The following is a 57,671-nucleotide window of genomic DNA, read 5'->3' as shown; positions in this document are numbered from 1 at the left end:
ACGTTAGATTTTTTATCAGCGTCCCGCTAAGGCTTGCCCGCTCTGCTGCCGATACTACGTCTGTAACTATTCAATCATAACAAACAAGACAGCAACGATAGCGATATCCTTGCCCTGGCGCTCGTTGCGCCATTCAGGAGTGGTGATGGAGTTCTTTGATATCCGTAAAATGCCGGTCAGTCTCTGGCGCAATGGTGCTGGTGAGACGCGCGAAATTTGTTGTTTTCCTCCCGCGACGCGCGATTTTTTCTGGCGTGCCAGCATTGCGACCATCGCCAGCAATGGCGAATTCTCCTCCTTTCCCGGTGTTGACCGGGTTATCACCCTGCTGGAAGGGGGGGAAGTGACGCTCGATGCCGGTCAGGCGTTTTGCCATACCCTGAAGCACCATCAGCCCTTTTGTTTTTCCGGCGACCAGCCGGTAAAAGCGCTGTTAAGCGACGGGCAGATGTCGATGGACTTCAACATCATGACCCGGCGGGATTGCTGCCAGGCGAAAGTGCGGGTGGCGGACCGCACCTTCACTACCTTTGGCTCACGCGGGGGTGTGGTCTTCGTCTTAAGCGGTGCGTGGCAGCTGGGGGATAAATTGCTGACAGCCGATCAGGGCGCGAGCTGGGAGGAGGGAACCCACACCCTGCGTTTGCTGGAATCGCACGGCAGGTTATTATTCAGCGAAATCAACTGGCTGCCTGGTCATTAAGCACAATAACGTCAAACTCGCCGGTCAGCACGGGCTTACAGAGAATTTTGTAGCCATCATGGTCGAAGCCGGCGGGTGTGCGTAACAGGGTGGCGGCCTCCTGCAGATTATCGACCGCCCCCAGCCAGAACCAGTTATGAACGATGTGGTACTGCGTCATCGTCTCTCCCACCTCTTTTAGCGCAACGGCCCCTTCCCATGGCCAGCACTTCACGCTGATGGCCGCCAGCCCGCCAAGAAGCCGGGCGTGATGATCCTCGACGCTCTCTTTGCCGCAGCAGGCCCCCGCACAGCGTTTGAGCGCAGAGCGGAAACAGGCGCGTCCACGGGTGGTGGCCTCCAGCCCCAGCAGGCTGTAGCAAAGCTGCTGCTCGTCCGCCAGCGTTTGCAGCGCCTGTAGCGCAGCACGTTTGTTGGCGAACAGGCCGTACAGATTCGGTGCGTGCGAAAAATCGACGTCGCGCGCATAGACAACCTGCGGTTTGCCCGCGGTTATCTGCAGCGAGCAGAGCTGACGATTGCGGCGCAGACGCTTATTAAACAAGGGCTGTTGCTCTTTGATCAGCCGGGCTTCCAGTAAGAGCGCTCCCATTTCCCCTGCCGTCGGATACCAGCTGATGCGTCGCGACTGGCGGAGCATGGCGGCTTCGTCCGGCGTGCGCAGATGGGACAGCACCCGGCTGCGAATATTGACGCTTTTGCCGATATAGAGCGGCAGAGTGTCGCTTTCGCCATGAAAGATGTACACGCCCGGCTGTTTAGGTAATTCCTCAAGCCAGGGGCGGAGATGTTCGGGATATTCATAGATAGCCGCCGCTTCAAACTCCAGACGCGGGGCAGATTGACGCCTGCTCACATACGACTCCATATACTGTTCAGGTATACAGTGTAGCAGGTGTGGGGTGGTTAAAAAAGAGCCGGGTCGCCTGATGCTCTCACCCCAACCCTCTCCCTCGGGAGAGGGCGCAAACATTAAAAACGGTAACCTGAGTTACCGTTTTGCGTTTATTTCTTCCAGAAATCGTCAAACACGGTAATGGGTGGGCGGCGTTTGTGCTCGGTTTTCAGATACCAGCCTTCGATAATCTTCGCGATACTCTCGTCCAGTTTCTTGCCTTCCAGATAATCATCGATGTTGTCATAGGTCACACCGAGCGCCGCTTCATCCGGCAGGGAAGGGCGATCGTCTTCCAGATCCGCCGTTGGCGCTTTCTTGTATAAATGCTCCGGGCAGCCCAGCGCAGCCAGCAGTTGTTTACCCTGACGCTTGTTCAAACGGAAGATAGGGTTAATGTCGGTGCCCCCGTCGCCATATTTGGTGAAGAAACCGGTGATGGCTTCTGCCGCGTGATCGGTCCCGACAACCACGCCTTTGGTCATGCCTGCAATGCTGTACTGCGCTTTCATACGTTCGCGCGCTTTTTCATTGCCGCGCACAAAATCGCTCAGCTCAATGCCCGCTTCACGCAGCGCCTGTTCACTCGCCAGCACCGATCCTTTGATATTGACCGTCAGTACGCGGTCTGGCTGGATAAAGGCGATGGCATCCTGACAATCCTGTTCGTCTGCCTGCACGCCATACGGAAGACGCACGGCGATAAACTGCAGCGCTTCATCTCCCGTCTCTTCGCGCAGCTCTGAAATTGCCATCTGGCAGAGTTTGCCGGTCAGCGTCGAGTCCTGCCCGCCGCTGATGCCCAGTACCAGCGTTTTCAGAAACGAGTTCGTTTTTAAATAGGATTTTAAAAAATCTACGCTTCGGCGGATCTCTTCATTTGCATCTACCGCAGGCTTCGCGCCCAGCGCCTGAATAATCTCGTGTTGCAGAGCCATCACGCCCTCCATATGCAGACCATAAACAGAATGTGTTAACTGTTAAAACTAACCCTTCAGGCGTAAAACGACAAGGATCACAGTTTCGAGTGCGCTATTTTGCGGCGTTTTAGCAGCTTATCGTTGTTTTATTAGAATTTTCCGAAATTCGTCTGGCGTAACTCGCAAAGTTGAACAATAGTACTTTTTATCCCATGCTTAGATAACACGCTGATAAACAAGAGGACGGAATATGAACAAGAACGTAGCAGGAATTCTTAGCGCAGCGGCGGTACTGACTATGCTGGCAGGGTGTACGGCTTACGATCGCACCAAAGATCAGTTTACACAGCCGGTAGTGAAAGATGTCAAAAAAGGCATGACCCGTTCGCAGGTGGCTGCGATTGCCGGTAAGCCTTCGTCAGAAGTGACCATGATCCACGCGCGTGGTACCTGCCAGACCTATATCCTGGGTCAACGTGATGGTAAGGCAGAAACCTACTTTGTTGCTCTGGATGACACCGGTCACGTCATCAATTCCGGTTACCAGACCTGTGCAGAATACGATACCGATCCGCAGGCACCTAAGGCGCAGTAACCCTGCTTGCCTGAGGATGTTAACAAGCCGGCCTTTGGGCCGGTTTTTTTGTGCATACGTAAATCTTATTTCTTTGCGCGAATTATTTGCCTGAAATGTGAAGGTAGTCAACAAGCCAGGTCAATGAGAGACAATTTAGGCCTGTGCAGAATTATCCCCCCTCTGTACCATTACGTATACTCACTCCAACGATAAACAACAGTCAGCACATTACCTGTCAGCCAGGAGAGCGAGTCGAGTGATAGCGAGACGGCAGGTAGTCATAAAAGAGGGAAATCATGATGGAAAAGAAACATATCTACCTGTTCTGCTCTGCAGGCATGTCAACGTCACTGCTGGTGTCGAAGATGCGTGCACAGGCCGAAAAGTATGAAGTGCCGGTGGTGATCGAAGCGTTCCCGGAAACGCTGGCGGGTGAAAAAGGCCAGACCGCAGATGTTATTTTACTGGGTCCGCAGATCGCTTACATGTTGCCAGAAATTCAACGTCTGTTACCGAATAAACCGGTCGAGGTTATCGACTCAGGGCTGTACGGTAAGATTGATGGTTTAGGTGTACTGAAAGCTGCTGTGGCAGCAATTAAAAAAGCTGCTAATTAATTTTTATTTTTCCCGTCAAAGAGTTATTTCACACACAATACGCCGCGACATACGTTGCGGCATTTAAGGGTATTTTCCTATGAGTAAAGTCATCGCTTCACTTGAAAAGGTACTCCTTCCTTTTGCTGTTAAAATAGGAAAGCAGCCTCACGTTAACGCCATCAAAAACGGCTTTATTAAATTAATGCCGTTGACGCTGGCCGGGGCAATGTTCGTTTTAATTAACAACGTTTTTCTGAGCTTTGGTGAAGGTTCCTTTTTTTATTCATTAGGAATTCGGTTAGACGCTTCAACCATTGAAACCCTTAACGGTTTTAAAGCCATCGGCGGCAACGTATATAACGGTACGTTGGGTATTATGTCGCTGATGGCGCCTTTCTTTATTGGGATGGCATTAGCCGAAGAACGTAAGGTGGATCCACTGGCCGCGGGGTTATTGTCCGTTGCCGCCTTTATGACCGTCACCCCATACAGCGTGGGTGAAGCTTATGCTGTGGGTGCCAACTGGCTGGGTGGGGCAAACATTATTTCCGGTATCGTTATCGGTCTGGTGGTTGCCGAGATGTTCACCTTTATTATCCGTCGCAACTGGGTAATTCGCCTGCCGGATAGCGTACCGGGCTCCGTTTCCCGTTCATTTTCCGCGTTGATTCCAGGCTTCATTATTCTCTCCATCATGGGGATTATTGCCTGGGCGCTCTCTCACTGGGGCACAAACTTCCACCAGATCATCATGGACTCTATCTCTACGCCGCTGGCGTCGATGGGGGGCGTGGTCGGTTGGGCGTACGTGATTTTCACCTCCCTGCTGTGGTTCTTCGGCGTACATGGTTCACTGGCACTGGCCGCGCTGGACAGCGGTATCATGACCCCATGGGCACTGGAAAACGTTGCACTTTATCAGCAGTACGGCTCCGTTGATGCGGCGCTGGCAGCCGGTAAAACCTTCCATGTGTGGGCGAAGCCGATGCTGGACTCTTATATCTTCCTGGGGGGTACCGGGGCGACGCTGGGTCTGATCATCGCGGTCTTTATTGTCTCTCGTCGCGCTGACCATCGTCAGGTTGCGAAGCTGGCGCTGCCGTCAGGCATCTTCCAGATTAACGAGCCGATTCTGTTTGGTCTGCCTATCATCATGAACCCGGTGATGTTCATTCCATTCGTCCTGATTCAGCCGCTGCTGGCGGGGATCACTCTGACGGCCTATTACCTGGGCATTATCCCGCCTGTTACCAACATTGCGCCGTGGACCATGCCGGCGGGGCTGGGGGCGTTCTTCAACACCAACGGTAGTGTCGCGGCCTTCCTGCTGGCGATATTCAACCTCGGGATTGCAACACTGCTCTACATGCCATTCGTGGCGATAGCCAACAAAGCCGCGACCGTGATTGATGAAGAAGAGAGCGAAGAGGATATCGCCCTCGCACTGAAATTCTAAATATTGCCCGGCGCGGGGTAACCCGCGCCAGCGAAAAGGAGCTTAAAGATGTTAGATTTGGATAGTATCGTAGCCGAAGACGCCGTAGAGAACGATCTGGAAGAAGTGGTGATGGGGCTTATCATCAACTCCGGCCAAGCACGTAGCCTGGCGTATGCCGCCCTGAAGCAGGCCAAGCAGGGCGATTTTGCCGCCGCTAAGACCATGATGGATCAATCCCGTATCGCGCTGAATGAAGCGCACCTGGTGCAGACTAAGCTTATCGAAGGCGACCAGGGGGAAGGGAAGATGAAAGTCAGCCTGGTGCTGGTGCATGCACAGGATCACCTGATGACCTCAATGCTGGCACGCGAGCTGGTGGCAGAGTTAATTGAGCTTCACGAGAAGCTGCAGTAAGTCAGACTGAGTAGCAGGAGGTCAGCACGATGGAAATTAAAACCGCACTTGAACAGCAGCTGTTTAATGGCAAGAATTTTCACGTGGTTATTTACAACAAGACGGAGAGCGCCAGTGGTCTGCACCAGCATGACTACTACGAGTTCACGATTGTTCTGACCGGCCGCTACTATCAGGAGATTAACGGCAAGCGTGTCCTGCTGGAGCGCGGTGACTTTGTTTTCCTGCCGATGGGATCTTATCACCAGAGCTTTTACGAATTTGGTGCCACCCGTATTCTGAATGTTGGCGTCAGCAGACGTTTCTTTGAGAAACACTATCTGCCGCTGGTGCCGTTCTGCTTTGTGGCGTCACAGGTCTATCGCGTAAAAAACGAATTTATGACCTGGATCGAAACGGTGATCGCCTCGCTCAACTTCCGCGACAATGAGTTCGATGAATTTATTGAAACCGTGACGTTCTATGTGATGAACCGCCTTCGCCACCACCGTGAAGAGCAGCAGGTGAGCGACGACATTCCGCAATGGCTGCGCAGTACCGTCGAGTTGATGCACGACAAAGGGCAGTTCAGCGAGAATGCTCTGGAAAATATGGTGTCACTGTCCGGAAAATCCCAGGAATACCTGACCCGGGCGACACAGCGTTATTATCGTAAAACGCCCGTGCAAATTATTAATGAAATCCGCATTAATTTTGCCAAAAAACAGCTGGAAATTACCAACTACTCTGTCACCGATATTGCTTATGAGTCCGGTTACAGTAGCCCCAGCCTGTTTATTAAAACCTTTAAGAAATTTACCTCATTCACACCAAACAGTTACCGGAAGAATTTGACGGTAATTAATTAGTGCCTGGCGAGTGTATTCGCCACGAATATTGACTTGATTGCTTGCCCAAATAGCGGGAAGAGTCCGCTATACCTTGCAGGCGATTAACCTGATACGCTAAGGGAGATGTTATGCAAAAGAAATTAAAAGTCGTGACCATTGGCGGCGGCAGCAGCTATACCCCGGAATTACTGGAAGGTTTCCTGAAACGTTATCATGAATTACCGGTCAGTGAATTATGGCTGGTGGATGTTGAAGAAGGGCAGGAAAAGCTGAATATTATTTTTGACCTGTGCCAGCGAATGGTAGAAAAAGCCGGTGTGCCCTTAACCGTGCATAAAACCCTCGATCGTCGCCTGGCGTTGCAGGACGCTGACTTCGTTACCACTCAGCTGCGCGTGGGCCAGCTCAAAGCGCGTGAACTGGACGAACGCATTCCGCTGAGCCACGGCTATCTGGGACAGGAAACCAACGGCGCGGGCGGCCTGTTTAAAGGTTTGCGCACCATCCCGGTCATTTTTGACATCATCAAAGATGTGCAGGAGATCTGCCCGAACGCATGGGTGATTAACTTTACCAACCCGGCCGGGATGGTCACCGAGGCGGTCTATCGCCATACCAACTTCAAGCGTTTTATCGGCGTCTGCAATATTCCGATTGGCATGAAGATGTTCATCCGCGACGTGCTGGAGCTGACCGACAACGACGATCTCTCTATCGATCTGTTTGGCCTTAACCACATGGTGTTCATCAGAGATGTGATAGTCAACGGCCAGTCTCGCTTTGCTGAACTGCTGGACGGCGTGGCTTCCGGCCGCCTGACCGCTGCATCGGTGAAAAATATCTTCGACCTGCCGTTCAGCGAAGGGCTCATCCGTTCCCTGAATCTGCTGCCATGCTCGTATTTGCTTTACTACTTTAAGCAGAAAGAGATGCTGGCCATCGAAATGGGCGAGTACTATAAAGGCGGTGCCCGCGCTCAGGTTGTGCAGAAAGTTGAAAAGCAGCTGTTTGATTTGTATAAAGATCCAAACCTGAACGTGAAGCCGAAAGAGCTTGAACAGCGCGGTGGAGCGTACTATTCCGACGCGGCGTGCGAAGTGATCAACGCCATTTACAATGACAAGCAGGCTGAGCACTACGTCAATGTGCCGCACCACGGCCATATCGACAATATCCCGGCCGACTGGGCCGTAGAGATGACCTGTATCCTGGGCCGTGAGGGGGCAAAACCGCATCCGCGTATTACCCACTTTGATGACAAAGTGATGGGGCTCATCCATACCATCAAAGGGTTTGAAGTGGCGGCCAGCAACGCTGCGTTGAGCGGTGAGTTGAATGATGTGCTGCTGGCGTTGAACCTCAGCCCGCTGGTGCATTCCGACCGCGATGCGGAAGGGCTGGCCAGCGAGATGATACTGGCGCATGAAAAATGGCTGCCAAACTTTGCCGCCACGGTTGAGAAGCTCAAGCATCAACACCGTTAAGAGGACGTGCGATGGAAAACCTGCTGATCGTCAATGCTGATGATTTTGGCCTGTCTAAGGGGCAAAATTACGGCATTGTTGAAGCCTGCCGACGGGGTGTGGTGACTTCGACCACAGCGCTGGTGAATGGAGAGGCGATAGAGCACGCGGCGCAGCTGAGCCGTGAAGCGCCTGAGCTGGGCGTGGGCATGCACTTTGTGTTGACGCTGGGGAGGCCGCTTTCAGCGATGCCGGGCCTGACGCGTGACGGGCAACTCGGGAAATGGATTTGGGAACTGGCGGAGCAGGACGCGCTGCCGCTCGAAGAGATTGCCCGCGAGCTGGACTGTCAGTACAACCGTTTTGTTGACCTCTTTGGTCGCGAACCAACCCATATCGACAGCCATCATCATGTGCATATGATCCCGGCGATTTTTCCGCTCGTTGCGGATATTGCTCAGCGTAAAGGCGTGGCGATGCGTGTGGATCGTGACGTGCGCGGGTTGCCGGACTTTGCCGTGACCACATCGGAGGGGTTCAGCAGCGCATTTTACGGTGAGGAGATCGACGAAGCGCTGTTCCTGAAGGTGCTGGATGATTCCGCAGCCCGGGGGGAACGGTCGCTGGAGGTGATGGCGCATCCCGCGTTTGTCGATAACATCGTCCGTAAGAGCGCCTACTGCTGGCCGCGCCTGGCGGAGCTGGAGGTGCTGACGTCGCCGTCGCTTAAATACGCGATTGCCGAGCGCGGGTATCGGTTGGGGACTTTCGGGGATCTTTAAGACAAAGCCCGGTGGCGGCTTCGCCTTACCGGGCCTACAAAACCAGTCGAAATGTAGGCCGGGTAAGCGCAAGCGCCACCCGGCTTTTTTTACGCCGGTATCTGGTCAATCTTGCTGCTGCGCGACCAGACGCGGTGCGCGGCTAGCAGATCAAACAGCCTGGTCATAAACGCGTCGTCGACGTTATCGCCTTCCACAATCCCGTCTTCACCCTGATCGGCCACGTTCAGGCGTGCTTTAAACTGTCGCGCATCTCCGGAAAGGGCGATCGGTTTCAGATGCTTATAGGCTTCAAGCAGATAATAGACCGCGTCACCGTTGCTGAGCAGGCTGGCAATATCGCCGCACGGCACAATCACCGCGTCCACCGTCAGGGATGGCGCACCGGCAAAGGTGGCGGCAACCGGCAGCACTGACCCGTCATCGGCAGTTACTTCACCCATTCGGGAGTAGAGCAGTTTGGCGTGTACGCCTTTGGTTTTCAGCGCCTGCATGATCCCCAGCACGTCGCTGGCGCGGGTTTTGTCGTTAAGCAGGATCGCTACCACCCGGCCTTTAATCGAGCCTCCCGGCACCGCGTACAGGCTGAGCGACGGATCTTTTTTCACCCCGTTGACCTCTTTTGGCGGGGCAAGATTGCGTTGCTCATCCGTCAGCGTAATGCCGAGGTTATCGGCCACGCTCTGGGCGAGTTGAATATCAATGTGTGCCAGCTGATCGACCACGCGCTCGCGGATGTAGGTCCGCACAACCTTGCTCAGTTCAAAGCTGAAGCCGCCGATAATATGCTGCTGCTCAATCGGTGTCTGGCTGTTCCAGAACAGGCGAGGGTGGGCGTAATACTCTCCAAATGACGGGCTGCGCTCGCGGATTTTGTTGCCATCCACACGTTCCTGATACGACTCAAATCCACCCCGTTTCGGGCCAGGAGGCGTTTCACGCGGCCAGTTATCGTTGATGGAGTTGGGCTCATAGTTGGCCGGGTTGGTATCGATATCCTGACGATGCATCCCGTCGCGCTGGAAATTGTGGTACGGACAGGTGGGGCGGTTAATCGGAATTTCATGGAAGTTCGGCCCGCCGAGTCGGCTGATCTGCGTATCGGTGTAGGAGAACAGTCGCCCCTGCAGCAGCGGATCGTTGGTGAAATCCAGGCCCGGGACGATATGACCGGGGTGGAAAGCCGCCTGTTCGTTCTCGGCAAAGAAGTTATCCGGGTTGCGGTTAAGCACCATTTTGCCCACCAGCTGAACCGGTACCAGCTCCTCGGGGATCAGTTTGGTCGGATCCAGCAGGTCAAAATCGAATTTGAATTCGTCCTCTTCCGGGATCAGCTGTAACCCCAACTCATATTCCGGGAAGTCGCCCGCTTCAATGGATTCCCACAGCTCGCGGCGATGGAAGTCCGGATCGCGCCCGGTCAGCTTCTGGGCTTCATCCCACACCAGCGAGGCCTTCCCGGCGACCGGTTTCCAGTGGAAACGGACAAACGTCGCTTTGCCCTCGGCGTTGATCATCCGGAAGGTATGAATGCCAAACCCTTCCATGGTGCGATAGCTGCGCGGGATCCCACGGTCAGACATCGCCCACATCACGTTGTGTAACGTCTCGGGTTGCAGGGAGACATAGTCCCAGAAGGTGTCATGCGCACTTTGTCCCTGCGGTATCGCCCAGTGGGGCTCCGGTTTTACCGCATGGACAAAGTCAGGAAATTTATGCGCATCCTGAATGAAAAAGACTGGGGTGTTATTGCCTACCAGGTCGAAAATACCCTCTTCGGTATAAAACTTGGTGGCAAAGCCGCGAATATCTCGCACGGTATCTGCCGAACCTGCGCCACCCTGCACGGTGGAAAAGCGCACAAATACGGGGGTGATCTTATCCGGGTCTGAAAGGAAGTCAGCTTTGGTGATTTCCTTCAGGCTCTTGTAAGGCTGGAAATAGCCGTGAGCGGCGGAACCGCGCGCGTGCACGATACGCTCCGGGATACGCTCATGGTCAAAGTGGGTAATTTTTTCCCGTAGGATGAAGTCTTCCAGCAGAGTCGGTCCGCGGGATCCCGCGCGCAGGGAATTCTGATCGTCAGCGATGCGCACCCCCTGATTGGTGGTCAACGCATAGCCTTCTCCGCCTTTGCGGTGCGGTTCGAGTGATTTTAGCTTCTCATTGCCGGTGTCCGGCGATTTCATACTACCGGGCGCGGTCGGCTGCTCGCCAGGGGCTGAGGGGCCCGGTGAAGGGCGATGAGAGCCATCTTCAGGTGCAAGGGAGTCCATACCCGGCTGTGATTCTTCAGTGCCATGAATGGGTGATTGATGTGTGTTATCTTTGTTCGACATTGCACGCTTCTCCTTTATTCATTCCTAAAAAACCCTCTTAACTATAGAACAATGTACGGAAAGGGCAGGCGAACTCAGCTTTTTCAGACACCGCCTTAGTAAAAGAGGCGGTCCACCACACGCAAGGCGCGACGCGTGGGGGCAGGATCGGCTATCATAGAAATTTCCTGCTTTCAGAATGTGCTTTAATGAACCAGTCGCTTATGAAACCTCTTCGTCAACAAAATCGCCAGGTTATTAGCTACGTGCCCCGTGTCGAACCCGCTCCCCCTGAACATGCGCTGAAGGTGGATGGCTATCGCGATGTCTGGCAGTTACGTGGCAAATATGTGGCCTTTGTGCTGATTGGCGAGCATTTCCGTCGTTCTCCGGTGTTTACTGTGCCGGAAGCGGCCCAGCGGTGGGCCATGCAGGTCCGTCAGGATGAAGAAATTCAGGAATAGTTTTTTATACAGAACATCCCGTTTGTAAAACGGGATATATTGCTCCGATGAATATATGGCTATTATTCATCGGAAAATAAATGTGCATTCCTGTCTGGAATGTATATTTGAAATAAATAACACTTCAGGGTTATCTGTTTTTTATGATCCTGGTCACTAATTTTTTTTGACACCTCCTAATGCTCTGATTTAATGCTGAAAAAATAATGTAATATTTTAATTCATTAATTCTATCCTTTAAGTGTTGCGTCTGTTAAACACCTATGGGTCAGAAAAATGAATAAATCCTGTGCGTTGCAAAACGATGGTTTTCACTTTTCTCGTCTGGCTATCGCCATTCGAAATGCAATCCCTGCTTTAGTCCTGGCTTCACTGCCGGTTTACGCCGATACCATTATTGATAGTCAAACCTCGTCCTATATATTGTCTGGCCCAGGTCCGTTTATAATGCCTGCACCTAACGATATTACTGTTAGCTCGGGTAGCGCAATCAGCGGCGATAATTCACAAAACTGGCTGGTAACCATTGATGATGGGGCGACGGTCAACGGTGGCTCATATGGCCTGAATCTGGGGTCCGCATCGCAAGGTACGGTGTTGAATCTCAGTGGTGATGTCACCACATCCGGCGGTGGTTCCGGCGGGAATGCCGCCGGGGTTAAGTTGAATAATGGCGGTACGCTGAATATTTTGTCTACCGGTTCTATCGACAGCAACAGCGACGGGATATTTTTGACATCGGGCGGTACGGTTAATAACAGTGGTGTAGTGAGCGGTGCCGATGGCGGAACGTCAGTCTATTTCAGTAATGGTACTGGTAGCTATGTGGGGGACAGTACTTCATCCATTGGCGGCGGGTACGGTATTATTGTCGACTCGGGCACCTCAACAATTAGCAACGCCGGTAAAATTGACTTACTGCATAATGGCGTTTGGTTCCGGGGTAGTTCCTCTGGCTCTGTCGATAACCAGGCGGGTGGCATAATTAATTCAACCAGCACCAGTAATTATGGGATTGATATAAGCGCATCAGGAACGGTTACTATTTCCAACGAAGGTTCTATTACTGGTAATACCGGGATCCTGTTAGGGACCAGCGGGCATACTCTGACAAACAGTGGCATTATTATCGGTTCCGGGGGAACCGCTATTTCGCTGACGGGGAATAATAACGCCGTCACCCTCGACACAGGGAGTAATATCACCGGCAATATCACGGCAACCGGAACCGGTAATACCCTGACGTTGAACGGACAGGGAACGCTTAGCAGTAACGTCACGGGTGTACAAAGCATTACTGTCGCGGCAGATGTCGGCCAAAGCTGGATCCTTAGCGGCTCCTCGACTACGACGGGAATCACGAACCAGGCGCTGTATGTGCAAAGCGGCACTCTGATCCTTAATGGCGCAGTGGACAACGGTAGTACTGGCGGGGGAACCACCATCAACGGCGACGCGGTCCTCCAGCTTGGTAATAATTCCGCCAGCGGCAGCGTAACGGGGAATATTGTTGATAACGGCACGCTGCGCTTCTCCCGCACCGATGACATTAGTTTTGCCAATCTCATCAGCGGCAGCGGGCGCGTCAACCAGGCCGGAAGCGGCCAGACCACGCTGACCAGCGCCAATACCTACACCGGCGGCACCGTTGTAGATGCGGGAACCCTGAACGCGTCTGATGTCGACGCTCTCGGAACCGGAAATGTCACCATCAATAATGCAGGAACGCTGGACCTCTCTTTCACCGGTGATGTTTTCACCAACACCATCACCAATAACGGTGTGCTGGATGTGATTGCCGCGGATAACTCACTCGACGGAAACATCTCCGGGACGGGGGAGAACCGCGTCAGCGCACTCAATACGACCTTCAATGGCGATAACAGCGGCTTCTCCGGTCTCTGGAATATCCTCAGCAGTGGCTCGATGTTTGCCAAAGCGACGCAAAATCTGGGTGAGGGCGCGGTTCAACTGGCCGGGATATTGAACGTAGTCCCGGTGACAGGCGGTTTTCTTTTTAGCAATGCCCTCACCGGAGCCGGGATACTCAAAGTCGAATTGACGAGCGGCAACGCCTTTAATTTTGCCAGCAGCGTGGGAAACCTTTTTACAGGCACGCTGGAAATGGGCTCTGGCACCTTCAACCTTGATGGTGATAACACCCTGGCGCTAACCAACGCCACGCTGCAGCTTGATTTGGGCGGGACCACCACCGTGGGGGCAGCCCAGCAAAATGTAGGTAACCTGACGCTAAACGGCGGCATTTTACGCTTCCCGGACCTGCCTGCGGGCACAATCAATACCGGAGAGCTGAACATGCTTTCCGGCACCATCCGGGTTGATCCTGACGCCATTGTCGATATCAGTAATTTGTTGAAGGCAGACGATGGCGCGGGCGTGCAGCTGGTGACATCAACCAGCAACACCGGTGCGGCGTCAGCGCTGTCGCTTCAGGATTTAACCGGAAATACCTTAACCACGTCTCAGGCGAACGTCACGCAGGGAGGCAATACCGTGGCGGTGGCGACCTACGGTGATTTCGGCCTGACCGAGAGCGGTGGGCTGGCCGTCGGGTACACCTTAAGCCAGCTGGATATCCAGGCAGGGCAAACCTTAACCCTCTCTGGCGACGCGGCCACCCCTTCCGGCGCGGCAGATATGAAAGCGTTGCTGAGCGGCAGCGGTAATCTGGCGGTCAATGCGACCGACGCCATTACCCTGACAAACGCGGGCAATACCTATACCGGCACCACGACCGTGACCGGTGGCACCCTGCGTGCGGGTGCGTTAAACGTGATTGACGACAGCAGCCAGGTCACCTTAAACAGCGGAACTGCGTTCGATCTGAACGGTTTCGATCAGAGCGTTAATAACCTCAGCGGTGCCGGAAACGTGACCCTGGGGGCAAATATCCTGACGGAGAATACCGCAGGCACCGTGACCTATGGCGGCGTAATCAGCGGCACCGGGGCAGTGACGGCCGCCGGAACAGGAACCTGGATCCTGACGGGGGATAATAACTGGACCGGTGGCACAACCATTGATTCTGGCGTATTACAGCTGGGGGCCGGTGGTACCACGGGGGGGATTACCGGCGATATCACCAACAACGGTGCGCTGGTGGTCAACCGTTCCAGTGCCCTGACGCTGGGCGGAGCCATTGACGGGACGGGGACGCTAACCCAAAGCGGAACGGGAGAGACCACGCTGAGCGGGGCAAACAGCTACAGCGGCGGGACAACGGTCAGCGCTGGCACCCTGAATGCCGCCAGTGCGACGGCGCTGGGCACAGGCGACGCGACGGTCGGCAGCGGTGCGACGCTGGATCTCTCCTTCACCGGTGGAACCCTGACGAACAATATCGCCAACGCAGGTCTGCTGGCGGTCACCGGCGCGAATGCGACGCTCAGCGGCAGCATCACCGGGGCGGGCGAGAACCGCATCAGCTCCCTGAATACCACGCTGAGCGGCGATAACACCCTCTTTACCGGCAACTGGAATATCACTAACGGCGCTTCGGCGAACGTGACCGGCGGGCAAAACCTGGGGGATGCCGCCGTTAATCTGGACGGCACGCTGAATATTGCTCCGGCTAGCGGGGGATATACCTTTACCAACGCCCTGACCGGCGGGGGCCTGATGACCGCCACCGTGACAGGCGGCAACGCCTTTGCCTTTGATGGCACCGTCGGCAGCGCCTTTACCGGTACGCTGCAGCTCGGGCAAGGCACGTTTGCTCTCTCGGGCGTTAACACCACCACTCTGACCAACGCTACCCTTCAGCTTGATGGCGGCAACACCACAACGGTGGGGAGCGGCACGCAAACACCCGGCAACCTGACGCTGAACGGCGGAACCCTGCGCTTTGCGAATCTCGCCTCCGGGGTGATCGCTACTGGCCAGCTGGGGCTGACGTCCGGGACAGTGCAAATCGATCCCACCCAGGTCGCCAGCAGCGGGGGCTCGCTGTTAACCGAGGATGATGGTTCCGGGCTGCAGTTGATTACCGCCACCGGCACCAGCGGTGCCGCATCGAACCTGACCCTGACAGATCTCTCCGGGGCCGCGCTGAGCAGCTCGCTGGTTAATATTGACCAGAACGGCGCGACGGTCGCCATTGGTACCTACGGCTACAGCCTGAACAATACCAATGGGCTGGGCGTCGGTTACACCCTTAACCAGCTCGATCTGCAGTCCGGCCAGACGCTTACGCTTTCTGGTGACACCGCCACCCCGGCCGGCGCGTCGGACATGAAGGCGTTAATCAGCGGCAGTGGCAATCTGGCGATCGACGCGACCAACGCGCTCACCCTCACCAATGCCGGTAACACCTATACCGGTACCACCACGGTAACGGGCGGTACGCTGCGCGCAGGCGCGCTTAATGTGATTGATGACAGCAGTCAGGTCACGCTGAACAACGGCACCACTTTCGACCTGAACGGCTTCAATCAGAGCGTGAATAATCTGACCGGCACGGGCAACGTCACGCTGGGTGCCAGCACCCTGACGGAGAACACCACCGGCAGCGTCACCTACGGGGGCGCGATCGGCGGCACCGGCTCGGTCACCACCGCAGGCACCGGGACGTGGATCCTCACCGGGAATAACGCCTGGACCGGCGGTACGACGCTGGGCGGTGGGGTATTACAGCTGGGCGCGGGCGGCACCAGCGGGTCGATTGTCGGCAATGTGGTGAACAATGCTGGACTGGTTATTAACCGTTCAGATGATGTCACCCTGGCGGGGGCAATAAGCGGTTCAGGGACACTGACCCAGAACAGCTCTGCGACCGGGACGACGACGTTAACCGGAACGAATAGCTACACCGGGGCGACCACCGTGCAGCAGGGCACCCTGCAGTTGGGCAACGGCGGGACCACCGGCTCGCTTGCCGGCACCAGCGCGATTACGCTCGACAGCGGGGCGGCGCTGGCCTTTAACCGCAGCAACGCCATGACGGTCGCCAACGCGATTACCGGCGATGGTCGGGTCACGCAGGTCGGCAGCGGAACGACCGTGATGAGCGGCACCAGTGCCTATACCGGCGGGACCACGGTGGCGGCAGGAACGTTAAACGCCGCGAACAGCAGAGCTCTGGGTAGCGGGGCGGCAACCGTTGACAGCGGTGCCAGCCTGCTGCTCTCGTTCAGTAACGGTACGTTTACCAATGCTGTTGCCAATGGCGGATTACTGAACGTCACAGGCGCGGGGAATACGCTCAACAGCACCTTCACCGGGGCGGGCGAGAACCGTATCAGTGCGCTCAATACTACGCTTGGCGGGGATAATACCCTCTTTACCGGCAACTGGAACATTATCAGCAGCGGTGAGGCGAACGTGGCGGGCGGACAAAACCTCGGGGACGCCGCCGTTAATCTGGACGGTACCCTGAACATTGCCCCGGCCAGCGGGAATTATACCTTCACCAATACCCTGACCGGCTCAGGGCTGATGACCGCAGCGCTTGCCAGCGGCAGTAGCTTTGCCTTTGATAATACCGTCGGCAGCGCCTATACCGGCACGCTCCGCCTGGGGCAGAGCCTTTTCAACCTGGCGGGTGACAATACCGCGGCGCTGACCAACGCGACCTTGCAGCTGGATAACAACAGCGAAACCACGGTGGGCGCGGGAACGCAAACCATCGGCAACCTGACGATGAACGGCGGGGCACTCGTCTTTAACGGCGAGGTTCCGCCCGGACAGCCGGATGGCGCGGTGGCGGTGGGCGACCTGACGCTAAACAGCGGTGAAATTCGCACCGAAGCGCCGACCGCCGGTATTCCTAACCCGGCGCCAACGGGGCAGAACCTGATGGAAGAGGACGATCGGGCGATCCTGTCCCGGCTGGTCTCCGCTTCCGGCACGGTGACCGGTACCGCGAATAACCTGACCCTGACTGACCATGATGGCAACGTCATCAGCGATCCGCAGCAGTTTGCGATAACGGAAGGGGGGACGGCGGTGGCCAATGCCACCTACAACTATGCCCTCAGTACCGGAACCAGTAACGACGGCCTGTATATCCAGTACGGTTTAACCACGCTCGATCTGCTGAGTGCTCAGACGTTACATCTGACGTCGGATGCCGGAGCGACTGGGGCCGCGGCAACGCTGTCGGCGCAGGTGACCGGCGTCGGTAATCTTGACGTTGATGCCAGTGCGGCTGGCGGCCAGACCGTTACCCTCAATAACAGCAGCAACAACTACACCGGGACCACCAGCGTATCCGGCGGAACGCTGCGTCTGGGCAGCAATCAGGCGCTCGGTAACACCAGCCTGCTTACCATCAACACCGGCGCAAACGCCAATATCAACGGCATGACCCAGACCATTGGCGCGCTGGCGGGCGATGGCGGTCTGGCGATTAACGGCGGTAACCTGACCATCAGCAACGGAGGAACGTTTGGCGGGGTGACCAGCGGCGCGCTCGGTAATCTGACGCTCACTGGCGGCACGCTGACCCTGACGGGGGCAAATACCTTTACCGGCCTCACCACCATTAACAGCGGCGCGACCATGCAGGTTGGCGCGGGCGGGACAACCGGAAGCGTTGCCGGGCCGATCGCGGATAATGGCACCCTGAGCTTTAATCGCAGCGATAACGAGGCCCTGACGGGGGTGGTGTCCGGTAGCGGTGAACTGCACCAGGACGGTGCCGGTACGTTGTTTATCAACAGCAGCGTCGGAGTGACCGGGCCGGTGGTCATTAATAGCGGAACCGTAAGCATCGGTGATGGCACCACGGACGGCAGCGTAGCCGGAAATATCGTCAACAACAGCGCCCTGCAGTTCAACCGCAGCGACTGGCGCTACGGTGGCGTGATTAGCGGGGCGGGGATGGTGGAACAGGTCAGCGGCAGTCAGACGACACTGACCGCAGCCAACACCTACAGCGGCGCCACTACCGTCAGCGCAGGAACGTTAAACGCGGCGAACGTTGCCGCCCTGGGAACCAGCGCCGCGACGGTTAACAGTGGCGCAACGCTGGCGCTCTCGTTCGCGAACGGCACCTTTGGCAACGCGGTGGACAATAACGGCGTGCTGAACATCAGCGGTGCCGGAAACACCCTCACCACCGACATCACCGGTACGGGAACCAACCGCGTCAGCGCCCTGCAAACCACAATAGCAGGGGATAACAGCGGCTTTAACGGCAGCTGGGATATTACCGGCAGCGGTGGGGCGACCGTTACCACTCAGGAAAACCTCGGCGGCTCACCGGTGCAGTTGAACGGCATTCTCAACGTCAGCCCGGCCAGCGGCGGCTTTACGTTTATCAACGCGCTGACCGGCAGCGGTCTGCTGGCCGCGACAATGGGAAGTATCAGCGATGCCTTTAACTTTGCGGCCACGGCGGGGAACGCGTTTAACGGCATTGTGGCGCTACGTCGCGGTACGATGGCGCTGGAGGGTGATAACACCAGCGCGTTAGCCAACGCAACGCTGTCGCTGGGGATCGGTGCAATCGCCACGCTCAACAGCGACCAGACTATCGGAAACCTGACGTTCAACGGCGGGCTGCTGGACGTGGCGATGAGCACGCCTTCTTCGGCAAATATCCTGACGGTGAATAACCTGAACGTCGATTCTGCCGTTACGCCGCCAGACGTGGGCGTCGTTAATCTGCAGACCACCTCCCTGCCACCGGGGACTAAACCAGACGGCAACTTCCTCGATCAGGATAACGAGGTGGATAACGGTATTCAGGTGGTGAAAGCGACAACCGTCAGTTCGGAAGGGACGCATCTGACCCTGCTGCTGGATGGCGCAGCCCCGGCTGACGAGACGGATCAGGTCTCTGACGGCTTTGGTCATGACGACGTGCTGGCCACCTATGGCTATACCGCCGTCATGACCGCGGGTGCGAATGCCCCTGGCGGTCCGGGGTTGTACGCGGGATATATGTTGAAAGTGCTGAACAGCCAGTCAACGGCGGTGATCGATACCACCGGAGCCACCGACAGCACGCTGGGTGCACAGCTGACCGGCGTGGGGGATTTCGAATTCCGCGCCAACGACGGCACCCTCACGCTGGCGAATACCGCGAACGATTATCAGGGGAATACGCAGGTAACCAGCGGTACCTTGCTGCTCGGTGGGAACAACACCCTCGGCCAGACCCGCGCCCTGAACATAGCTGATGGTGCGACGACCAACCTCAACGGATTCAGCCAGAGCATTGGCGCGCTCAACGGCGCGGCGGGGAGTACGCTCGCGCTGAACGGCGGCGCGTTGACCGTAACCAATGGCGGGCAGAGCGACGGGGCGTTAACCGGGGGCGGTAACCTCAATCTGACCGGCGGCGAGCTGATCGTTACACACGCTAACGATGCGCTGACCGCGACCGTGGATATCGACAGCGGGGCAACGGCGCGCCTCAAAAACGCGGGCGGGCTGGGCAGCGGCGCGGTCACGCTGGACGGCACGCTGGTGCTGGATACCGTAAAAGGATCCCTGGCTAATGCCGTCCAGGGAACTGGCGCCATGAATCTGGTCAACAGCAGCGACGTGATCCTCACCGGCAATAACGCGGGCTTTAGCGGCGACATCAACATTGGTACTGCGAATCGCCTGACGGCGCAGCAGCCTGCCAGCCTCGGTACGTCCACTCTCATCAATAACGGCGAACTGGTGCTGAACGCCAGCGACAACTGGGCGTTTGCCAACACGATGAGCGGCAGCGGCCTGTTGACCAAAGCGGGCGCCGGGAGGGTTACGCTTGCCAGTGATTATGCCCATACGGGGGGCACGCACGTTGAATCAGGTACGCTGGCGCTGGATAACCGCGCGGCGGCTCTCTCCGGCGGCGGGGCCGTCACGGTGGATGAGGGGGCCACGCTCGGCGGCTACGGTAAGATCGTCGGGAATGTCACCAGCAGAGGGACGGTTTCCGCCGGTGATGCCATTACCTCGCTGACCGGTGGTGCAGGGAATCTGACCATCCAGGGGGATCTCGATAACTTCAATACCGTTAACCTGGCGGGGAATAGCGTGGGCAACACGCTCACCGTCACCGGGAACTATACCGCCCACAGTACGCTGGTGTTCAATACGGTGCTGGGCGGGGATAATTCGAAAACCGATAAGCTGGTGGTGCAGGGCGATACCAGCGGTCATACCGACGTTTATGTCAATAACAAAGGCGGAAGCGGCGCGCAGACCGTCAATGGTATTCGCGTCATTGAGGTGGATGGGGCGTCAAACGGGGACTTTACCCTTGCGAACCGCGTGGTCGCCGGTGCTTATGATTATCAGCTGTTAAAAGGCACGCCAACCAGCAATGACGGCGACTGGTATCTGCGGGTTCCCGTTGAGCAACCGGTCGTGCCGATTCGCCCGGAAGCGGGGGCCTATCTGGGTAACCAGAGCGCGGCGATGGACATGTTCACCCACAGCCTGCACGACCGTCTGGGGGAAAGCCTGTTTGTCACCGGTAACGGTCAGCAGCTGAACGCGCCGTCCGCCTGGATCCGCACCTTCGGCAGCCGTACCGACAGCCGAAGCGCGGGACAGATTGGGCAGGATACCTGGAGTAACGGCCTGCAGCTTGGTTTCGATCTTGCCAGTAACCTGCAGGTCCAGAACCGCTGGCAGGTGGGTGTCATGGCGGGCTACGGCTCCGCGCGGACCCGTAACCAGAGCGACGGCCAGAGCACCGTCGCCCGCAGCAAAGTGGATGGCTACAGCGTCGGTCTGTATGGGACCTGGTTTGCAGATGGACGCCCGGAAGGGACGGGACCGTACATTGATACCTGGACGCAGTATGGCTGGTACAACAACAAGGTGAACGGGGACGATCTGCCAGAACAGAAATACGACAGCACGACCCAGGCCGTTTCGGTGGAGGGAGGCTGGGCCTTCAACGTCTATAACACCTCGCTGATGAGCTTCTTCGTGCAGCCTCAGGAGCAGGTTATCTACACGCATTACGATGCGGACGATGTGAAAGAGGACAACGGTACAAAAGTGAAGATGAACGACGGTGGTTTCAGCAACCGTCTGGGCGTAAGGATCTACGGCTATTCTGCAGACAAGAAGGGACGTCAGTGGCAGCCGTTTATCGAGGCGAACTGGCTCTACAACGGCTATACCGACGCCGTGAAAATGGACAGCACGCGTCTGGAATCCGATACGCCGAAGCATCGCTATGAGGTAAAAGCTGGGGTAGAAGCGAAACTGAGTAATCAGTGGAGCCTGTGGGGCAACATCGGTACCCAGCAGGGCGCCAGCGAGTACCGTAACGTGGAGGGCGGTCTCGGGGTGAAATACACCTGGTAAAAATAGCGGACATAAAAAAGCCCATCACGTCGCGGATGGGCTTTTTTTATTCTCACAGGAACGTGATTAACGGTGCGCCAGCTCGGCGTCGTCTTCACTATCCAGAATGGCTTTGTCGGTCTGCTTCAGCCACTGGCTGGTCAGCGTACCGGCCGTCATTGAGCCGCTCACGTTCAGTGCGGTACGCCCCATGTCGATCAGCGGTTCAACGGAGATCAGCAGGGCCACCAGCGTCACCGGCAGGCCCAGTGCAGGCAGAACAATCAGCGCGGCGAAAGTAGCACCGCCGCCCACGCCCGCAACGCCTGCGGAGCTAATGGTGACAATACCGACCAGCGTCGCAATCCAGACCGGATCCAGCGGGTTGATCCCAACCGTTGGCGCAACCATCACGGCCAGCATCGCCGGGTAGAGACCCGCACACCCGTTCTGACCAATCGTGGCACCAAAGGAGGCCGAGAAGCTGGCGATAGACTCAGGTACACCCAGGCGACGAGTCTGCGCTTCGACGTTCAGCGGAATAGATGCGGCGCTGGAACGGCTGGTGAAGGCAAAGGTCAGTACCGGCCAGACTTTACGGAAGTATTTCAGCGGACTGACGCCGTTCACACCCAGCAGGATGCCGTGTACGACAAACATAATGCCCAGACCCAGATAAGAGGCGACGACGAAGCTGCCCAGCTTAATGATGTCCTGCAGGTTAGAGCCAGCAACCACTTTGGTCATCAGTGCCAGAACACCGTAAGGGGTCAGCTGCATCACCAGACGAACCAGCTTCATCACCCAGCTTTGCAGGGTATCAATAGCGGTCAGCACGCGCTCGCCTTTCGGCGCATCGTCTTTCAGCAGCTTCAGTGCCGCCACGCCCAGGAAGGCAGCAAAAATCACCACGCTGATGATGGAAGTTGGGCTGGCGCCTGTCAGGTCAGCAAACGGGTTCTTCGGAATGAAGGAGAGCACCATCTGCGGCACCGTCAGGTCAGCGACTTTACCCACGTAGTTGGTCTGAATTGCGGTCAGACGCGCGGTTTCAGCGGTACCCTGAACCAGACCTTCGGCGGTCAGGCCGAACAGGTTAGTCACCAGCACCCCCACCAGCGCAGCAATCAGCGTGGTAAACAGCAGCGTACCGATGGTCAGGAAACTGATTTTACCCAACTGCGTAGCGTTATGCAGACGAGCAACAGCGCTCAGAATAGAGGCAAATACCAGCGGCATGACGATCATCTGCAGCAACTGGACATAGCCGTTACCGACAATATTGAACCACTGAATGGAGTCTTTCAGTATCGGGCTATCGGAGCCGTAGACGGCATGTAAGGCCAGGCCAAACACGACACCCATGACCAGACCCACCAGCACTTTCTTCGCCAGGCTCCACTGTTTGTGACGCGCCTGGGCGAGAAGCAATAGCAATATAACGAACACGACAATGTTCGCGATGAGTGGAAAATTCATCCCCGTTCTCCTGATTTATTATGTGGCCGGTTTTTACCGGTCCTGTTGGCGCAAGGTTAGCAGAAGTGTGATGTCGCGCTTATATCCAAATGGAATGGGTTATGACAAATGCGATAATTTTGCTGGTTTACTGTTCAATCTGGTGATGAATAAAGCGATTGAACTGAAATTGCAGCGAATTGATCATCTGAGATGACCAGCGCACTGCACTGTTTTCGGGCAATGTCTGCGGCATCCAGACGGCATAGGCGAACAGAGCCATGCACAACACGCGCTCAAGCTGATTCCCTTTCTGGGGAACGAGAACAGGCAGGCGGAAACGCCAGCGGCAGGGCCACAGCAGCGGCACGCCAGCAGGCGTCAGCATATCGGCGAGAATATGACTCAAATAGCCCAGCACCATGCCCTGAATGGCATCGGCGGGCACTATCCAGCTTTCAGGTACTTTTAAATAGAACAGCGTCAGCAGGGCAAACACGGCCAGCAGGCTGTGCGTAAACCCGCGATGGCCAAACGCACGGGCGATTGGTTTTGAGATCCACTTCAGGCGTTGCCCAAGAAAAGATTTAGGATGGTCGATGTCGGGTAACAGGCAGGTCAGCACGGCAGAAGGAACAATATGCCACCAGTCCCCCTGTGCAAGCACGGGGGTAAGCTCAGCGTTTTTGGCAAATACTGCGCACGCAATGGAAAAAAGCAGGTGGCCTTCCGCCGTCATGATAAAACCCAGGAAACTGTCGATTCATACAGTATAGGGTTTTTATACAGTAGGCGAAAGAGGTGACGGTGTAACTCTTTGTCACAAAGCGGGTCAACGCGCCAGCCAGCCCCCGTCGACGGCCAGGGTATGGCCGTTCACGTAGTCTGAGGCGGCGGAGGCCAAAAACACCACCGGGCCCTGCAGATCTTCCGGTACGCCCCAACGCCCGGCAGGAATGCGGTCAAGGATTTCCTGGCTACGCTGCTCGTCATCACGCAGCTGCTGCGTATTATTGGTCGCCATGTAACCCGGTGCGATAGCGTTGACGTTAATGCCATGCGCCGCCCACTCGTTCGCCAGCAGACGGGTGATCCCCAGCACGCCACTTTTTGAGGCGGTATAAGAGGGCACGCGGATGCCGCCCTGGAAGGAGAGCATTGAGGCGATGTTGATGATTTTCCCACCCTGACCCTGGGCGATAAACTGCTTTGCCACGGCCTGTGAGAGGAAAAAGACGGATTTCAGATTGAGGTCGATCACCTCATCCCAGTCCTTTTCCGTGAACGCCAGCGCATCTTCCCGGCGAATCGTCCCGGCGTTATTCACCAGAATATCGACGCGCCCCATCTCAGCGACGGCACGCTCCACAACGCCCTGAAGACTCGCCTGCTGGCCGAGGTCGGCCCGAATGGCCGTAAACCGTCTGCCGAGCGCCGTCACGCTGGCCGCTGTTTGCTCAGGCGCTTTACGGTTGACGCCCACGATATCGCAGCCCGCCTGTGCCAGCGCGATGGCCATGCCTTGCCCCAGACCGGTATCGCATCCGGTGACGATGGCCACTTTTCCTGAAAGAGTAAAGGTATCCAGTATCATTCGCGCCTCAGAAGCAGATGATTGTCGTTCTGAAACTTAGAATAGGAGTCGGGCGTGAGAAATGCAACCAAAATGGAACGGTGTTTTATTTTATTTTCAGGCAGCACGAGGCTGCCTGAAACAGAGCGTTTATTCGCCTCGCAGGTGTTGCACCGTCAGGTCAGCCAGGGAGTTTAGCTTCACGTCGGCAAGCGCAAAACGGGGATCGTGTCGGCCCTCTTCAGCAGGAACGACAATGGAACGCATCCGCGCAGCTTTAGAGGCCACCATGCCGTTAACGGAATCTTCCAGCGCCACGCAGGTTAGCGGATCAAGACCGAGCTTAGCGGCACAATCCATATACACCTGGGGATGGGGCTTACTGTAGGGGAGCTTTTCCGCAGAGGCCAGCGCATCGAAACTGTCACGCAGCTCGAACATGGTGAGCACTTTTTCCAGCATGTGCAGCGGGGAGGCGGAGGCCAGTCCCACCTTCAGCCCCTGCGCCTTGCACAGGGCGACAGCTTCACGGACGCCCGGCAGCAGCGGCCTGGACTCTTCCACCAGCGCAATGGCGCGGCTGATAATGCGGGCGGTGACCTCATCGCGATCCGGGCCCACCCATGGCTGATGGGCATACCACAGGTCAACCACCATATCGATACGCAAGCCCAGCGTATCCGGAAGTTCATGGCGGCGGCTGATATCGACGCCGAGGCTGGCCATGACGTCCAGTTCAGCACGATCCCAGAGCGGTTCGGAATCGATCAGTAATCCATCCATGTCAAAAATAGCGGCAAGAATTTGGCGCGGTGTCGACATCACAACGTCTCCTTATTAAGGGTGTACGACAGACGATACGTGCTAAGTACAGTCTGCAATTTAGCATATTGCCTTTAAAGATCGGGCGAAAATGACGGTCAGGAGGTAGACTTAGCCACAAATAACGCGTCTTTATGAAGAGGAACTGATGACGTATCAACAAGCTGGACGCATTGCTGTCTTAAAACGGGTTGCTGGCTGGGTGATTTTTATTCCTGCCGTTATTTCTACGCTGATTTCTGTGCTCAAGTTTATGTACGATCACAGCGAAAAACAGCCGGGTATCAATGCGGTCATGCTTGATTTTGCGCATGTCATGATTGAGATGATGCGTTTCAACACGCCATTTTTGAATATCTTCTGGTTCAACTCGCCCACGCCGGACTTTCACCAGCAGCTGAATATCGGGTTTTGGGTGATTTATGCGCTGATCTTTGTCGCCATGGCGTTACAGGCGTCAGGCGCACGCATGAGCCGTCAGACCCGTTTTTTACGTGAAGGGGTGGAAGACCAGATGATTCTGGAACAGGCCAAAGGCCCGGAAGGGATGACGCGTGAACAGATCGAGTCCCGCATCGTGGTGCCGCGTCACTCTATCTTCCTGCAAATCTTTCCGCTCTATGTCCTGCCGGTGATCATTATTGTGGCGGGCTACTTCTTTTTCTCACTGCTCGGCTTTTTATAATCACAGGGTGGCCTGAGGCCACCCGTCCTGCCTTCACGCGGCCAGTACGCGCTCAAGCGCCCGCTGTGCGTTCACCAGATGCTCACCCCCAAACAGGATTGCGCGGTTCATCAGGGTATAAAGCTGATACACCGGCTGGCGGTCAAGGAAGCCCTGCGGTAAGGGGGAGATTGACTGATAGCCGTCATAAATTTGTGGCGGCTGCTCGGGGTGGAGGGGCAACATGGCGAGGTCGCACTCTCTGTCGCCCCAGTAGCAGGCCGGATCGTATATATAAGGCCCATTGGGGCCCAGCGCGCAGTTATCGGACCACAAATCGCCATGCAGCAAAGAAGGCTGAGGCTGATGAGAGGCCAGGCGCTGCTGTATATGCTCGACGATGGCATCAATGTTGCCAAATTCGAGGCCTTTCTCGGCGGCGAGCTCAAGTTGCCAGCCGATACGCTGCTCGGCAAAAAAAGTTGACCAGCGGCGTTGCCAGGCATTCGGTTGTGGTGTGGTGGAGAGATCGTTATCAAAGTCGAGACCAAACTGCGGCTGGTCGCTCCATTGATGCAGGCGCGCTATCTGCTGTCCCAGAATAAACGCATTGTGGGCATCCAGCGGACGGGCAGGGAGATATTCCATCACCAGAAAGCTGTAGTCGCGGTCGCTGCCCACGGCCAGCACCTCCGGGACGGTGACCGTTTTGCTGCGCGACAACAGTTCCAGCTGATCGGCTTCGGCGGTGAAAATCGGGAGCAACTCTCGCTCGTCGCATTTTACGAAGAGATCGCGCCCTGAGTAGCGTATATGCCATGCGGCGTGGATCTCTCCGCCTGGCAGTTCGTTACGCAGTTCAATTTCACCTTCGCCCAGTTGTTCACGTAAAAGATGACTGATAGCCTGCCACATGATCTCTCTCCCATGTTGTCTGCCAGATCATAAAGTTAGCGCATAACTGCGGTAAAAAAATACGAACTAACGCACACCTGAGCGGTTTACCTTCATGCAGGGCACTTATTGTTCTTTTTTCTGCCAGGTTTCCCAGGTATCCACATCAATTTCGGCAGGTTTATCTGTCACGCTCTCAGCCAGGCTTTCCGCCAGCGCGCGAACCTCCTCTTCGCTGAGGGCGCTTATCAGACCGAATGCCAGCGTGCCTAGATCATGAATATTGCCTTCTTCATCCGTCAGCGTGAGCAGGAAATTGGCCCGGGTAAAGGCGTTGTTAAGCTCATTCAGCTCGGTCAGCGACGCTTCATGAATGTTGACGGTAACGACGTAGCGGGTGATGTCACCACTGCTCATAATTCACCTCATTGTTATCATGAAAGTTTTCTTAGCATAGTCGATAGTGTGTGTTTGGCGACTTTGCACTGCATTTCCCCTTCAGCGCGAAGGGGAAAGCGGGTTAATTTCGGGACAGGTAATCGACAATTTTTTGCGTATCGGCCAGCGAACACAGCCGCGTTCCCTGGTTGATGGTTGCCGCGCTACCTGCCGCCACGCCGTAGCGTGTCATCTCAAGCAGCGTCGCGCCCTGCGCCAGTTTTAGCGTCATTGCCCCAACCATGCTGTCGCCTGCGCCTACGGTGCTCTGGCTTTTCATCGGCGGCGGGACAACCTGCACTGACCCCGTTTCATCCACGGCCAGCGCCCCTTGTGGACCAAGAGAGACCACCACGCGCCGCGCTTTACCCGTGCGCACCAGCTCCTGGGCCGCGCTGCGCACATCATCTGGCTGAGTGAGTTCGCGGTTAACCAGCGCGCTCAGCTCTTTCTGGTTTGGTTTGACCAGCTCAAGATTGCCCGGCTCTAACGCTGCCTGCAACGCCTCGCCGCTACTGTCTACAATACAGCGGATGCCGCGCTGCTGTGCGGCCCGAATGAGCGCCGTCAGCTTTTCCGTACTGACACCGGGTGGCAGACTGCCGCTGATGACCAGCAGTGAACCGCTTTCAATCGTCAGCACTTTCTCTTCAAGCTGACGGAACTCATCGTCGCTCAGTCTGGCGCCTGGCATCACAAAGCGATATTGCTCTCCGCTGGACTCCACGTGCACATGCAGATTTTGACGCGTCCAGTCTTTGGCCTCGACCGTCTCCACGGCGACCTGTTCATCTGCCAGCAGAGAGACAAGATGTTCGCCGGTGGCTCCGCCTGCAGGGAATATCGCCGTGGCTTTCCCACCGAGATGGGTGATGGCGCGTGCCACGTTGATCCCCCCGCCGCCGGGCTCAAACACCGGGGCACTGCAGCGAAGTTTACCTTCCGGGTAAATCTGCGGCGTGAGGGTGGCGGAATCGAGGGAAGGGGAGAGCGTCAGAGTGTAGATAGAAACCATCATTACCTCCTTTTAGCGTGGGTTCCTTTTAGTCTGGCACCATTTGGCAGGAAGGCAATGTAAATAACAGTATGATTTTCAATATGAATAATGACAAAGCGAAGGCTAAGCGATATATAAAATAAAACGCATTTTGGGATCGTTCTTATTCAAAAAATGAAATAAGAAAACATTGCTATGTTATTTGCGGCTTTTTATAATTTGTTACCTTTCTCTGGACGCCTTGTCATTGATCCTCAAGAAAGTTTCCGGGACCGTGTGGTCTCTTTTTTTGTTGTACGGACTCCTTAATAAAATGAAGCTTTTGAAGACAGTGCCCGCTGCACTGATGCTGGCGGGTGGCGTGTTTGCGGCTATGAGCGCAACCGCTGATGATTCCGTTTTTACTGTCATGGACGATCCCACCGCGGCGAAAAAACCTTTTGAAGGTAATTTGAACGCCGGGTACCTGGCGCAATCCGGTAACACGAAAAGCTCCTCTCTGACGGCGGATAGCACATTGACCTGGTACGGTAACACCACCGCCTGGTCTCTGTGGGGAAACGCCAGCAACACCTCCGCTAACGATGAACGCTCCTCCGAGAAATACGCGGTAGGTGGACGTGGCCGTTACAACATGACTGACTATGACTACCTGTTTGGTCAGGCAAGCTGGCTGACTGACCGCTACAACGGCTATCGTCAACGCGATGTCTTCACCGCAGGTTATGGTCGTCAGTTCCTGAACGGTCCGGTTCATAGCTTCCGCTTCGAATTCGGTCCGGGTGTTCGTTATGACGAGTTCACCGACGGCGATACCAAAACGCAACCGCTCGGCTATGCGTCTGGTACCTACGCCTGGCAGATGACCGACAACACGAAGTTCACCCAGGGTGTTTCTGTGTTTGGCGCCGAGGACACAACGCTGAATTCTGAGACAGCGCTGAATGTGGACATCAACGAACACTTTGGCCTGAAAGTGGCCTATAACGTGACCTGGAACTCTTCGCCTCCAGAGACTGCGCCGGATCATACCGACCGCAGAACCACCGTTTCACTGGGCTATAAGATGTAATGCAGACGGGCCGATTATTTCGGCCCGTTTTTTATTTTCAGAAACTGTGCTGTTTTATATTAAACGCCGTTTTAAAATAATTGGTCCTCAAAAATCTTCTTAATTTCTTCATAATTCATCCTGGCCAGACCGCATTCTGTTTATTTGACACAAATTGATAATAACCAGGCGAGGCAAAAGGATGAACCAGCGTTATACTCAATACACAGGCATTTATTTGCCTTGAGAAGTATTGCATGTCTTCAGAAAGAGAATAATAGTATGAAAAAAATCAAAAATACTGCTGCAGCCATGGTGCTTTCTGCACTTTCGTTTGGTGTATTCGCTGCAGATGATGCCAGTCAGGTTGGAATGACTCACGCTTCTGACGTTGAAGCCGGGTCAAACATCGCGCCGGGCGCGCCGACTACCGGTCAATCAATGAATGACGCGTTTGATGTACATAAACTGGTAGCAGGTGAATGGTCCTGACAGGTAATTGTGTACGCCATTATTCCACCTGTATTTCGCCTTGACGAAAAACAGGTGGAATATCGATAACGTGTTTTATTCTGTACGCCGTTGCGTCAAATTCCCGCTTAGCCCCAAATCATCGCCGCCCAACGCAATAGCAGCATTGCACCGCAGATGGCAATTAAGACCAGCACCATTTTCCAGTGTTTGACGGCAAATCGTTTTGTTGGCATAACCTAATCCTTGTCTGTTGATGCCTTCAGTCTATCAAAATACGCGCTGTCGGGGACAGAAGGTTATGCCACATCATCGGTTGGGCTAGAACCAATGAAATCTCTCGGCAAGGATCAACGCTAAACCGGCAGCAGAAAGTATATTCAATATCACTACGGTTCTACTGGATACATTCATGTGATGCCTCATGGCTGTGTCAGGACCTGTTCAAGAATAGCTCAACAATCGGGTATTGCGAGCTCTGGCAGGCGATCGTGCCCTCATACGTTCAAACTGGTCGCAGAGGGTGCATACGCCCTGTCATTAGTGTTACCATTAGAAAGCCTGCCGTAAACCGGCATTATTCTGATTTTGGCAGGTGCAGGATGACGAGCCAATTTGACGATTGTTGGTCAGATGGTGTCGTAATCTCTTGTTAAACTATGATTATTTTCTTTGTATATGCTCTTATGTGTGGGGCATCACTGCAAATAAGGATATAAAATGCCTGTAATTACTCTTCCTGATGGCAGCCAACGCCATTTCGACCACGCCGTTAGCCCAATGGATGTTGCCCTGGACATCGGTCCTGGACTCGCGAAAGCGACCATCGCGGGCCGTGTGAACGGTGAGCTGGTTGATGCATCCGATCTGATCGAAAACGACGCGCAACTCTCTATCATCACCGCAAAAGATGAAGAAGGTCTGGAGATCATTCGTCACTCCTGTGCGCACCTGTTAGGTCATGCCATCAAACAGCTGTGGCCAAACACCAAAATGGCGATCGGCCCGGTTATCGACAACGGCTTCTACTACGACGTTGACCTTGACCACACCCTGACCCAGGAAGATATCGACGCGCTCGAGAAACGTATGCACGAGCTCGCCGAAACCAACTATGACGTCATTAAGAAGAAAGTCAGCTGGCACGAAGCGCGTGAAACCTTCGTGAAGCGTGGCGAGAGCTATAAAGTCTCTATTCTTGATGAGAACATTGCTCATGATGACAAGCCTGGCTTGTATCATCACCAGGAATACATCGACATGTGCCGCGGGCCGCACGTGCCGAACATGCGCTTCTGCCATCACTTCAAACTGATGAAAATTGCTGGCGCCTACTGGCGTGGCGATAGCAACAACAAGATGTTGCAGCGTATTTATGGTACCGCGTGGGCAGATAAAAAAGCCCTGAACGCCTACCTGCAGCGCCTGGAAGAGGCGGCGAAGCGTGACCACCGTAAAATCGGTAAACAGCTTGACCTGTACCATATGCAGGAAGAAGCACCGGGTATGGTCTTCTGGCATAACGACGGCTGGACTATTTTCCGTGAACTGGAAACCTTCGTGCGTTCCAAGCTGAAAGAGTACCAGTATCAGGAAGTGAAAGGTCCGTTCATGATGGACCGTGTGCTGTGGGAAAAAACCGGCCACTGGGACAACTACAAAGATGCGATGTTCACCACCTCTTCTGAGAACCGTGAATACTGCATCAAGCCAATGAACTGCCCGGGCCACGTTCAGATCTTTAACCAGGGTCTGAAATCTTACCGCGATCTGCCGCTGCGTATGGCAGAGTTCGGTAGCTGCCACCGTAACGAGCCATCAGGTGCGCTGCACGGTCTGATGCGTGTTCGTGGCTTTACGCAGGATGATGCGCATATCTTCTGTACTGAAGATCAGGTACGTGATGAAGTTAACGCCTGTATTCGTATGGTCTACGATATGTACAGTACCTTTGGCTTCGAGAAGATCGTGGTCAAACTCTCAACGCGTCCGGAAAAACGTATCGGTAGCGATGAGACCTGGGATCGTGCAGAAGCGGATCTCGCCGTGGCGCTGGAAGAGAACGGAATTCCGTTTGAATACCAGCTGGGTGAGGGCGCCTTCTACGGTCCGAAAATTGAATTTACCCTGTATGACTGTCTCGACAGAGCTTGGCAGTGCGGCACAGTACAGCTGGACTTCTCCCTGCCTCAGCGTTTAAGCGCCTCTTATGTTGGCGAAGACAACGAGCGTCAGGTCCCTGTAATGATTCACCGTGCTATTCTCGGTTCTCTGGAGCGCTTCATTGGCATCCTGACCGAAGAGTTCGCGGGCTTCTTCCCAACCTGGCTTGCGCCGGTGCAGGTAGTGGTCATGAACATTACCGATTCTCAGGCGGATTACGTTAAAGAATTGACGCAGAAACTACAAAATGCGGGCATTCGCGTAAAAGCAGACTTGAGAAATGAGAAGATTGGCTTTAAAATCCGCGAGCACACTTTACGTCGTGTCCCGTATATGTTGGTCTGTGGTGATAAAGAGGTGGAAGCAGGCAAAGTTGCCGTTCGCACCCGCCGTGGTAAAGACCTGGGCAGCCTGGACGTAAGTGAAGTGATTGAGAAGCTGCAACAAGAGATTCGCAGCCGCAGTCTTCAACAACTGGAGGAATAAGGTATTAAAGGCGGAAAACGAGTTCAAACGGCACGTCCGAATCGTATCAATGGCGAGATTCGCGCCCAGGAAGTTCGCTTAACAGGTCTGGAAGGCGAGCAGCTGGGGATTGTGAGTCTGAGAGAAGCAATCGAAAAAGCTGAAGAAGCTGGAGTAGATTTAGTTGAAATCAGCCCTAACGCCGAACCGCCAGTTTGTCGTATCATGGACTACGGCAAGTTCCTTTATGAAAAAAGTAAGTCTTCTAAGGAACAGAAGAAGAAGCAAAAAGTTATCCAGGTTAAGGAAATTAAATTCCGTCCTGGTACCGACGATGGCGATTATCAGGTAAAACTCCGCAGCCTGATTCGCTTTCTGGAAGATGGCGATAAGGCCAAGATCACACTGCGTTTCCGCGGTCGTGAAATGGCCCACCAACAGATTGGTATGGAAGTGCTTAACCGCGTCCGTGACGATCTGAGTGAACTGGCAGTAGTCGAATCCTTCCCTACGAAGATCGAAGGCCGCCAGATGATCATGGTGCTCGCTCCTAAGAAGAAACAGTAAGGCCTTCAAGCAGCAAAATCTGTGGAGCCTTCGGGCCTCATAGGTTTTGCTCGCCTATGTTTCGTTTATTTAACAATGCGAAGTGGAAGTTATTAAAATGCCAAAAATTAAGACCGTACGCGGTGCTGCTAAGCGCTTCAAAAAAACCGGTAAAGGTGGTTTTAAGCACAAGCACGCTAACCTGCGTCACATTCTGACTAAGAAAGCTACCAAGCGTAAACGTCACCTGCGTCCAAAAGCCATGGTTTCTAAAGGCGATCTGGGCCTGGTTATCGCGTGCCTGCCGTACGCATAAGTCGTTAACGTTTAACTTTTTTAACTTAGAATAGATACAGGAGAGCACACATGGCTCGCGTAAAACGTGGTGTAATTGCACGTGCACGTCACAAGAAAATTTTGAAACAAGCTAAAGGCTACTACGGTGCGCGTTCACGCGTATACCGCGTTGCCTTCCAGGCTGTTATCAAAGCAGGTCAGTACGCTTACCGTGACCGTCGTCAGCGTAAGCGTCAGTTCCGTCAACTGTGGATTGCGCGTATCAACGCAGCAGCACGTCAGAACGGTATTTCTTACAGCAAATTCATCAACGGCCTGAAAAAAGCCTCTGTTGAAATCGACCGTAAGATCCTGGCTGACATCGCAGTATTCGACAAAGTCGCGTTCACCGCGCTGGTCGAAAAAGCGAAAGCAGCACTGGCATAAGCCAGTTGAGAGAGGGGGCCTGGCTCCCTCTTTTCATATACCCGTCATACTTCAAGCTGTACCTGCGTTGGCTGCGTTCGTTCCGAATTATTTAGGGTATAACCTTATCAGAAGATTGACTTTTATCCGTGCAGGCTTTTCAATAAGGTCTTAACGGTTTTTACCACACAAGGTAACGCAAGCATGAATGCTGCTATTTTCCGCTTCTTCTTTTACTTTAGCACCTGACTTCAGGAGGCTAGCGCGTGAAAGATGAAACGAAAAACAGCGCCAGATAAGCCTCCCGATGGAGGCTTTTTTTGTGCCTGAATTTGAGAGAATACGTCCACCAAATCGGTGTCTGTACCGACATAATGAGGAAAATCATGTCACATCTCGCAGAGCTGGTTGCCAGTGCAACAGCCGCCATTAATCAGGCCTCAGATGTTGCCGCGTTAGACAATGTCCGCGTCGAATATTTGGGTAAGAAAGGGCATCTGACCCTTCAAATGACTACCCTGCGTGAGTTGCCGCCGGAAGAGCGCCCGGCAGCCGGTGCGGTGATAAACGAAGCCAAAGAGCAGGTGCAACAGGCTCTGAACGCGCGTAAAGCGGCGCTGGAAAGTGCCGTGCTGAATGCGCGTCTGGCGGCAGAGACGATCGATGTTTCTCTGCCTGGGCGCCGTATCGAAAACGGTGGCCTGCATCCGGTGACCCGCACCATCGATCGTATTGAAAGTTTCTTCGGTGAGCTCGGCTTTACCGTGGCGACTGGCCCGGAAATCGAAGATGATTACCATAACTTCGACGCTCTGAACATTCCAGGCCATCATCCGGCACGTGCTGACCACGACACTTTCTGGTTCGACGCCACCCGTCTGCTGCGTACTCAGACCTCTGGCGTACAGATCCGTACCATGAAGGAGCAGGAACCCCCGATCCGTATCATTGCACCGGGCCGCGTCTACCGTAACGATTACGATCAGACCCACACCCCAATGTTCCACCAGATGGAAGGGCTGATAGTTGATAAAAACATCAGCTTCACCAACCTGAAAGGCACGCTGCACGACTTCCTGAACAACTTCTTTGAGGAAGATCTGCAGGTTCGTTTCCGTCCGTCCTATTTCCCGTTCACCGAACCGTCTGCGGAAGTGGACGTGATGGGCAAAAACGGCAAATGGCTGGAAGTGCTGGGCTGCGGCATGGTGCATCCGAACGTACTGCGCAACGTGGGTATCGACCCGGAAGTTTACTCCGGTTTTGCGTTCGGGATGGGCATGGAGCGTCTGACCATGCTGCGTTATGGCGTGACCGATTTGCGTGCATTCTTCGAAAACGATCTGCGTTTCCTCAAACAGTTTAAATAAGGGCAGGACAGAACAATGAAATTCAGTGAACTGTGGTTACGCGAATGGGTGAACACCACGCTGGACAGCGAAGCGCTTTCCAACCAGATCACCATGGCGGGTCTGGAAGTTGACGGTGTAGAGCCGGTTTCTGGCGCCTTCACCGGCGTGGTCGTGGGCGAAGTGGTTGAATGCTGTCAGCATCCTAACGCTGATAAACTGCGCGTCACCAAAGTTAATGTGGGTGGCGATCGTCTGCTGGATATCGTCTGCGGCGCGCCAAACTGCCGTCAGGGCCTGAAAGTGGCCGTGGCGACTGTCGGCGCCGTGCTGCCGGGCGATTTCAAAATTAAAGCGGCCAAACTGCGTGGTGAGCCGTCTGAAGGCATGCTGTGCTCGTTCTCCGAGCTGGGTATTTCCGACGATCACAACGGCATTATTGAACTGCCGCTGGATGCGCCAATCGGCACCGATATCCGCGAATACCTGAAGCTCGATGACAACACCATCGAAATCAGCGTGACGCCAAACCGTGCGGACTGCTTAGGGATTATCGGCGTGGCCCGCGATGTTGCGGTGCTGAACCAGACCGAACTGAACGCGCCGGAGATCGCCCCGGTTGCTGCTACCATCAGCGACGTGCTGCCTATTCAGGTAGACGCGCCTGAGGCCTGCCCACGCTACCTCGGTCGTGTGGTGAAAGGTATCAACGTCAAAGCGCCAACCCCGCTGTGGATGAAAGAAAAACTGCGTCGCTGCGGTATCCGTTCTATTGATGCGGTTGTTGACGTGACCAACTATGTTCTGCTGGAACTGGGTCAGCCAATGCACGCGTTCGATAAAGATCGTATCGACGGCGGGATTATCGTGCGTATGGCGAAAGAGGGTGAAACCCTGGTTCTGCTGGACGGCAGCGAAGCAAAACTGAATGCCGACACGCTGGTGATTGCCGATCACGGCAAGGCGCTGGCGATGGGCGGGATCTTCGGTGGCGAACACTCTGGCGTGAACGATGAAACGCAAAACGTTCTGCTGGAATGTGCCTTCTTCAGCCCGCTCTCTATTACCGGTCGCGCACGTCGTCATGGTCTGCACACCGATGCCTCTCACCGCTACGAGCGCGGCGTTGACCCGGCGCTGCAGTACAAAGCGATGGAACGTGCGACCCGTCTGCTGATCGACATCTGCGGCGGCGAAGCGGGCCCGGTTATTGATGTAACCAACGAAAACACCCTGCCGAAGCGCGCGACCATTACCCTGCGTCGCAGCAAGCTGGATCGCCTGATTGGCCACCACGTTGCCGATGCACAGGTCACCGATATTCTGAAGCGTCTGGGTTGCGACGTGACGGAAGGGCAGGACGAGTGGAAAGCCGTTGCGCCGTCATGGCGTTTCGACATGGAGATTGAAGAAGATCTGGTGGAAGAAGTGGCCCGCGTCTACGGCTACAACAACATCCCTGACGAGCCGGTACAGGCCGGTCTGGTGATGGGCTCCCACCGTGAAGCCGATCTCTCCCTTAAGCGTGTGAAAACCATGCTGAACGACAAAGGTTATCAGGAAGTGATCACCTACAGTTTTGTCGATCCTAAGCTGCAGCAGCTGATCCATCCAGGCCAGGAAGCGCTGATCCTGCCAAGCCCGATCTCCAGCGAGATGTCGGCAATGCGCCTGTCTCTGTGGACCGGCCTGCTGGGCACGATTGTCTACAACCAGAATCGTCAGCAAAACCGTGTGCGAATTTTCGAAAGCGGTTTGCGCTTTGTGCCGGATAATCAGGCAAATTTAGGCATCCGTCAGGATCTCATGCTGGCTGGCGCCATCAGCGGTAATCGCTATGAAGAGCACTGGGACCTGGCAAAAGGCACGGTTGATTTCTACGATATGAAGGGCGATCTGGAAGCGATTCTCGATCTGACCGGTAAATTATCTGAAATTGAATTCCGTGCAGAAGCCATTCCGGCACTCCATCCGGGTCAAAGTGCGGCTATCTATTTAGCGGGCAAACGCATTGGTTTTATTGGCGTTGTTCATCCTGAGCTGGAACGTAAACTGGACCTGAACGGCCGTACCATCGTGTTTGAGCTGGAATGGAGTCCGGTTGCAGACCGCGTGATTCCACAGGCGCAGGACGTCTCTCGCTTCCCGGCAAACCGCCGTGATATCGCGGTTGTGGTCGCTGAAAACGTGCCTGCAGCAGATATTTTGGCCGAGTGTAAGAAAGTTGGCGTAAATCAGGTAGTTGGCGTAAACTTATTTGACGTGTACCGCGGCAAGGGCGTAGCAGAAGGTTTCAAGAGCCTCGCTATCAGCCTTATCCTTCAGGATACCAGCCGTACACTCGAAGAAGAGGAGATTGCCGCTACCGTCGCCAAATGTGTAGAGGCATTAAAAGAGCGATTCCAGGCATCATTGAGGGATTGAACCTATGGCGCTTACAAAAGCTGAAATGTCAGAATATCTGTTTGATAAGCTTGGGCTTAGCAAACGGGATGCCAAAGAGCTGGTAGAGCTGTTTTTCGAAGAGATCCGTCGTGCTCTGGAAAATGGTGAGCAGGTAAAACTCTCCGGCTTTGGCAATTTTGATTTGCGAGACAAAAACCAACGTCCGGGCCGTAACCCGAAGACGGGGGAAGATATTCCCATTACAGCCCGCCGCGTGGTGACCTTCAGACCCGGACAGAAGTTAAAAAGCCGTGTCGAAAACGCAACGCCCAAAACAGAGTAATATGAACTAACTAAAAAGGCCGCTTTCGCGGCCTTTTTTCTTTGCTCTCGCTGGCAAACCCGCCGTAAAATCAATTACATCTCACGCTAATAAAACCGTACACATGCTTGATTTTGCCCATCGCCAACAGCGTTCCGATCGACGCCGCCTGCTTTTGCTGGTGCTGCTGCTTTTTGTTGCCGCCGGTTTCAGCCTGTGTGCCGGCGACCAGTGGCTAAGCCCGGCACGCTGGTTTGGTCCTGAAGGGCAGCTTTTCGTCTGGCAAATTCGTCTGCCGCGCACGCTGGCGGTGATCCTGGTCGGTGCCGCGCTGGCGCTCTCAGGCACCATTATGCAGGCGTTGTTTGAAAACCCTCTGGCAGAGCCGGGGCTGCTCGGTGTCTCAAATGGCGCCGGTGTAGGGCTGATTGCCGCGGTGATGCTCGGCGGTGGGGCGCTTTCCCCCTGGGGCGTTAGCCTCAGCGCCATTCTCGGGGCATTGCTGATCACCCTTATTCTCCTGCGCTTCGCACGACGCCATTTATCAACCAGTCGGCTGCTGCTTGCCGGGGTTGCGTTGGGGATCATCTGCAGCGCGTTGATGACCTGGGCTGTCTACTTCTCCACCTCGTTCGATCTGCGTCAGCTGATGTACTGGATGATGGGCGGGTTTGGCGGCGTAGACTGGCGGCAGGGCTGGCTGATGGTGCTGCTGGTCCCGGTCATACTGTGGGCGGGCGTGCAGTCGCAGCCGCTGAATATTCTCGCTCTTGGTGAAACCTCAGCCCGCCAGCTTGGGATGCCGATTGGCGTCTGGCGCAATGCGCTGGTGATTGCAATTGGCTGGCTGGTGGGAGTGAGCGTGGCGCTGGCGGGGGCGATTGGCTTTATCGGGCTGGTTATCCCGCACATGCTGCGTCTGTGTGGCATCACCGACCATCGAATCTTACTTCCCGCCTCGGCAGTGGCCGGTGCGGCAACGCTGCTGGTGGCGGATATCATCGCCAGGCTCGCCCTGAACGCCGCTGAGTTGCCCATCGGTGTGGTCACCGCCACGCTGGGCGCGCCGGTGTTTATCTGGCTACTATTAAAAGCTGGACGTTAAATCGATAACCTGAGGAAATGCTATGCAGTCTGATATTCTGAATACCGAAGTGACCACCATCGACGGGGACAAAACCACCCTGGAACGCTACAAAGGCAACGTGTTGCTCATTGTGAACGTGGCCTCCAAATGTGGTCTGACGCCGCAGTACGAGCAGCTGGAGAACATTCAGAAAGCCTGGGAGAAAGACGGCTTTACCGTGCTGGGCTTCCCGTGCAATCAGTTCCTGGGTCAGGAGCCGGGCAGCGAAGAGGAGATCAAAACGTTTTGCAGCACCACCTATGGCGTGACGTTCCCGATGTTCAGCAAAATTGATGTGAATGGCGAAAATCGTCACCCGCTGTATGCCAAACTGGTGGCCGCCGCGCCGACCGCCGTGGCACCGGAAGGCAGTGGCTTTTACGAGCGTATGGCCAGCAAAGGGCGAGCACCGCTCTATCCGGACGACATCCTGTGGAATTTCGAAAAATTCCTGATTGGTCGTGACGGCCAGGTCGTTCAGCGTTTTTCTCCGGATATGACGCCTGAAGATCCTATCGTCATGGAGTCAATCAAGCTGGCGCTGGCGAAATAATGACGCAGCTGATGCAGCTCACGGACGTTGCCGAGACGGGGCGTCTGGAGCCGGTGACGGCGGCCATCCGTGCAGGTGAAATCCTGCATCTGGTGGGGCCAAACGGGGCAGGGAAGAGTACGCTGCTGGTGCGCATGGCGGGGCTGACAGTCGGGCCAGGCTTGATCACCTTGCTCGATAGCCCCCTTGGTGACTGGTCGGCGGTCGCGCTGGCGCACCGGCGGAGCTACCTTGTTCAGCAGCAGGTCCCGCCGTTTGCGATGCCGGTCTGGCACTATCTGATGCTGCATCTGCACGATAAACAGCAGACCGCGCTGCTCACCGAAGTGGCGGCAGCGTTGGGGTTAGAGGACAAACTTTCCCGGCATGCCAGCCAGCTTTCCGGTGGCGAGTGGCAGCGCGTCCGTCTGGCGGCGGTGATCCTTCAGATCCATCCGGCGGGCAACCCTCACGGGCGACTGTTGTTGCTGGACGAGCCGATGAGCGGTCTGGACGTGGCGCAACAGGCGGCGCTGGACACGCTCCTCAGCGCACTGTGTCGACAAGGCATTGCCGTGGTGATGAGCAGCCATGACCTTAACCATACGCTGCGCCATGCGCACAGCGTCTGGCTTCTGGCGCGCGGGAAGATGATTGCCAGCGGCACGCGCGATAGCGTCCTTACGCCGCCAAATCTCGCTCGTGCTTACCATATGCCGTTCCGCAGGCTGGATATCGAAGGGCATAAGATGCTGATTTCTACCGCACACGAGTAACCGTTTCTTGCCTGTTAGCGCCATTGCACGCTAAATTACGAAAAGAATAAAAAAAGCAGAGGATTCGTCTGGACATGCGATTCTGGTTTCTCATGGTGGCAGCGTTATTTCTTGCGGGATGCAGTAGCCATCGCGCACCGCCGCCTAACCCACGACTTTCAGATTCAATCACTGTGATTGCCAGCCTGAACGATCAGCTGAGCAACTGGCGCGGGACACCGTATCGCTACGGTGGCATGAGTCGCGGTGGTGTGGATTGCTCCGGCTTTGTGCTGATGACGTTCCGGGATAAGTTTGATTTGCAGCTTCCACGCGAAACGCGCAAACAGGCTGAAATCGGTACCGAAATTGATAAAGATGAGTTGTTACCCGGCGACCTGGTTTTTTTCAAAACCGGCTCGGGTGAAAGTGGTCTGCATGTTGGCATTTATGATACGGATAACCAGTTTATTCATGCCTCGACCAGTCGTGGGGTGATGCGTTCTTCGCTCGATAATGTTTACTGGCGTAAAAATTTCTGGCAGGCACGACGTATTTAGTCCGCCACCGACCACGCATTTCTGACGGCATGGCACAATTAAACCATGCCGTTTTTTTGCAAATAAGATGATTAAAGTTAAATTTACAACAAATTACTTATGTCCTTATGTGTCTGTTTTATCTAAAACTGGCTATTACGCAGCAACCAGGATAAGATTATTTTAGATTCAGGGATAAATCTGAAAATTAATACGGATCTAATGAAATTAAACTTATTAAAATCAAGACAGTGGAATTGTGTCAGCAATTGCTCCAGGATGTCCTCTCTCATCTTTAATGCGGGGCGAGTGCAATGATTATTACGTTAGATAATGCCTACCAGTCTGAACTGTTGCTCCAGCCTGCCCGCAATAATGCCGGTGAGCTTAAAGGATTAGAGGTGACGGTTAACTTTACTGGCGTCGGCAGCGATGTACGGATCCCCACTGAACTCGTTATCCCACGTCTGACACCGGCAGAAGAGTTAGCGCTGTTTCAAGAAAAACTGCAATTGCTTGATACCTGCAAACTGTTTTTTATTCAGCATCAGTTAATTGCATGGATCAATATTACACCTGTAATAGTTGAGTTTTTATTAAGTAATGGGAACGCTGTTTCAATACTTGAGCGTTATCCGTTTCTTGAGTTTACTGTTAATGAGAATTATCCAGGTTTAAATAACGGAAAAGACGATCCCGAACTGGCGAGAATGGCGATTCATTTTCCGCTGGTGCTGGCAAACTTTGGTGCCGGTGAAGCCTCGCTTAAAGCCGTTTATGATGGTTTGTTTAAACGTGTCATTCTGGACAAAGGGTTTATCCAGCAGCACGCGGCAGCGCTTTCTTTTGAGCCCTTTATGCGCGCTATTCTGTGGCAAATAACGTCACATTGTCAGTCTGTGCTCGTCGCCGGTATTGACGATCATGCCCTGTTGCAGCGCGTTTTATCCTTCAACTTTGGTGCCATGCAGGGGGCGCTGTGGCCTGCCGTAACTGCAGAGCGCGTCACCACGCTGGTTCAGTGATAACCCTTTCTTTCGCCCGTGTTTAAGTCCGGGTAAACCCTCTACACTAAAAGCAGGAGGACTTATGACCCTGTCTTTTACTGCGCACTGGCATGACGAGTTGCCGGGTTTTTATACCGCACTCAAACCAACACCATTACATCATTCCCGTCTTGTCTGGCATAACGATTCGCTGGCGAACGACCTGGCTATCCCACCGGAAATGTTCCAGCCTTCAGACGGCGCGGGCGTCTGGGGAGGGGAAACGCTGCTCGATGGCATGCAGCCCCTCGCTCAGGTCTATAGCGGACACCAGTTTGGCGTCTGGGCGGGACAGCTGGGGGACGGCCGTGGGATCCTGCTCGGCGAACAACAGCTCCCCGACGGAGAGACGGTCGACTGGCACCTGAAAGGGGCGGGTCTCACACCCTATTCACGCATGGGCGACGGGCGCGCGGTACTGCGCTCAACCATCCGTGAAAGTCTGGCGTCGGAAGCGATGCATGCGCTGGGTATTCCCACCACGCGCGCGCTGACGATAGTGACCAGTGACACCCCGGTGGTCCGCGAAACGGTAGAAAAAGGCGCGATGCTGATGCGCATTGCGCAAAGCCATCTGCGTTTCGGCCATTTTGAACACTTTTATTATCGCCGCGAGCCGGAAAAAGTACGCCAGCTTGCCGATTACGCCATCCGACGGCACTGGCCGCAGTTACAGGACGAGGCCGACAAATACCACCTCTGGTTCCGCGATGTGGTTGCCCGCACGGCAATCATGATTGCCCGCTGGCAGTCCGTAGGCTTTGCTCATGGCGTGATGAACACCGACAACATGTCAATTCTGGGGCTGACCTTTGATTACGGTCCGTTTGGTTTTCTCGATGACTACCAGCCGGGGTATATCTGCAACCACTCGGACTATCAGGGGCGCTACAGCTTTGACAATCAGCCGGCGGTGGGGCTGTGGAATCTGCAGCGTCTGGCGCAATCCCTGTCGCCGTTTATCGACGTTGATGCCCTGAATGATGCGCTCGACGGCTATCAGGAGACATTGCTGCGCGAATACGGCACGCTGATGCGCAACAAACTGGGGCTGATGACGCAGGAGAAGGGCGATAACACTATTCTGAATGGCTTGTTTGCGCTCATGGCGGGTGAGGGCAGCGACTATACCCGTACCTTCCGTATGCTCGGCCAGACAGAGCAGCATAGCGCTGCCTCACCGCTGCGCGATGAGTTTATCGACCGACAGGCGTTTGACGACTGGTTTGCCACTTACCGCGCGCGCCTGCAACAAGAGCAGGTGGATGACGCGACCCGGCAGGCGCAGATGAACGCGGCGAACCCGGCGATGGTCTTGCGCAACTGGCTGGCGCAGCGGGCGATTGAGCAGGCGGAGCAAGGTGAGTATGCAGAATTACACCGGCTGCACGTAGCGTTGCGCACGCCGTTTGCCGACCGGGACGACGATTATGTCAGCCGCCCGCCTGACTGGGGCAAGCGGCTGGAGGTCAGTTGCTCAAGCTAATGTTATGGCCGGGAAGCACAGGCTTGCCCGGCCGATACGTCACTGGGCGACCCACCCGCCGTCCATATTCCACGCCGCGCCCCGCACGTGCACGGCGCTGTCGCTACATAAAAACAGCGCCAGTTCACCCAGCTGTTCTGGCGTAACAAACTCTCCTGATGGCTGTTTCTCCGCAAGCAACTGCTCGCGCGCCCGATCCGCAGGCACACCTTCTGCGATACGTTTGTCGATCTGCTGCTGAACCAGCGGCGTAAGTACCCATCCCGGGCAGATGGCGTTAGCAGTAATACCGGTGCGGGCAGTCTCCAGCGCCAGGGATTTTGTAAAACCGACCACCCCATGCTTGGCGGCGACATAGGCTGACTTCTCTTTTGATGCCACCAGCCCATGCACGGAGGCGATATTAATGATGCGTCCCCAGTTTTTCTCGCGCATTGCAGGCAACGCCAGTCGGCTGGTGTGAAACACCGACGACAGGTTAATGGCAATAATGTCGTTCCATTTCTCCACCGGGAACGTCTCAACCGGGGCGACATGCTGTATCCCGGCATTATTGATAAGAATATCCACTCCGCCGAACTGCGTGTCGGCGTAGCGCATCATCGCGTCGATTTGCAGAGCGTCACGCAGATCTGCATCGTGATAACCCGGTTTTTTCCCCAGCCGGGCGATCTCTTCTCTTGCTGCGTCACTGTCGCCAAAACCGTTGAGGATCAGCTGCGCTCCGGCCTTTGCCAGTACGCGGGCGATGCCCAGACCAATACCGCTGGTCGAGCCGGTCACCAGCGCCGTTTTACCGTTCAGATTCATTTTATTCTCCTTACACAATGCCGGTGAGATAGAACACGGCAATGACAAAAAGCACCGCCAGACTTTTGATGATCGTGATGGCGAAAATACCGCCATAGGCCTGACGATGGCTAAGACCGGTGATGGCCAGCAGCGTAATGACCGCGCCGTTATGGGGGAGTGTATCCATGCCACCGCTGGCCATAGAAGCCACCCGGTGCAGGACCTCCAGCGGAATATTCGCGGCATGGGCGGCGGCGACAAAGCTGTCTGCCATGGCCGCCAGCGCAATGCTCATCCCACCTGAAGCCGAACCGGTGATCCCGGCGAGAACGGTTACGCTGATCGCTTCATTCAGTAACGGGTTCGGAATAGCCGCCAGCGCGTGGGATAAGACCAGAAAGCCGGGCAGGGCGGCGATAACTGCACCGAAACCATATTCCGAGGCGGTATTCATCGCCGCCAGGATCGCGCCGCTCACTGCCGTCCGGCTGCCTTCCGCCAGACGTCCCCGGATGTTGCGAAAACCAAAGATCAGCACCAGCACGATACCGGAAATCAGCGCGGCTTCCACGGCCCAGATGGCGGTGATCTTGCTGACCTCGGTCACAATCGGCTTTGCCAGTCCGGGCAGGGTCAGCTCGTGGCTGGTGCCATACCAGCCGGGGATCCAGCGGGTAAACAGCAGGTTGAGGATCCCCACCACCAGCAGGGGGGAAATTGCAATCAGCGGATGGGGAAGGTTAATGTTGTCCGGCGTTTCCGGTTCGTTTTTCAGATCCGTGCCGTAACCTTCATTGTTATTGAGCGCTTTCCGCCGCTGGCGCTCCAGCCAGAGCAGGCCAAAGCAGATAATAAACAGCGAGCCAATCAGCCCCAGCCAGGGGGCAGCCCAGGCATTAGTGCCGAAGAAGCTGGTGGGGATAATATTCTGGATCTGCGGCGTGCCGGGCAGGGCGTCCATGGTGAACGAGAACGCCCCCAGCGCCACGGTCGCCGGGATCAGCCGTTTGGGGATCCCGCTCTGGCGAAACAGTTCGGCGGCGAAAGGATAAACGGCAAACGCCACCACAAAGAGCGACACGCCGCCGTAGGTTAACAGCGCGCAGACCAGCACAATCACCGGAATGGCGTGGCGGCGGCCAAGGATTTGAATCGCTGCGGCAACAATGGAGCGTGAGAAGCCGGAGAGTTCAATCAGCTTGCCAAACACGGCGCCCAGCAGGAACACCGGGAAGTAGAGCTTGACGAAGCCCACCATCTTTTCCATAAACAGGCCGGTAAACGTCGGGCCGACAGCGCCCGGGTCGGTTAACAGCACGGCACCCAGCGCCGCAATGGGCGCAAAAAGAATAACGCTATATCCGCGATAGGCCGCCAGCATCAGCAGCGCCAGCGCCGCCAGGGCAATTAACACACTCATTGCGACTCCTTACTGTTGTTATATTCGGGTACTCACGAGAGGTTTAACGCTCGACGGTCAGCGCAATGCCTTGCCCGCCGCCTATGCACAGAGTGACCAGCCCTTTTTTGGCGTCACGGCGCTGCATCTCATGCAGCAGCGTCACAAGGATCCGACAGCCGGATGCACCAATCGGATGGCCCAGCGCGATAGCGCCACCGTTAACATTCACCTTGCGCGCATCCCAGCCAAGCAGGTTACCAACCGCCAGCGCCTGCGCGGCAAAAGCTTCGTTGGCTTCGATGAGATCCACCTCATCCAGCGTCCAGCCTGCCCGCGCCAGCGCGGTCTGGCAGGCGCTGACGGGGCCGATGCCCATTACGGACGGATCAACCCCGGTAACGGCGTAGCTCACGATCCGGCCCAGCATCGGTAGTCCGCTCGCCTGTGCTTTTTCTTCGCTCATCAGCAACACCGCGGCGGCGCCATCGTTCAGGGTGGAGGCATTCCCCGCCGTGACCGTGCCGTCCTCCTGGCGAAACGCGGGGCGCAGTTGCGCAAGCTGTTCTGCGGTGGTTCCTGGCCGGGGTTGTTCGTCATGACGAATCACCAATGGCGGCTTCTTGCCCTGTTTCACCGTTACCGGGGTAATCTCGGCCTCAAAGCGAGCAGATTCGATGGCAGACGCCGCCTTTTGCTGTGACCCGGCGGCGAAGGCATCCTGCTGTTCGCGTGAAATGCCGTACTGCCGGGCGACGTTTTCCGCAGTGATCCCCATGTGGTAATCGTTAAACGCATCCCACAGGCCGTCGACGATCATGCTGTCCTGCAGGCCTGTGTGGCCAAAACGCAGCCCGGAACGGGCGCCATCCAGTAGGTAAGGGGCATTGCTCATGCTCTCCTGACCGCCCGCGATCACCACCTCTGCGTCTCCACAGCGGATAGCCTGTGCCGCAAGCTGTACCGCCTTCAGCCCCGCGCCGCAGACCAGATTGACCGTGGTGGCAGGGGTACTGGCGGGCAGCCCGGCGGCGATAGCCGTCTGACGTGCCGGGTTTTGTCCGCAGCCTGCCGTCAGCACCTGCCCAAAAATCAGTTCGTCTGTGTCACCTGCTGAAAGCGAGCTCTCCTCAAGCAGGCGGCGTACCGCGACAGCACCAAGTTCAACGGCGGAAAGGGGAGAGAGCGAACCGCGAAAACTGCCTATCGGCGTTCGCGTTGCCCCGACTATCATGACGTTTTTCATGTTGAGTCCTCAGCTAAAGCGCATTTCGCGAACGTCGTCCGCCACGATGATTTTTCCGGCAGTTTTACTGACGATCTCGTCAATGCCGACGCCGGGGGCGTATTCCCGCAGAATGAACGCACCGTCTTTAATTTCCAGCAGGGCCAGGTCGGTTAACACCCGGCGGATGCAGCCCACGCCGGTGAGCGGTAGCGTGCAGCGCGACAGCAGTTTGGACTCACCGCTCTTCGACGCGTGGGTCATCACGACAATGATGTTCTGCGCCCCGGCGACGAGATCCATGGCGCCGCCCATGCCTTTCACCATCTTTCCGGGGATCATCCACGAGGCGATGTTGCCTTCCACGTCCACCTCAAACGCCCCGAGCACCGTGAGGTCGACGTGACCACCCCGGATCATGGCGAAGGACTGGGCCGAGTCGAAAATGGCGGCACCGGCTCGTGCGGTAACGGTCTGCTTACCAGCATTAATCATGTCGGCATCAAGGCTCTGCGCATCGGGAAATTCCCCCATCCCCAGCAGTCCGTTCTCTGACTGGAGCATCACGTCCATGCCGGCGGGGATGTAGTTCGCCACCAGCGTCGGGATGCCGATCCCCAGGTTGACGTAGTAACCGTCGCGCAGCTCGCGGGCGACGCGCATGGCCATCTGTTCGCGGGTTAACATGGTCAGACTCCCTCTGCGCGCAGCGTGCGCTGTTCAATGCGTTTCTCAAACTGGCCGACAATCAGCCTGTCGACGTAAATTCCCGGGGTGTGAATGGAGGACGGCGGCAGCTCACCCGGCGGGACAATCTCTTCCACCTCCACCACGGTTATCCGTCCTGCGGTGGCCATTAGCGGGTTGAAATTTTGCGCGGTGTGGCGGTAGATGACATTGCCGTACCAGTCCGCTTTCCAGCCTTTGATCAGCGCAAAATCGCCGGTAATGGCCTCTTCAAGGATGTAGTGCTTACCGGCAAACTGACGTACCTCTTTCCCGGCGGCCACGGGCGTGCCATAGCCGGTGGCCGTGTAAAATGCCGGAATACCGGCCCCGCCCGCGCGCACCTTTTCGGCCAGCGTGCCCTGGGGCGTCAGCTCAACCTCCAGCTCGCCGCTCAGCACCTGCTGTTCGAACAGCGCGTTCTCGCCGACGTAAGACGCCACCACCTTCCGCACCTGGCGCGTCTCCAGCAGCAGCCCGAGCCCGAAACCATCCACGCCGCAGTTGTTCGATACCACCGTCAGGCCCTGCACCTGACGGCGTTTGACTTCCGCAATCAGATTTTCAGGAATACCGCACAGGCCAAAGCCGCCCGCCAGCAATGTCATCCCGTCCGTCAGCCCCTCCAGCGCCTGCGCATAGCTGCCGACGCGCTTATCCAGTCCTGCCATAGCCATCCCTCCTGTTGTCCGTGGCGGTATCATTGGGGGCGACGACTCTTTTGTTAATTTTGAATTTGTGACCCACTCATTTGGTTTTTTTATTAATTTCCTGTTAACTAAATTTTTTCAATTAGTTAACAGGATGAAAAATGAGAATGAGTGTCAAACAGTTACGCGCGTTTTTAGCGGTAGCTCACACTCTCAATTTTGCGCACGCCAGCGAACGGTTAAATCTTTCTCAGCCAGCCCTCAGCCTGACAATTAAAGGGCTGGAGGATGCGCTGGGAGGCCCGCTGCTGCAGCGAAGCACGCGTAAGGTCACCCTGACGCAGGAGGGCGAAACCTTTTTACCGATGGCGCGGCAGCTGCTGGCTGACTGGGATAACGTCGAAGAGGCAATGCACCAGTGCTTTACGCTGCAGCGCGGCAAAATCTCGGTCGCGGCCATGCCGTCGTTTGCGGCTAACGTCCTGCCGGAGGTGCTGAAAGCGTTTCGCGATCGCCATGCAGGGATCAACGTCACCGTGCATGATGTCATCAACGAACAGGTGATTGAGATGGTGCGGGAAGGGCGGGTCGAGATGGGGATCGCCTTTGAACCAGCACCGACGCATAACCTGCTGTATACGCCGCTGGGCCTCGACCGGTTTGTCGCCATTGTGCCGAAAGCGTCCCCCCTTGCGGTGAAAAAACGCCTCTCCTGGAATGAACTGCTGACGCTGGATTTCATTACCCTGCAGCGCCCCTCGGCGGTGCGCCTGATGATGGAAGAGGAGCTGGCCCGTAGCGGCCGCAAGCTGGAGGTGGCGCTGGAGAGCCATCAGCTGGTGACGGTAGGAAGGATGGTCGCCAGCGGGCTGGGCGGCAGTGCCGTACCGGCGCTGTGCGAGGCGCAGATGACATCGCTGGGTGCGGTCTGCATTCCGCTGGACAGCCCGCCGATAGAAAAGTGTATCGGGGTGATCCATCCGGGGCACACGCAGCTCTCAAAAGCGGCGCATGCCCTGCTGGAAACCCTGAAAGATTTTTATCAGCCCGATCAAGGGGCGAGAAACACCTGAGGTGCAGCATGAGCCGGGTGTCGGCCAACCTGCACCTGCGCGCCGTACCAGCGCGTCAGCGTATCGGCCTGCAGAACCGCCTCCGGGGCCCCCTGAGCGACCATTTTGCCGTTATGTAACAACAGGATCCGATCCGCCCACAGCGCCGCCAGATTGAGATCGTGCAGCACAACACAGACATGCAAATGCCCCCGACGGGTCAGGGAAGAGAGCAGGCGCAGCAGATGCTGCTGGTGGTAAAGATCCAGCGCGGACGTGGGTTCATCCAGAAACAGCCAGCCGCGCGGCGCACCGTCGCACCAGAGCTGTGCCAGCGCGCGGGCGAGTTGAACGCGTTGCTGCTCCCCGCCGGAGAGCGCCGCAAACTGCCTGCCCGCCAGCGGTAAACAGCCGGAGATGGCCATCACCTCCTCAATCACCGACGCCTCAGGGCGGCGCGTCCACGGCGCACGCCCCATCCCGATCACCGCTTCTACCGGCCAGTCGAATCCGAGCTGGGTATTCTGGCGCATGACCGCCCGGTAGCGGGAGAGTCTGTCCGGCGGCCAGGCCGCAAGCGGCGTTCCCGCCAGACTGCACCGTCCGCTCGCGGGTTTGAGATAGCCGGTAAGCAGGCGTAACAAGGTCGATTTCCCGGCACCGTTGGGGCCAATCAACGCCACCAGTTCGCCCTGAGAGAGGGTCAGCGACACGTCGTCGATCAGCGTCCGTTGCCCGGCGTGAAAGACAATATTTTCCGCACAGTAGCGTTCAGCCATGCGCACCTCCGCGACGAAAGATAAGCCACAGGAACCACGGCGCACCGAGAAGACTGGTCAATAAACCGACCGGCATTTCCGCCGGGGCGACCAGGGTTCGCGCCAGCGTATCGGCAGCCAGCAACAGTAACGCACCGGCCAGCACCGAGCCGGGGATCACCGCCCGGTGGTCGGCCCCCAGCCACATGCGCACCAGGTGTGGCACCACAAGGCCAACAAAGCCGATGACACCGCTGACGGCCACCGCGGCGGCCACCAGCAGGGCGCTGCACAGCAGCAGGAGCCGCTGCACAACGGCCACCTCCACCCCAAGGTAGTGCGCCTCTTCTTCGCCAAGCTGCAGCAAATTAAGTGCGCCAGCCAGGCGCCAGATAACCAGCACGGTGGGAACCATCAGCGAGCAGACGGCCAGCAGCGTTGACCACTGCGCCTGGCCGAGGCTGCCCATGCCCCAGAGTGAGAGCTGGCGAAGCTGGGCATCATTACTGAGCCATGACAGCACGCCGACGGCCGCCCCGCACAGGGCATTGATGGCAATCCCCACCAGCAGCAGTCGCGACAGGGAACTGTCACGTTGCCGGCTAAGCAGGAAAATGACGAAAGTCGCGGCCAGCGCGCCGAGAAACGCCGCCAGCATCGGGGCGTACAGCATCACCAGCGCGGGCAGCGAGAGCGGAATAACCACCCACAGCGCAACGGCGAGTGCTGCGCCGCTGCTGATCCCCAGCAGGCCCGGATCGGCCAGCGGGTTACGAAACAGTCCCTGCATCACACAGCCCGCCAGCGCCAGTGAGCCGCCGATTGCCAGCGCCAGCAGCACGCGGGGCAGGCGGATCGTCAGCCAGATCTGACGCAGCGCGTCGTCGCTGCCGGTCCACAGCAGGCTGACCGGCAGGCGCAACGCGCCCACACCGCTGGCCGCCAGCGTCATGACGGCCAGCAGCGCGGCCAGCAACCACAATGCCAGTACGGCGCGTCGGGACATCAGGGCAATTGCTCCGCTTTACGGCGTAACTGCTGGATGGCCTGTGGCGTTCGCACGCTAAAGCCCAGCAGCGCCATATCGTCGATGGCCAGCATCTGCCGGTGACGTCCCGCTGGAGTTTGTGCCAGACCGGGCAGTTGCCACACCGCATCCGCCCCACCCAGAGCGTTCACGCCATCCTGCGAGATCACCACCAGGTCGGGCTGACTGGCGATAACGCCTTCCTGAGACAGCGGCTGATAGCGAGTGAAGCCCTGCATCGCGTTCTGCAGCCCTGCCGCACGAATGGCAGCATCCGCTGCGGTCTGTTGCCCGGCGGCCATCGCGGTCATCCCGCCGTGGTTGAGAATAAACAGCACCCGTTTATTGAGCGGTGACGCGGGAAGCGCCGACAGCGCCTGACGCAGCGAGTTGCGCAGCGTTTCCCCTTCTGCCTCGCGGTGCGTCGCCTCAGCGATAACCCGAACCTTTTCATCGATAACACTGAGGTCATTGCCTGCCGGAACGGTGATCACCCTGACGTGACTCTGCTCTACCTGTTTTAACGCCAGAGACGGCTGTGCCTGTGCACTGGCCAGCACCAGCGTGGGGCGCATGGACAAAATGCCTTCGGCATTCAGCTGGCGCAGATAGCCCACGTCCGGCAGCGTGTTCGCCGCCTGTGGCCACTGGCTGGTGCTGTCGCGTGCCACCAGGGAAGACGCAGCGCCGAGCGCATAGACAATCTCGGTGACGTCGCCGCCGAGCGCGACGATTTTCTCCTGTGGCGCAGCAAATGCAAGCAGCGGCAGGGCGCTGATCAGGGCAAGCCATTTTTTCATGCGGCCAGCCCTTTTGCCGTTAAGGCGTCGATCTGGCTGCGCCACTGACTCTGCTCGGGTTCGCCTTCGCTCCGCTGGCCGTACAGCTGGGCAATCTGCGTGCCGTCGGCGGCAAACAGCTCCAGGCTGGTGACATGCCCGTCAGCCGTCGGTTTGCGCGTGACCCAGGATTCGGCGATGGCGCCTTCCAGCAGATGCAGGGTAAAAGCCGGGTTGAAGATGTTCAGCCAGCCCTTCATCGGCATCAGTTTTTCCACCACGCCGGTGAAGATCTGCACGCAGCCGCGGTTGCCGACGAAAATCATAATTTCGTTCCCGTCCTGGCGTGCCGTTTCCAGCAGCTGGGCCAGTGCGGTGTTGTCGACCCTGCAGGCCAGATCGTCGCCCACCAGGCGAAACGCCTGTTGACGGCTGAGGTTGTGGCGCTTGAGCAGGCTGAAGAACTGATGCACGTCGGTCATGGCACGCCACTCTGTGTCCACGAGCGAGGCGTCCGGGTTTTCAGCGTGAGCCGGGACATCGGCCGTTTTCAACGCCAGCGGCGGATTCCCGGCAAAGATAAAGCGGGTGAGCAGATCGCCCCAGGCGGTGAGGTCGGTGTTATCCGTGGCGTAAACCTTCAGCAGGGCGTCGCCCTGGTGGTCGAAGAACTGAATGCTCTGCCGCTCGCCGTGGGCGGTGGCCTCGCTGATATGAAATACGCTCGCCCACTGGTTAAGGAACAGGCGCAGATCCAGCGCGCGCGGGTTGAGGATCAGCCCGGCGTGGCCGCTCAGGTGTTGATGGGTAAAGGCGCCGACCTGCTCGTGAACGGCGTAGTCGTTGCGGCAGATGCATTTGGTTTCGCCCACCGCTTCCAGCGCGGCCAGGATCTCGCGGACGTCACCGCGCAGGCGCCAGGCGTCATGGCCCACACGGGCGAAGGTCAGCTCGGCTTCGCTGATGTTCATTAAACCTGCGATGTCGCGCGCGTACTTACCCGGATTTTCGTCTTTTAGCTCAAGCCAGCGTGTGTAGTGATGCATTGTCTTTTCCTCTCAAAGCATTGCCCCGGGCAGCCGGGGCGGGGATTACCATTGATAACTGACGAAAATCTTCCCGTTTCGGCCATCCTGCGGAATGCCCTGTGGCGACCAGTATTGTTTGTCGAAGGCGTTGCCCAGCACCAGCGTCGTGGTAACGCCTTTAAGCTGCGCCTGGCCGGTGTAGCTCACGTAGAAATCATTAACCGCGTAGCCGGGTTGCTCACTGTAGCTGCTGCTGATGTGCGTTGAGCGATCGACAAAGGTACCGATCCAGCCGACGGAGAAGCCGCTTTGTGCCAGCGGAATATCCAGCTTGCTGGTGACGGTATCCGGGTTGATGCTGGAAATATACTCGCCCGTGTCGGTATCTTTTCCGCGCGTGCGGTTATAGGCGAGGTCGAGGTTGAACAGGTCGGCGGAGTATTTCGCCATCACGTCCCAGCCCCAGATTTTGGCGTTCGGGACGTTATATGACATGGTGGTCGCCGCCGCAAAATCGACGGTGGTGGAGATGTAGTCTTTGGCGTTGGTATCGAAATAGCTGGCTTTAAACTCCAGCGCATCGTTGGCCAGCATCAGATCATCAAAGCGCAGACCAAAACCATACTCCTGCGTTTCGTTGGTTTCCGGGCGCAGATTGGGGTTAGGCACCCAGTAGTTGGTATAGAAGCGGCCAATGGAGAAGTGTTTGGCGTCGTTATACATTTCGCCCATGGTTGGCGCGCGGAACGCCTGCGCGTAAGAGCCGAACAGCATCAGCCAGTCGGTCGGGCTGACGGTTAACCCGGCACGGGAGGACCACTTATCGGCATCCACATCCTTGTAGCCGTCGCTGCTGCCGCGGTAGTTGTCGTAGCGCGTGCCGCCAAGAAGGGTCACGGGGAGGTCGCGCAGGGTGATTTCATCCTGCAGCCAGCCGGAGCTGAAATCGATTTGTGCCTGCGGGAAGCCCGTTGTTGCCCCGCCCGGGCGTTGCTCCTGACGATAATACTCACCGCCGTAGGTCAGCAGATGTGAGGCAAAGGAATCGCTGAACAGGCGGGTGCGGTTCTCCACTTTGCCGCCTTTGGTGGTCTGTTTGCGAAACTCACCGCTGCCGTCGATGTTCTGGGCGTTGATACGTGCTTCGGACCAGTAAATTTTCGCGTCGGCGTTCAGCCAGTCGTTACCCTGTGGAGCAAGGTGATAGCCGAGCTGCGCGTCACGCTGGATGGTGGAGCGGTCGGTCAGCGGGTTACTGCTGCTGTCTGCTGTACTGGTTTGCGGGTTTTTCGGCTCCTGTGCAGCGTTATTGTAATAGCGCAGGGAGCCGCTCAGGCTCTGGGCCGCGTCGATTTTCCAGCTGCCCTTCGCCAGCATGTTCTGAATGGATTCGTCGTTCGGGGCGGTGGTGCCGTCACTCTGGCGCAGATCGCCACGATCCCGGCTCGACCAGGAGAGCAGCCCGTCCAGGGTATCGGTGCGGCCATAGGCGCTGGCCCCCATGCCGATGCTGTGATCGCCCGTCGCACCGGTAGCGAACACCCGATAGCCGCTGTTTTTACCCGGCTCAAGCAGATCTTTGGCATCGACGGTGTCATAGGCAATCACACCGCCCAGCGCGCCGCTGCCGTACAGCAGGGCCGACGGACCGCGCACCACTTCGATACGTTTAATCAGCGCCGGATCGAGGAACGTGCTGTTCAGGTGGCCGGTGTCGGTTCCCTGGCGCACGCCGTCAACCAGTACCAGCACGCCGCGACGGTCATAACCGCGCAGGTTAACGTCCTGGCCGTTGGTACGTCCGGTGCCATCGAGCGTCAGGCCGGGGACGTTACGCAGCAGGTCGGCTGCCGAGCTGGCAGTCTGTTTATCCGGTGTGCTGGCGTCAATCACGCTCACCATCATGGGGGCTTCGAAGGCGCTACGGGCGTTACCCGTGGCGGTCACGGTCATTTCATCTGTGGTAGCAAACGCGACGCCCGGCAGGGTGCTGACAATCGCCAGCGCCAGAAGTGACGGACGTAAAGGCGCGGAAGGCAGGTGTGGCATAGCAACTCTCCATTAAGAATTGAAAGCGCTGGCTGCCTGGGGTTCACCTGGGTGGCTGGCGGAGTTTTTGTGTTGTTTATTTTGTGAGGATCAATTTTCCGGCATGGGTCTGGCGCAGCAGGTAGCGTTGACCGTCATGCTCGATAATGACCCGTCCCTCATCGCCCAGCAGGGTTTTGCTGTCAATGCGACGCTCGGCGGGGGCGGATGCTGTGTCTGTTTTTGGCGGCGTTGCCGCAGTGTTATCCGTACGTGACATAATGTTTATAAATAACAATCAATGTAGCAATGATAATCATTATCAATAAACTGCAAATTCGCGGCAAGCGTTTTTGTGAAAAAAGGGTGAGAGGATCAAATTTGGGGGTGAAGTGCGGTCAGATGCCCTCACCCCGACCCTCTCCCACAGGGAGAGGGAGAAGGGCACGGATCGTAGGCCGGGTAAGCGCAGCGCCACCCGGCGGGGGGTTAGAAGCGCGTATCGATCGCAGACGCCAGCTTATCCAGCAGCAGTTCGCTGTCTTCCCAGCTCAGGCACGGGTCGGTGATCGACTGGCCGTAAACCAGCGGCTGACCCGACACGATTTTCTGCGTGCCTTCGCGGATAAAGCTTTCGGCCATAATGCCCGCAATGGCGCTTGAACCGCTGCGGATCTGCTGGCAGATCTCATCGCAGACATCCAGCTGGCGACGGTGCTGTTTCTGACAGTTACCGTGGCTGAAGTCCACCACCAGATGTTCCGGCAGATCGAACTCGGCCAGCGTTTCACAGGCCGCGGCGATATCCCCGGCGTGATAGTTCGGTTTCTTGCCGCCGCGCATAATGATATGCCCGTACGGGTTACCGCTGGTCTGGTAGATGGTCATCTGGCCGCTCTTATCCGGCGAGAGGAACATGTGGCTGGCACGCGCAGCGCGGATCGCATCGACCGCAATCCGGGTGTTGCCATCGGTTCCGTTTTTAAACCCGACCGGGCAGGAGAGGGCAGAGGCCATTTCACGGTGGATCTGGCTCTCGGTGGTCCGCGCGCCAATCGCGCCCCAGCTGATCAGATCGGCGATAAACTGGCCGGTCACCATATCGAGAAACTCGGTGGCCGTGGGAACGCCCAGCTCGTTCACCTGCAAAAGCAGCTTACGTGCCAGCTCAATCCCATGGTTAACGCGATAGCTGCCGTTGAGATCGGGGTCTGAAATTAATCCTTTCCAGCCCACCACGGTACGGGGTTTTTCAAAGTAGGTCCGCATCACGATCTCAAGGCGATGCTGGTGTTGTTCCCGCAGCCCCTGTAGCCGTTTTGCATAATCCATCGCCGCGTCCAGGTCATGGATCGAGCAGGGGCCAATTACCACCAGAAGACGTTTGTCTTCACCATTAAGAATTTTTTCAATGCGTCGGCGCGAGGCCGTAACATGCTCCGCAACGCCTGCGGAAAGTGGATGCCGCTGTGCCAGTTCAGCCGGTGTAACCAGGCTGTCAATGCGCGCTGTGCGGAGTTCGTCGGTTTTATTCATGGAATGTCTCAGAAATTTTTTGCTTCATCGGCAGACTACCGGGAAGTGATGGGCATCACCTTAAACCAATCCCTGCTGATTTCAAGTTCGGGGCGGCTCCGCCCCGAGGATGTGGTGGATGATACCTGAATCTGAGCTAATGTACTAGCATATTAGTACATGCGGCGATTAAGACCCATGATGTCGAGAATTTTGGTGGCGATCTCTTCGACCGAATAGTTGGTGCTGTTCAGCCAAGGGATCTGGTTTTTGCGGTACAGCGCTTCCACTTCGGAGACTTCCATTCGACACTGGCGCATGGAGGCGTAGCGGCTGTTCTCGCGGCGCTCTTCGCGGATGGCGGCAAGGCGCTCCGGGTTAATGGTCAGCCCGAACAGCTTGTGCTGCAGCGGCTTCAGGGCGGCAGGCAGCACCAGATTGTCCATATCATCGGCAATGAACGGGTAGTTGGCGGCACGAATACCAAACTGCATCGCCAGGTAGAGGCTGGTAGGGGTTTTGCCGCAGCGCGAGACGCCCAGCAAAATGACCTGCGCCTGGTCGAGGTTTCGCAGCGAGATGCCGTCGTCATGCGCCAGGGTGTAGTCAATGGCGGCGATACGCGCATCGTATTTGGTCAGGTTGCCGGGGTTCAGCCCGTGAGTTCGGTGTGCGATGGGGGTCGGGTCGAGCTTCAGCTCGCTCTGCAGCGGGGCCACCAGCGCCTGCACGATATCCTGACAAAAGCCTTCGCTTTGCAGAATGATGTTGCGAATTTCCGGGCTCACGATGGAGTAGAACACCAGCGGGCGTACGCCCGTCTGCTGGTAAATGGCATCAATCTGGTCCTTGACCGCCCGCGCGCGGCTCTCATTTTCCACAAACGGCAGCGTGATGCTGTTAATCGAAACGGGGAACTGTGACATCACCGCATGCCCCAGCACCTCGGCGGTAATCGCCGTACCATCAGAAATATAAAAAACGTGGCGATCGACAGCATTATCCATTTTATCCACCCTGAATATCGGACCTAATTGTCTGAAAGCATAAATTAAAAAAGTTAATTGCACAGCAAAGAAGTTATCTGAATTTAAAATGAAATGGTGTTTTTGATTTTCCTGAAAAGTGGATTTCATTTTTCAAATAGCGACGTCATTTTTGTGGTTTTTGGCTGAATATATAGGAATCATCGGCTTATCCGGTGGAGGGAAAGTATCCGAAAAGTTGAAAATTTAAATTGCTTAC

53 protein-coding genes and 1 other annotated feature are annotated in these 57,671 nt (G+C 56.3%); of the genes, 28 read left to right on the top strand and 25 right to left on the bottom strand.

The window, feature by feature from the left end:
* Positions 1-145: 145 nt before the first annotated feature.
* Entirely contained in the window at positions 146-703 is a 558-nt protein-coding gene (gene ves / locus AX755_RS18975) for an environmental stress-induced protein Ves (protein ID WP_013097026.1), read from the top strand.
* On the opposite strand, the gene cho is transcribed toward ves, so the two are convergent.
* Together cho and nadE are read right to left on the bottom strand one after the other, a co-directional pair.
* Positions 681-1,571 (bottom strand): excinuclease Cho, encoded by an 891-nt coding sequence (gene cho / locus AX755_RS18970; RefSeq protein WP_020688382.1) that lies wholly within the window; start codon positions 1,569-1,571, stop codon positions 681-683. The genes ves and cho overlap by 23 nt on opposite strands.
* Before the next feature lie 137 nt (positions 1,572-1,708).
* Positions 1,709-2,536 carry an ammonia-dependent NAD(+) synthetase gene (nadE, locus tag AX755_RS18965; RefSeq protein ID WP_013097024.1) on the bottom strand — a complete coding sequence of 276 codons (828 nt, stop codon included), beginning with the start codon at positions 2,534-2,536 and terminating at the stop codon, positions 1,709-1,711.
* 232 nt (positions 2,537-2,768) lie between these two features.
* Here nadE and osmE point away from each other — a divergent pair, with 232 nt between their 5' ends.
* The 7 genes from osmE to chbG all read left to right on the top strand — a co-directional run bounded on the left by osmE (position 2,769) and on the right by chbG (position 8,621).
* Positions 2,769-3,113, top strand: coding sequence for an osmotically-inducible lipoprotein OsmE (gene osmE, locus AX755_RS18960; protein ID WP_003857836.1), 345 nt, complete (start codon positions 2,769-2,771; stop codon positions 3,111-3,113).
* A gap of 281 nt (positions 3,114-3,394) precedes the next feature.
* A complete protein-coding gene (gene chbB, locus AX755_RS18955) occupies positions 3,395-3,712 on the top strand; it encodes a PTS N,N'-diacetylchitobiose transporter subunit IIB (protein ID WP_013097023.1) in 318 nt (105 codons plus the stop codon).
* 79 nt (positions 3,713-3,791) lie between these two features.
* Positions 3,792-5,150, top strand: a complete 1,359-nt coding sequence (gene chbC, locus AX755_RS18950) for a PTS N,N'-diacetylchitobiose transporter subunit IIC (protein ID WP_013097022.1) — start codon at positions 3,792-3,794, stop codon at positions 5,148-5,150.
* 48 nt (positions 5,151-5,198) lie between these two features.
* Positions 5,199-5,546, top strand: coding sequence for a PTS N,N'-diacetylchitobiose transporter subunit IIA (gene chbA, locus AX755_RS18945; RefSeq protein ID WP_013097021.1), 348 nt, complete (start codon positions 5,199-5,201; stop codon positions 5,544-5,546).
* Positions 5,547-5,575: 29 nt separating this feature from the next.
* Complete coding sequence (chbR, locus tag AX755_RS18940) at positions 5,576-6,394, top strand: transcriptional regulator ChbR (RefSeq protein WP_013097020.1); 819 nt, start codon at positions 5,576-5,578, stop codon at positions 6,392-6,394.
* Positions 6,395-6,504: 110 nt separating this feature from the next.
* Positions 6,505-7,860, top strand: coding sequence for a 6-phospho-beta-glucosidase (locus tag AX755_RS18935; protein ID WP_062857255.1), 1,356 nt, complete (start codon positions 6,505-6,507; stop codon positions 7,858-7,860).
* An 11-nt stretch (positions 7,861-7,871) separates the two neighbouring features.
* Entirely contained in the window at positions 7,872-8,621 is a 750-nt protein-coding gene (gene chbG, locus AX755_RS18930) for a chitin disaccharide deacetylase (RefSeq protein WP_062857254.1), read from the top strand.
* Positions 8,622-8,710: 89 nt separating this feature from the next.
* Here the strand turns inward: chbG and katE are convergent, their stop codons facing one another.
* Entirely contained in the window at positions 8,711-10,960 is a 2,250-nt protein-coding gene (gene katE, locus AX755_RS18925) for a catalase HPII (protein ID WP_045295825.1), read from the bottom strand.
* Positions 10,961-11,148: 188 nt separating this feature from the next.
* Between katE and cedA the strand changes: the two genes are divergently transcribed.
* A complete protein-coding gene (cedA, locus tag AX755_RS18920) occupies positions 11,149-11,403 on the top strand; it encodes a cell division activator CedA (RefSeq protein WP_072203699.1) in 255 nt (84 codons plus the stop codon).
* A gap of 276 nt (positions 11,404-11,679) precedes the next feature.
* On the top strand, positions 11,680-21,684 hold the full coding sequence (locus AX755_RS18915) for an autotransporter outer membrane beta-barrel domain-containing protein (protein ID WP_062857253.1): 10,005 nt from the start codon (positions 11,680-11,682) through the stop codon (positions 21,682-21,684).
* Positions 21,685-21,750: 66 nt separating this feature from the next.
* On the opposite strand, the gene tcyP is transcribed toward AX755_RS18915, so the two are convergent.
* From tcyP to hxpB, 4 genes are all read right to left on the bottom strand, one after another.
* Positions 21,751-23,142, bottom strand: coding sequence for a cystine/sulfocysteine:cation symporter (gene tcyP / locus AX755_RS18910; RefSeq protein ID WP_038419159.1), 1,392 nt, complete (start codon positions 23,140-23,142; stop codon positions 21,751-21,753).
* A 127-nt stretch (positions 23,143-23,269) separates the two neighbouring features.
* Positions 23,270-23,860 carry a metal-dependent hydrolase gene (locus tag AX755_RS18905; RefSeq protein ID WP_013097014.1) on the bottom strand — a complete coding sequence of 197 codons (591 nt, stop codon included), beginning with the start codon at positions 23,858-23,860 and terminating at the stop codon, positions 23,270-23,272.
* Between the two features lie 93 nt (positions 23,861-23,953).
* The gene (kduD, locus tag AX755_RS18900) at positions 23,954-24,715 is read right to left on the bottom strand and encodes a 2-dehydro-3-deoxy-D-gluconate 5-dehydrogenase KduD (protein ID WP_029882011.1); all 762 of its coding nucleotides are present in this window, start codon (positions 24,713-24,715) and stop codon (positions 23,954-23,956) included.
* Between the two features lie 129 nt (positions 24,716-24,844).
* Positions 24,845-25,516, bottom strand: a complete 672-nt coding sequence (hxpB, locus tag AX755_RS18895) for a hexitol phosphatase HxpB (RefSeq protein WP_013097012.1) — start codon at positions 25,514-25,516, stop codon at positions 24,845-24,847.
* 148 nt (positions 25,517-25,664) lie between these two features.
* Here hxpB and AX755_RS18890 point away from each other — a divergent pair, with 148 nt between their 5' ends.
* On the top strand, positions 25,665-26,201 hold the full coding sequence (locus AX755_RS18890; protein ID WP_020688370.1) for a YniB family protein: 537 nt from the start codon (positions 25,665-25,667) through the stop codon (positions 26,199-26,201).
* 33 nt (positions 26,202-26,234) lie between these two features.
* On the opposite strand, the gene AX755_RS18885 is transcribed toward AX755_RS18890, so the two are convergent.
* The 3 genes from AX755_RS18885 to pfkB all read right to left on the bottom strand — a co-directional run bounded on the left by AX755_RS18885 (position 26,235) and on the right by pfkB (position 28,527).
* The gene (locus AX755_RS18885) at positions 26,235-27,095 is read right to left on the bottom strand and encodes a fructosamine kinase family protein (RefSeq protein ID WP_013097010.1); all 861 of its coding nucleotides are present in this window, start codon (positions 27,093-27,095) and stop codon (positions 26,235-26,237) included.
* A gap of 105 nt (positions 27,096-27,200) precedes the next feature.
* Complete coding sequence (gene ghoS, locus AX755_RS18880; RefSeq protein WP_013097009.1) at positions 27,201-27,491, bottom strand: type V toxin-antitoxin system endoribonuclease antitoxin GhoS; 291 nt, start codon at positions 27,489-27,491, stop codon at positions 27,201-27,203.
* A gap of 103 nt (positions 27,492-27,594) precedes the next feature.
* Positions 27,595-28,527, bottom strand: coding sequence for a 6-phosphofructokinase II (gene pfkB, locus AX755_RS18875; protein ID WP_020688369.1), 933 nt, complete (start codon positions 28,525-28,527; stop codon positions 27,595-27,597).
* A gap of 295 nt (positions 28,528-28,822) precedes the next feature.
* Here pfkB and AX755_RS18870 point away from each other — a divergent pair, with 295 nt between their 5' ends.
* Together AX755_RS18870 and AX755_RS18865 are read left to right on the top strand one after the other, a co-directional pair.
* Complete coding sequence (locus AX755_RS18870) at positions 28,823-29,581, top strand: DUF481 domain-containing protein (protein ID WP_038979923.1); 759 nt, start codon at positions 28,823-28,825, stop codon at positions 29,579-29,581.
* A 261-nt stretch (positions 29,582-29,842) separates the two neighbouring features.
* The gene (locus AX755_RS18865) at positions 29,843-30,052 is read left to right on the top strand and encodes a hypothetical protein (RefSeq protein ID WP_048971555.1); all 210 of its coding nucleotides are present in this window, start codon (positions 29,843-29,845) and stop codon (positions 30,050-30,052) included.
* A gap of 107 nt (positions 30,053-30,159) precedes the next feature.
* Here AX755_RS18865 and yniD read toward each other — a convergent pair whose 3' ends face one another.
* Positions 30,160-30,267 (bottom strand): small membrane protein YniD, encoded by a 108-nt coding sequence (yniD, locus tag AX755_RS25445; protein ID WP_008500658.1) that lies wholly within the window; start codon positions 30,265-30,267, stop codon positions 30,160-30,162.
* Positions 30,268-30,352: 85 nt separating this feature from the next.
* Positions 30,353-30,445 (bottom strand): stress response membrane protein YncL, encoded by a 93-nt coding sequence (gene yncL / locus AX755_RS24805; RefSeq protein WP_023620707.1) that lies wholly within the window; start codon positions 30,443-30,445, stop codon positions 30,353-30,355.
* A 306-nt stretch (positions 30,446-30,751) separates the two neighbouring features.
* On the opposite strand from yncL, the gene thrS reads away from it, so the two are divergent.
* The 14 genes from thrS to selO all read left to right on the top strand — a co-directional run bounded on the left by thrS (position 30,752) and on the right by selO (position 43,447).
* Positions 30,752-32,680, top strand: a complete 1,929-nt coding sequence (thrS, locus tag AX755_RS18860) for a threonine--tRNA ligase (RefSeq protein WP_013097005.1) — start codon at positions 30,752-30,754, stop codon at positions 32,678-32,680.
* Positions 32,681-32,683: 3 nt separating this feature from the next.
* Entirely contained in the window at positions 32,684-33,226 is a 543-nt protein-coding gene (gene infC, locus AX755_RS18855) for a translation initiation factor IF-3 (RefSeq protein ID WP_023616141.1), read from the top strand.
* 97 nt (positions 33,227-33,323) lie between these two features.
* Positions 33,324-33,521, top strand: a complete 198-nt coding sequence (gene rpmI / locus AX755_RS18850; RefSeq protein WP_001124225.1) for a 50S ribosomal protein L35 — start codon at positions 33,324-33,326, stop codon at positions 33,519-33,521.
* Positions 33,522-33,571: 50 nt separating this feature from the next.
* Positions 33,572-33,928, top strand: coding sequence for a 50S ribosomal protein L20 (gene rplT / locus AX755_RS18845; RefSeq protein WP_000124850.1), 357 nt, complete (start codon positions 33,572-33,574; stop codon positions 33,926-33,928).
* Positions 33,929-34,106: 178 nt separating this feature from the next.
* Positions 34,107-34,231, top strand: a sequence feature (Phe leader region).
* Positions 34,112-34,156 carry a pheST operon leader peptide PheM gene (gene pheM / locus AX755_RS25440; protein WP_001386830.1) on the top strand — a complete coding sequence of 15 codons (45 nt, stop codon included), beginning with the start codon at positions 34,112-34,114 and terminating at the stop codon, positions 34,154-34,156. It overlaps the preceding feature by 45 nt.
* Positions 34,232-34,293: 62 nt before the next feature.
* Positions 34,294-35,277, top strand: a complete 984-nt coding sequence (gene pheS / locus AX755_RS18840) for a phenylalanine--tRNA ligase subunit alpha (RefSeq protein WP_013097003.1) — start codon at positions 34,294-34,296, stop codon at positions 35,275-35,277.
* A gap of 15 nt (positions 35,278-35,292) precedes the next feature.
* Entirely contained in the window at positions 35,293-37,680 is a 2,388-nt protein-coding gene (gene pheT, locus AX755_RS18835) for a phenylalanine--tRNA ligase subunit beta (RefSeq protein WP_062857252.1), read from the top strand.
* A gap of 4 nt (positions 37,681-37,684) precedes the next feature.
* Positions 37,685-37,984 (top strand): integration host factor subunit alpha, encoded by a 300-nt coding sequence (gene ihfA, locus AX755_RS18830; protein ID WP_013097001.1) that lies wholly within the window; start codon positions 37,685-37,687, stop codon positions 37,982-37,984.
* Positions 37,985-38,087: 103 nt separating this feature from the next.
* Complete coding sequence (gene btuC, locus AX755_RS18825) at positions 38,088-39,068, top strand: vitamin B12 ABC transporter permease BtuC (protein WP_038419164.1); 981 nt, start codon at positions 38,088-38,090, stop codon at positions 39,066-39,068.
* A 22-nt stretch (positions 39,069-39,090) separates the two neighbouring features.
* Positions 39,091-39,642 carry a glutathione peroxidase gene (locus AX755_RS18820; RefSeq protein WP_020688363.1) on the top strand — a complete coding sequence of 184 codons (552 nt, stop codon included), beginning with the start codon at positions 39,091-39,093 and terminating at the stop codon, positions 39,640-39,642.
* The gene (gene btuD / locus AX755_RS18815; RefSeq protein WP_062857251.1) at positions 39,642-40,397 is read left to right on the top strand and encodes a vitamin B12 ABC transporter ATP-binding protein BtuD; all 756 of its coding nucleotides are present in this window, start codon (positions 39,642-39,644) and stop codon (positions 40,395-40,397) included. The genes AX755_RS18820 and btuD overlap by 1 nt, the downstream gene beginning before the upstream one ends.
* 74 nt (positions 40,398-40,471) lie before the next feature.
* The gene (locus AX755_RS18810) at positions 40,472-40,936 is read left to right on the top strand and encodes a C40 family peptidase (protein ID WP_023620702.1); all 465 of its coding nucleotides are present in this window, start codon (positions 40,472-40,474) and stop codon (positions 40,934-40,936) included.
* A 293-nt stretch (positions 40,937-41,229) separates the two neighbouring features.
* Positions 41,230-41,940, top strand: coding sequence for an EAL domain-containing protein (locus AX755_RS18805; RefSeq protein WP_020688361.1), 711 nt, complete (start codon positions 41,230-41,232; stop codon positions 41,938-41,940).
* Between the two features lie 64 nt (positions 41,941-42,004).
* Positions 42,005-43,447 (top strand): protein adenylyltransferase SelO, encoded by a 1,443-nt coding sequence (selO, locus tag AX755_RS18800; RefSeq protein ID WP_062857250.1) that lies wholly within the window; start codon positions 42,005-42,007, stop codon positions 43,445-43,447.
* Positions 43,448-43,486: 39 nt separating this feature from the next.
* On the opposite strand, the gene AX755_RS18795 is transcribed toward selO, so the two are convergent.
* From AX755_RS18795 to AX755_RS18775, 5 genes are read right to left on the bottom strand one after another with little or no spacing between them, the layout of a single operon-like run.
* Positions 43,487-44,257 carry a 3-hydroxybutyrate dehydrogenase gene (locus tag AX755_RS18795; RefSeq protein WP_062857249.1) on the bottom strand — a complete coding sequence of 257 codons (771 nt, stop codon included), beginning with the start codon at positions 44,255-44,257 and terminating at the stop codon, positions 43,487-43,489.
* Positions 44,258-44,267: 10 nt separating this feature from the next.
* The gene (locus AX755_RS18790; RefSeq protein WP_013096992.1) at positions 44,268-45,659 is read right to left on the bottom strand and encodes a GntP family permease; all 1,392 of its coding nucleotides are present in this window, start codon (positions 45,657-45,659) and stop codon (positions 44,268-44,270) included.
* Positions 45,660-45,702: 43 nt separating this feature from the next.
* Complete coding sequence (locus AX755_RS18785) at positions 45,703-46,884, bottom strand: acetyl-CoA C-acetyltransferase (RefSeq protein WP_062857248.1); 1,182 nt, start codon at positions 46,882-46,884, stop codon at positions 45,703-45,705.
* Between the two features lie 9 nt (positions 46,885-46,893).
* A complete protein-coding gene (locus AX755_RS18780) occupies positions 46,894-47,550 on the bottom strand; it encodes a 3-oxoacid CoA-transferase subunit B (protein ID WP_062857247.1) in 657 nt (218 codons plus the stop codon).
* A 2-nt stretch (positions 47,551-47,552) separates the two neighbouring features.
* Complete coding sequence (locus AX755_RS18775) at positions 47,553-48,260, bottom strand: CoA transferase subunit A (protein ID WP_062857246.1); 708 nt, start codon at positions 48,258-48,260, stop codon at positions 47,553-47,555.
* Positions 48,261-48,400: 140 nt separating this feature from the next.
* Here AX755_RS18775 and AX755_RS18770 point away from each other — a divergent pair, with 140 nt between their 5' ends.
* Entirely contained in the window at positions 48,401-49,312 is a 912-nt protein-coding gene (locus tag AX755_RS18770; protein ID WP_062857245.1) for a LysR family transcriptional regulator, read from the top strand.
* On the opposite strand, the gene AX755_RS18765 is transcribed toward AX755_RS18770, so the two are convergent.
* From AX755_RS18765 to ppsR, 8 genes are all read right to left on the bottom strand, one after another.
* Entirely contained in the window at positions 49,291-50,070 is a 780-nt protein-coding gene (locus AX755_RS18765; protein ID WP_038419173.1) for a heme ABC transporter ATP-binding protein, read from the bottom strand. The genes AX755_RS18770 and AX755_RS18765 overlap by 22 nt on opposite strands.
* Entirely contained in the window at positions 50,063-51,055 is a 993-nt protein-coding gene (locus tag AX755_RS18760) for a FecCD family ABC transporter permease (RefSeq protein WP_014831563.1), read from the bottom strand. The genes AX755_RS18765 and AX755_RS18760 overlap by 8 nt, the downstream gene beginning before the upstream one ends.
* Positions 51,055-51,876 carry a heme/hemin ABC transporter substrate-binding protein gene (locus AX755_RS18755; RefSeq protein WP_062857244.1) on the bottom strand — a complete coding sequence of 274 codons (822 nt, stop codon included), beginning with the start codon at positions 51,874-51,876 and terminating at the stop codon, positions 51,055-51,057. Before AX755_RS18755 ends, AX755_RS18760 begins: the two co-directional genes overlap by 1 nt.
* Complete coding sequence (locus AX755_RS18750; protein ID WP_062857243.1) at positions 51,873-52,901, bottom strand: hemin-degrading factor; 1,029 nt, start codon at positions 52,899-52,901, stop codon at positions 51,873-51,875. Before AX755_RS18750 ends, AX755_RS18755 begins: the two co-directional genes overlap by 4 nt.
* Before the next feature lie 45 nt (positions 52,902-52,946).
* Entirely contained in the window at positions 52,947-54,932 is a 1,986-nt protein-coding gene (locus tag AX755_RS18745; RefSeq protein ID WP_045295840.1) for a TonB-dependent hemoglobin/transferrin/lactoferrin family receptor, read from the bottom strand.
* Positions 54,933-55,008: 76 nt separating this feature from the next.
* A complete protein-coding gene (hemP, locus tag AX755_RS18740; protein WP_020688348.1) occupies positions 55,009-55,191 on the bottom strand; it encodes a hemin uptake protein HemP in 183 nt (60 codons plus the stop codon).
* Positions 55,192-55,400: 209 nt separating this feature from the next.
* Positions 55,401-56,447, bottom strand: coding sequence for a 3-deoxy-7-phosphoheptulonate synthase AroH (gene aroH, locus AX755_RS18735; protein ID WP_062857242.1), 1,047 nt, complete (start codon positions 56,445-56,447; stop codon positions 55,401-55,403).
* A 152-nt stretch (positions 56,448-56,599) separates the two neighbouring features.
* Positions 56,600-57,433 (bottom strand): posphoenolpyruvate synthetase regulatory kinase/phosphorylase PpsR, encoded by an 834-nt coding sequence (gene ppsR, locus AX755_RS18730; RefSeq protein ID WP_062857241.1) that lies wholly within the window; start codon positions 57,431-57,433, stop codon positions 56,600-56,602.
* Between the last annotated feature and the right edge of the window lie 238 nt (positions 57,434-57,671).

Source organism: Enterobacter sp. SENG-6 (assembly GCF_001605945.1).
In the GTDB taxonomy this organism is placed as follows: Bacteria; Pseudomonadota; Gammaproteobacteria; order Enterobacterales; family Enterobacteriaceae; genus Enterobacter; species Enterobacter cloacae.
Note: the sequence above shows the minus strand (reverse complement) of the source record. Positions and strands in the feature narration are given on the sequence as shown.

Coding starts and splice junctions, on each gene's coding strand:
- AX755_RS18865 (WP_048971555.1), top strand. CDS start 29,843: ATGAAAAAAATCAAAAATACTGCTGCAGCCATGGTGCTTTCTGCACTT.
- osmE (WP_003857836.1), top strand. CDS start 2,769: ATGAACAAGAACGTAGCAGGAATTCTTAGCGCAGCGGCGGTACTGACT.
- yniD (WP_008500658.1), bottom strand. CDS start 30,267: ATGCCAACAAAACGATTTGCCGTCAAACACTGGAAAATGGTGCTGGTC.
- AX755_RS18780 (WP_062857247.1), bottom strand. CDS start 47,550: ATGTTAACCCGCGAACAGATGGCCATGCGCGTCGCCCGCGAGCTGCGC.
- hxpB (WP_013097012.1), bottom strand. CDS start 25,516: ATGTCGACACCGCGCCAAATTCTTGCCGCTATTTTTGACATGGATGGA.
- ihfA (WP_013097001.1), top strand. CDS start 37,685: ATGGCGCTTACAAAAGCTGAAATGTCAGAATATCTGTTTGATAAGCTT.
- AX755_RS18760 (WP_014831563.1), bottom strand. CDS start 51,055: ATGTCCCGACGCGCCGTACTGGCATTGTGGTTGCTGGCCGCGCTGCTG.
- rplT (WP_000124850.1), top strand. CDS start 33,572: ATGGCTCGCGTAAAACGTGGTGTAATTGCACGTGCACGTCACAAGAAA.
- chbR (WP_013097020.1), top strand. CDS start 5,576: ATGGAAATTAAAACCGCACTTGAACAGCAGCTGTTTAATGGCAAGAAT.
- AX755_RS18790 (WP_013096992.1), bottom strand. CDS start 45,659: ATGAGTGTGTTAATTGCCCTGGCGGCGCTGGCGCTGCTGATGCTGGCG.
- AX755_RS18810 (WP_023620702.1), top strand. CDS start 40,472: ATGCGATTCTGGTTTCTCATGGTGGCAGCGTTATTTCTTGCGGGATGC.
- chbB (WP_013097023.1), top strand. CDS start 3,395: ATGGAAAAGAAACATATCTACCTGTTCTGCTCTGCAGGCATGTCAACG.
- chbA (WP_013097021.1), top strand. CDS start 5,199: ATGTTAGATTTGGATAGTATCGTAGCCGAAGACGCCGTAGAGAACGAT.
- yncL (WP_023620707.1), bottom strand. CDS start 30,445: ATGAATGTATCCAGTAGAACCGTAGTGATATTGAATATACTTTCTGCT.
- ppsR (WP_062857241.1), bottom strand. CDS start 57,433: ATGGATAATGCTGTCGATCGCCACGTTTTTTATATTTCTGATGGTACG.
- selO (WP_062857250.1), top strand. CDS start 42,005: ATGACCCTGTCTTTTACTGCGCACTGGCATGACGAGTTGCCGGGTTTT.
- kduD (WP_029882011.1), bottom strand. CDS start 24,715: ATGATACTGGATACCTTTACTCTTTCAGGAAAAGTGGCCATCGTCACC.
- pheS (WP_013097003.1), top strand. CDS start 34,294: ATGTCACATCTCGCAGAGCTGGTTGCCAGTGCAACAGCCGCCATTAAT.
- tcyP (WP_038419159.1), bottom strand. CDS start 23,142: ATGAATTTTCCACTCATCGCGAACATTGTCGTGTTCGTTATATTGCTA.
- ves (WP_013097026.1), top strand. CDS start 146: ATGGAGTTCTTTGATATCCGTAAAATGCCGGTCAGTCTCTGGCGCAAT.
- AX755_RS18770 (WP_062857245.1), top strand. CDS start 48,401: ATGAGAATGAGTGTCAAACAGTTACGCGCGTTTTTAGCGGTAGCTCAC.
- AX755_RS18885 (WP_013097010.1), bottom strand. CDS start 27,095: ATGTGGCAGGCTATCAGTCATCTTTTACGTGAACAACTGGGCGAAGGT.
- AX755_RS18755 (WP_062857244.1), bottom strand. CDS start 51,876: ATGAAAAAATGGCTTGCCCTGATCAGCGCCCTGCCGCTGCTTGCATTT.
- AX755_RS18765 (WP_038419173.1), bottom strand. CDS start 50,070: ATGGCTGAACGCTACTGTGCGGAAAATATTGTCTTTCACGCCGGGCAA.
- AX755_RS18750 (WP_062857243.1), bottom strand. CDS start 52,901: ATGCATCACTACACACGCTGGCTTGAGCTAAAAGACGAAAATCCGGGT.
- thrS (WP_013097005.1), top strand. CDS start 30,752: ATGCCTGTAATTACTCTTCCTGATGGCAGCCAACGCCATTTCGACCAC.
- AX755_RS18935 (WP_062857255.1), top strand. CDS start 6,505: ATGCAAAAGAAATTAAAAGTCGTGACCATTGGCGGCGGCAGCAGCTAT.
- rpmI (WP_001124225.1), top strand. CDS start 33,324: ATGCCAAAAATTAAGACCGTACGCGGTGCTGCTAAGCGCTTCAAAAAA.
- AX755_RS18870 (WP_038979923.1), top strand. CDS start 28,823: ATGAAGCTTTTGAAGACAGTGCCCGCTGCACTGATGCTGGCGGGTGGC.
- katE (WP_045295825.1), bottom strand. CDS start 10,960: ATGTCGAACAAAGATAACACACATCAATCACCCATTCATGGCACTGAA.
- AX755_RS18915 (WP_062857253.1), top strand. CDS start 11,680: ATGAATAAATCCTGTGCGTTGCAAAACGATGGTTTTCACTTTTCTCGT.
- btuC (WP_038419164.1), top strand. CDS start 38,088: ATGCTTGATTTTGCCCATCGCCAACAGCGTTCCGATCGACGCCGCCTG.
- AX755_RS18820 (WP_020688363.1), top strand. CDS start 39,091: ATGCAGTCTGATATTCTGAATACCGAAGTGACCACCATCGACGGGGAC.
- aroH (WP_062857242.1), bottom strand. CDS start 56,447: ATGAATAAAACCGACGAACTCCGCACAGCGCGCATTGACAGCCTGGTT.
- chbG (WP_062857254.1), top strand. CDS start 7,872: ATGGAAAACCTGCTGATCGTCAATGCTGATGATTTTGGCCTGTCTAAG.
- hemP (WP_020688348.1), bottom strand. CDS start 55,191: ATGTCACGTACGGATAACACTGCGGCAACGCCGCCAAAAACAGACACA.
- nadE (WP_013097024.1), bottom strand. CDS start 2,536: ATGGCTCTGCAACACGAGATTATTCAGGCGCTGGGCGCGAAGCCTGCG.
- btuD (WP_062857251.1), top strand. CDS start 39,642: ATGACGCAGCTGATGCAGCTCACGGACGTTGCCGAGACGGGGCGTCTG.
- AX755_RS18905 (WP_013097014.1), bottom strand. CDS start 23,860: ATGACGGCGGAAGGCCACCTGCTTTTTTCCATTGCGTGCGCAGTATTT.
- AX755_RS18745 (WP_045295840.1), bottom strand. CDS start 54,932: ATGCCACACCTGCCTTCCGCGCCTTTACGTCCGTCACTTCTGGCGCTG.
- chbC (WP_013097022.1), top strand. CDS start 3,792: ATGAGTAAAGTCATCGCTTCACTTGAAAAGGTACTCCTTCCTTTTGCT.
- AX755_RS18890 (WP_020688370.1), top strand. CDS start 25,665: ATGACGTATCAACAAGCTGGACGCATTGCTGTCTTAAAACGGGTTGCT.
- pheT (WP_062857252.1), top strand. CDS start 35,293: ATGAAATTCAGTGAACTGTGGTTACGCGAATGGGTGAACACCACGCTG.
- pfkB (WP_020688369.1), bottom strand. CDS start 28,527: ATGGTTTCTATCTACACTCTGACGCTCTCCCCTTCCCTCGATTCCGCC.
- AX755_RS18805 (WP_020688361.1), top strand. CDS start 41,230: ATGATTATTACGTTAGATAATGCCTACCAGTCTGAACTGTTGCTCCAG.
- cho (WP_020688382.1), bottom strand. CDS start 1,571: ATGGAGTCGTATGTGAGCAGGCGTCAATCTGCCCCGCGTCTGGAGTTT.
- ghoS (WP_013097009.1), bottom strand. CDS start 27,491: ATGAGCAGTGGTGACATCACCCGCTACGTCGTTACCGTCAACATTCAT.
- cedA (WP_072203699.1), top strand. CDS start 11,149: ATGAACCAGTCGCTTATGAAACCTCTTCGTCAACAAAATCGCCAGGTT.
- AX755_RS18775 (WP_062857246.1), bottom strand. CDS start 48,260: ATGGCAGGACTGGATAAGCGCGTCGGCAGCTATGCGCAGGCGCTGGAG.
- AX755_RS18785 (WP_062857248.1), bottom strand. CDS start 46,884: ATGAAAAACGTCATGATAGTCGGGGCAACGCGAACGCCGATAGGCAGT.
- AX755_RS18795 (WP_062857249.1), bottom strand. CDS start 44,257: ATGAATCTGAACGGTAAAACGGCGCTGGTGACCGGCTCGACCAGCGGT.